At 45.6% G+C, this 57,671-nt stretch carries 59 protein-coding genes and 1 tRNA gene (2 of these 60 only partly in view); 53 read left to right on the top strand and 7 right to left on the bottom strand.

Annotation, left to right across the window (positions count from 1 at the left end; translation table 11 throughout):
• From mnmG to GRP75_RS01070, 6 genes are all read left to right on the top strand, one after another.
• Nucleotides 1-935, top strand: partial view of a tRNA uridine-5-carboxymethylaminomethyl(34) synthesis enzyme MnmG gene (gene mnmG, locus GRP75_RS01095; protein ID WP_028540984.1) — the 3' end only. 955 nt of this gene lie to the left of the window's left edge; 935 of the gene's 1,890 nt are visible here — the last part of the coding sequence; the start codon falls outside the window, past its left edge; it ends in the stop codon at nucleotides 933-935.
• Entirely contained in the window at nucleotides 935-1,657 is a 723-nt protein-coding gene (gene rsmG, locus GRP75_RS01090; protein WP_160788396.1) for a 16S rRNA (guanine(527)-N(7))-methyltransferase RsmG, read from the top strand. The genes mnmG and rsmG overlap by 1 nt, the downstream gene beginning before the upstream one ends.
• A 431-nt stretch (nucleotides 1,658-2,088) precedes the next feature.
• Nucleotides 2,089-2,907 (top strand): nucleoid occlusion protein, encoded by an 819-nt coding sequence (gene noc, locus GRP75_RS01085; protein ID WP_013312811.1) that lies wholly within the window; start codon nucleotides 2,089-2,091, stop codon nucleotides 2,905-2,907.
• A gap of 186 nt (nucleotides 2,908-3,093) precedes the next feature.
• Entirely contained in the window at nucleotides 3,094-3,855 is a 762-nt protein-coding gene (locus GRP75_RS01080; protein WP_023991152.1) for a ParA family protein, read from the top strand.
• Complete coding sequence (locus tag GRP75_RS01075; protein WP_013312809.1) at nucleotides 3,848-4,690, top strand: ParB/RepB/Spo0J family partition protein; 843 nt, start codon at nucleotides 3,848-3,850, stop codon at nucleotides 4,688-4,690. The genes GRP75_RS01080 and GRP75_RS01075 overlap by 8 nt, the downstream gene beginning before the upstream one ends.
• A 198-nt stretch (nucleotides 4,691-4,888) precedes the next feature.
• Nucleotides 4,889-5,410, top strand: a complete 522-nt coding sequence (locus GRP75_RS01070; RefSeq protein ID WP_013312808.1) for a DUF4446 family protein — start codon at nucleotides 4,889-4,891, stop codon at nucleotides 5,408-5,410.
• Here GRP75_RS01070 and yyaC read toward each other — a convergent pair.
• Nucleotides 5,364-5,969, bottom strand: a complete 606-nt coding sequence (gene yyaC, locus GRP75_RS01065) for a spore protease YyaC (protein WP_023991150.1) — start codon at nucleotides 5,967-5,969, stop codon at nucleotides 5,364-5,366. The genes GRP75_RS01070 and yyaC overlap by 47 nt on opposite strands.
• Nucleotides 5,970-6,220: 251 nt before the next feature.
• Here yyaC and GRP75_RS01060 point away from each other — a divergent pair, with 251 nt between their 5' ends.
• From GRP75_RS01060 to GRP75_RS01050, 3 genes are all read left to right on the top strand, one after another.
• Nucleotides 6,221-7,171: a mechanosensitive ion channel family protein gene (locus GRP75_RS01060; protein ID WP_160788395.1), complete on the top strand. Its 951-nt coding sequence runs from the start codon at nucleotides 6,221-6,223 to the stop codon at nucleotides 7,169-7,171.
• On the top strand, nucleotides 7,161-7,385 hold the full coding sequence (locus GRP75_RS01055) for a DUF951 family protein (protein ID WP_160788394.1): 225 nt from the start codon (nucleotides 7,161-7,163) through the stop codon (nucleotides 7,383-7,385). Before GRP75_RS01060 ends, GRP75_RS01055 begins: the two co-directional genes overlap by 11 nt.
• 77 nt (nucleotides 7,386-7,462) lie before the next feature.
• Nucleotides 7,463-7,553: transfer RNA gene (locus tag GRP75_RS01050), tRNA-Ser, on the top strand.
• A 185-nt stretch (nucleotides 7,554-7,738) separates the two neighbouring features.
• Here the strand turns inward: GRP75_RS01050 and GRP75_RS01045 are convergent.
• Entirely contained in the window at nucleotides 7,739-7,999 is a 261-nt protein-coding gene (locus GRP75_RS01045) for a hypothetical protein (RefSeq protein WP_023991146.1), read from the bottom strand.
• A gap of 288 nt (nucleotides 8,000-8,287) precedes the next feature.
• Here GRP75_RS01045 and GRP75_RS01040 point away from each other — a divergent pair, with 288 nt between their 5' ends.
• Entirely contained in the window at nucleotides 8,288-8,581 is a 294-nt protein-coding gene (locus GRP75_RS01040; RefSeq protein WP_337194204.1) for a hypothetical protein, read from the top strand.
• A gap of 80 nt (nucleotides 8,582-8,661) precedes the next feature.
• Here GRP75_RS01040 and GRP75_RS01035 read toward each other — a convergent pair whose 3' ends face one another.
• Together GRP75_RS01035 and GRP75_RS01030 are read right to left on the bottom strand one after the other, a co-directional pair.
• Nucleotides 8,662-8,979: a hypothetical protein gene (locus GRP75_RS01035; RefSeq protein WP_013312804.1), complete on the bottom strand. Its 318-nt coding sequence runs from the start codon at nucleotides 8,977-8,979 to the stop codon at nucleotides 8,662-8,664.
• A gap of 366 nt (nucleotides 8,980-9,345) precedes the next feature.
• The gene (locus GRP75_RS01030; protein WP_013312803.1) at nucleotides 9,346-9,540 is read right to left on the bottom strand and encodes a YjzC family protein; all 195 of its coding nucleotides are present in this window, start codon (nucleotides 9,538-9,540) and stop codon (nucleotides 9,346-9,348) included.
• A gap of 318 nt (nucleotides 9,541-9,858) precedes the next feature.
• Between GRP75_RS01030 and rpsF the strand changes: the two genes are divergently transcribed.
• The 32 genes from rpsF to GRP75_RS00870 all read left to right on the top strand — a co-directional run bounded on the left by rpsF (nucleotide 9,859) and on the right by GRP75_RS00870 (nucleotide 43,202).
• The gene (gene rpsF, locus GRP75_RS01025; RefSeq protein WP_013312802.1) at nucleotides 9,859-10,143 is read left to right on the top strand and encodes a 30S ribosomal protein S6; all 285 of its coding nucleotides are present in this window, start codon (nucleotides 9,859-9,861) and stop codon (nucleotides 10,141-10,143) included.
• Nucleotides 10,144-10,192: 49 nt separating this feature from the next.
• Nucleotides 10,193-10,684 carry a single-stranded DNA-binding protein gene (gene ssb / locus GRP75_RS01020; protein WP_013312801.1) on the top strand — a complete coding sequence of 164 codons (492 nt, stop codon included), beginning with the start codon at nucleotides 10,193-10,195 and terminating at the stop codon, nucleotides 10,682-10,684.
• Nucleotides 10,685-10,705: 21 nt separating this feature from the next.
• The gene (gene rpsR / locus GRP75_RS01015; RefSeq protein WP_013312800.1) at nucleotides 10,706-10,978 is read left to right on the top strand and encodes a 30S ribosomal protein S18; all 273 of its coding nucleotides are present in this window, start codon (nucleotides 10,706-10,708) and stop codon (nucleotides 10,976-10,978) included.
• A 524-nt stretch (nucleotides 10,979-11,502) separates the two neighbouring features.
• Complete coding sequence (locus tag GRP75_RS01010; RefSeq protein WP_160788393.1) at nucleotides 11,503-13,242, top strand: ABC transporter substrate-binding protein; 1,740 nt, start codon at nucleotides 11,503-11,505, stop codon at nucleotides 13,240-13,242.
• Between the two features lie 68 nt (nucleotides 13,243-13,310).
• Complete coding sequence (locus GRP75_RS01005; RefSeq protein WP_023991143.1) at nucleotides 13,311-14,273, top strand: ABC transporter permease; 963 nt, start codon at nucleotides 13,311-13,313, stop codon at nucleotides 14,271-14,273.
• 11 nt (nucleotides 14,274-14,284) lie between these two features.
• Complete coding sequence (gene opp4C, locus GRP75_RS01000) at nucleotides 14,285-15,208, top strand: oligopeptide ABC transporter permease (protein ID WP_160788392.1); 924 nt, start codon at nucleotides 14,285-14,287, stop codon at nucleotides 15,206-15,208.
• A gap of 13 nt (nucleotides 15,209-15,221) precedes the next feature.
• Nucleotides 15,222-16,205: an ABC transporter ATP-binding protein gene (locus GRP75_RS00995; protein WP_023991142.1), complete on the top strand. Its 984-nt coding sequence runs from the start codon at nucleotides 15,222-15,224 to the stop codon at nucleotides 16,203-16,205.
• Entirely contained in the window at nucleotides 16,202-17,167 is a 966-nt protein-coding gene (locus tag GRP75_RS00990; protein ID WP_013312795.1) for an ABC transporter ATP-binding protein, read from the top strand. The genes GRP75_RS00995 and GRP75_RS00990 overlap by 4 nt, the downstream gene beginning before the upstream one ends.
• 158 nt (nucleotides 17,168-17,325) lie before the next feature.
• Nucleotides 17,326-18,267, top strand: a complete 942-nt coding sequence (locus GRP75_RS00985; protein WP_160788391.1) for a D-alanyl-D-alanine carboxypeptidase family protein — start codon at nucleotides 17,326-17,328, stop codon at nucleotides 18,265-18,267.
• A gap of 236 nt (nucleotides 18,268-18,503) precedes the next feature.
• Nucleotides 18,504-19,562 (top strand): LCP family protein, encoded by a 1,059-nt coding sequence (locus tag GRP75_RS00980; RefSeq protein ID WP_160788390.1) that lies wholly within the window; start codon nucleotides 18,504-18,506, stop codon nucleotides 19,560-19,562.
• A gap of 45 nt (nucleotides 19,563-19,607) precedes the next feature.
• Nucleotides 19,608-20,036, top strand: a complete 429-nt coding sequence (locus GRP75_RS00975; RefSeq protein WP_013312792.1) for a CBS domain-containing protein — start codon at nucleotides 19,608-19,610, stop codon at nucleotides 20,034-20,036.
• 121 nt (nucleotides 20,037-20,157) lie between these two features.
• On the top strand, nucleotides 20,158-20,460 hold the full coding sequence (locus tag GRP75_RS00970) for a MazG-like family protein (RefSeq protein WP_013312791.1): 303 nt from the start codon (nucleotides 20,158-20,160) through the stop codon (nucleotides 20,458-20,460).
• A 5-nt stretch (nucleotides 20,461-20,465) separates the two neighbouring features.
• On the top strand, nucleotides 20,466-21,383 hold the full coding sequence (locus GRP75_RS00965; RefSeq protein ID WP_023991139.1) for a DUF2232 domain-containing protein: 918 nt from the start codon (nucleotides 20,466-20,468) through the stop codon (nucleotides 21,381-21,383).
• An 11-nt stretch (nucleotides 21,384-21,394) separates the two neighbouring features.
• Nucleotides 21,395-23,383 (top strand): DHH family phosphoesterase, encoded by a 1,989-nt coding sequence (locus GRP75_RS00960; protein ID WP_160788389.1) that lies wholly within the window; start codon nucleotides 21,395-21,397, stop codon nucleotides 23,381-23,383.
• Nucleotides 23,380-23,823, top strand: a complete 444-nt coding sequence (gene rplI / locus GRP75_RS00955) for a 50S ribosomal protein L9 (RefSeq protein ID WP_023991137.1) — start codon at nucleotides 23,380-23,382, stop codon at nucleotides 23,821-23,823. The genes GRP75_RS00960 and rplI overlap by 4 nt, the downstream gene beginning before the upstream one ends.
• Nucleotides 23,824-23,825: 2 nt before the next feature.
• A complete protein-coding gene (gene dnaB / locus GRP75_RS00950; protein ID WP_023991136.1) occupies nucleotides 23,826-25,184 on the top strand; it encodes a replicative DNA helicase in 1,359 nt (452 codons plus the stop codon).
• A gap of 377 nt (nucleotides 25,185-25,561) precedes the next feature.
• Entirely contained in the window at nucleotides 25,562-26,848 is a 1,287-nt protein-coding gene (locus tag GRP75_RS00945; protein ID WP_160788388.1) for an adenylosuccinate synthase, read from the top strand.
• A gap of 203 nt (nucleotides 26,849-27,051) precedes the next feature.
• Complete coding sequence (locus tag GRP75_RS00940) at nucleotides 27,052-27,876, top strand: ABC transporter permease (RefSeq protein ID WP_023991134.1); 825 nt, start codon at nucleotides 27,052-27,054, stop codon at nucleotides 27,874-27,876.
• Between the two features lie 53 nt (nucleotides 27,877-27,929).
• Complete coding sequence (locus GRP75_RS00935) at nucleotides 27,930-28,961, top strand: ABC transporter ATP-binding protein (protein ID WP_034095133.1); 1,032 nt, start codon at nucleotides 27,930-27,932, stop codon at nucleotides 28,959-28,961.
• A gap of 98 nt (nucleotides 28,962-29,059) precedes the next feature.
• Complete coding sequence (locus GRP75_RS00930; RefSeq protein ID WP_160788387.1) at nucleotides 29,060-30,229, top strand: extracellular solute-binding protein; 1,170 nt, start codon at nucleotides 29,060-29,062, stop codon at nucleotides 30,227-30,229.
• A gap of 2 nt (nucleotides 30,230-30,231) precedes the next feature.
• The gene (locus GRP75_RS00925) at nucleotides 30,232-31,074 is read left to right on the top strand and encodes an ABC transporter permease (RefSeq protein ID WP_069080191.1); all 843 of its coding nucleotides are present in this window, start codon (nucleotides 30,232-30,234) and stop codon (nucleotides 31,072-31,074) included.
• Nucleotides 31,075-31,105: 31 nt separating this feature from the next.
• Nucleotides 31,106-32,620 carry a hypothetical protein gene (locus tag GRP75_RS00920; protein ID WP_160788386.1) on the top strand — a complete coding sequence of 505 codons (1,515 nt, stop codon included), beginning with the start codon at nucleotides 31,106-31,108 and terminating at the stop codon, nucleotides 32,618-32,620.
• On the top strand, nucleotides 32,617-33,084 hold the full coding sequence (locus GRP75_RS00915) for a hypothetical protein (RefSeq protein ID WP_076295144.1): 468 nt from the start codon (nucleotides 32,617-32,619) through the stop codon (nucleotides 33,082-33,084). The genes GRP75_RS00920 and GRP75_RS00915 overlap by 4 nt, the downstream gene beginning before the upstream one ends.
• Nucleotides 33,077-34,084 carry a CehA/McbA family metallohydrolase gene (locus tag GRP75_RS00910; protein ID WP_160788385.1) on the top strand — a complete coding sequence of 336 codons (1,008 nt, stop codon included), beginning with the start codon at nucleotides 33,077-33,079 and terminating at the stop codon, nucleotides 34,082-34,084. Before GRP75_RS00915 ends, GRP75_RS00910 begins: the two co-directional genes overlap by 8 nt.
• A gap of 27 nt (nucleotides 34,085-34,111) precedes the next feature.
• The gene (locus tag GRP75_RS30395; protein ID WP_160788384.1) at nucleotides 34,112-34,828 is read left to right on the top strand and encodes a UTRA domain-containing protein; all 717 of its coding nucleotides are present in this window, start codon (nucleotides 34,112-34,114) and stop codon (nucleotides 34,826-34,828) included.
• A 147-nt stretch (nucleotides 34,829-34,975) separates the two neighbouring features.
• Nucleotides 34,976-35,632, top strand: a complete 657-nt coding sequence (locus GRP75_RS00900; RefSeq protein WP_160788383.1) for a hypothetical protein — start codon at nucleotides 34,976-34,978, stop codon at nucleotides 35,630-35,632.
• A gap of 323 nt (nucleotides 35,633-35,955) precedes the next feature.
• A complete protein-coding gene (locus GRP75_RS00895; protein WP_023991125.1) occupies nucleotides 35,956-37,479 on the top strand; it encodes a M23 family metallopeptidase in 1,524 nt (507 codons plus the stop codon).
• Between the two features lie 232 nt (nucleotides 37,480-37,711).
• On the top strand, nucleotides 37,712-38,443 hold the full coding sequence (yycF, locus tag GRP75_RS00890; protein WP_028540971.1) for a response regulator YycF: 732 nt from the start codon (nucleotides 37,712-37,714) through the stop codon (nucleotides 38,441-38,443).
• Nucleotides 38,440-40,269, top strand: coding sequence for a cell wall metabolism sensor histidine kinase WalK (walK, locus tag GRP75_RS00885; protein WP_160788382.1), 1,830 nt, complete (start codon nucleotides 38,440-38,442; stop codon nucleotides 40,267-40,269). The genes yycF and walK overlap by 4 nt, the downstream gene beginning before the upstream one ends.
• Nucleotides 40,266-41,606: a two-component system activity regulator YycH gene (locus GRP75_RS00880; RefSeq protein WP_160788381.1), complete on the top strand. Its 1,341-nt coding sequence runs from the start codon at nucleotides 40,266-40,268 to the stop codon at nucleotides 41,604-41,606. The genes walK and GRP75_RS00880 overlap by 4 nt, the downstream gene beginning before the upstream one ends.
• An 18-nt stretch (nucleotides 41,607-41,624) precedes the next feature.
• Nucleotides 41,625-42,389, top strand: a complete 765-nt coding sequence (yycI, locus tag GRP75_RS00875; protein WP_023991121.1) for a two-component system regulatory protein YycI — start codon at nucleotides 41,625-41,627, stop codon at nucleotides 42,387-42,389.
• A 6-nt stretch (nucleotides 42,390-42,395) separates the two neighbouring features.
• Nucleotides 42,396-43,202, top strand: coding sequence for an MBL fold metallo-hydrolase (locus GRP75_RS00870; RefSeq protein WP_023991120.1), 807 nt, complete (start codon nucleotides 42,396-42,398; stop codon nucleotides 43,200-43,202).
• On the opposite strand, the gene GRP75_RS00865 is transcribed toward GRP75_RS00870, so the two are convergent.
• Complete coding sequence (locus GRP75_RS00865) at nucleotides 43,171-43,377, bottom strand: hypothetical protein (RefSeq protein WP_025723164.1); 207 nt, start codon at nucleotides 43,375-43,377, stop codon at nucleotides 43,171-43,173. The two genes, GRP75_RS00870 and GRP75_RS00865, sit on opposite strands and share 32 nt — an antisense overlap.
• A 503-nt stretch (nucleotides 43,378-43,880) precedes the next feature.
• On the opposite strand from GRP75_RS00865, the gene GRP75_RS00860 reads away from it, so the two are divergent.
• Entirely contained in the window at nucleotides 43,881-45,116 is a 1,236-nt protein-coding gene (locus GRP75_RS00860; RefSeq protein ID WP_023991119.1) for a S1C family serine protease, read from the top strand.
• Between the two features lie 86 nt (nucleotides 45,117-45,202).
• Here the strand turns inward: GRP75_RS00860 and GRP75_RS00855 are convergent, their stop codons facing one another.
• Entirely contained in the window at nucleotides 45,203-46,924 is a 1,722-nt protein-coding gene (locus GRP75_RS00855; RefSeq protein WP_160788380.1) for a cellulase family glycosylhydrolase, read from the bottom strand.
• A 233-nt stretch (nucleotides 46,925-47,157) separates the two neighbouring features.
• Between GRP75_RS00855 and GRP75_RS00850 the strand changes: the two genes are divergently transcribed.
• The 4 genes from GRP75_RS00850 (at nucleotide 47,158) to GRP75_RS00835 (ending at nucleotide 49,771) form a co-directional block, all read left to right on the top strand.
• On the top strand, nucleotides 47,158-47,922 hold the full coding sequence (locus GRP75_RS00850) for a class I SAM-dependent methyltransferase (protein ID WP_160788379.1): 765 nt from the start codon (nucleotides 47,158-47,160) through the stop codon (nucleotides 47,920-47,922).
• Nucleotides 47,923-48,027: 105 nt separating this feature from the next.
• Nucleotides 48,028-48,195 carry a CxxH/CxxC protein gene (locus GRP75_RS00845; protein ID WP_007433184.1) on the top strand — a complete coding sequence of 56 codons (168 nt, stop codon included), beginning with the start codon at nucleotides 48,028-48,030 and terminating at the stop codon, nucleotides 48,193-48,195.
• 123 nt (nucleotides 48,196-48,318) lie between these two features.
• A complete protein-coding gene (locus GRP75_RS00840) occupies nucleotides 48,319-49,254 on the top strand; it encodes an AraC family transcriptional regulator (protein ID WP_160788378.1) in 936 nt (311 codons plus the stop codon).
• 28 nt (nucleotides 49,255-49,282) lie between these two features.
• Complete coding sequence (locus GRP75_RS00835) at nucleotides 49,283-49,771, top strand: DinB family protein (protein WP_160788377.1); 489 nt, start codon at nucleotides 49,283-49,285, stop codon at nucleotides 49,769-49,771.
• Between the two features lie 82 nt (nucleotides 49,772-49,853).
• On the opposite strand, the gene GRP75_RS00830 is transcribed toward GRP75_RS00835, so the two are convergent.
• Entirely contained in the window at nucleotides 49,854-50,198 is a 345-nt protein-coding gene (locus GRP75_RS00830) for a helix-turn-helix domain-containing protein (RefSeq protein ID WP_160788376.1), read from the bottom strand.
• Nucleotides 50,199-50,373: 175 nt separating this feature from the next.
• Between GRP75_RS00830 and GRP75_RS00825 the strand changes: the two genes are divergently transcribed.
• The 6 genes from GRP75_RS00825 to GRP75_RS00800 all read left to right on the top strand — a co-directional run.
• Nucleotides 50,374-51,234 carry a DNA-binding protein gene (locus GRP75_RS00825; protein ID WP_160788375.1) on the top strand — a complete coding sequence of 287 codons (861 nt, stop codon included), beginning with the start codon at nucleotides 50,374-50,376 and terminating at the stop codon, nucleotides 51,232-51,234.
• Between the two features lie 151 nt (nucleotides 51,235-51,385).
• Nucleotides 51,386-51,865 (top strand): 23S rRNA (pseudouridine(1915)-N(3))-methyltransferase RlmH, encoded by a 480-nt coding sequence (gene rlmH / locus GRP75_RS00820; protein WP_076295154.1) that lies wholly within the window; start codon nucleotides 51,386-51,388, stop codon nucleotides 51,863-51,865.
• A gap of 210 nt (nucleotides 51,866-52,075) precedes the next feature.
• Nucleotides 52,076-53,686, top strand: a complete 1,611-nt coding sequence (locus GRP75_RS00815; RefSeq protein ID WP_160788374.1) for a hypothetical protein — start codon at nucleotides 52,076-52,078, stop codon at nucleotides 53,684-53,686.
• Nucleotides 53,687-53,717: 31 nt separating this feature from the next.
• Entirely contained in the window at nucleotides 53,718-54,584 is an 867-nt protein-coding gene (locus tag GRP75_RS00810; protein WP_160788373.1) for a DNA adenine methylase, read from the top strand.
• Between the two features lie 277 nt (nucleotides 54,585-54,861).
• A complete protein-coding gene (locus GRP75_RS00805; protein WP_160788372.1) occupies nucleotides 54,862-56,517 on the top strand; it encodes an ATP-dependent nuclease in 1,656 nt (551 codons plus the stop codon).
• Between the two features lie 293 nt (nucleotides 56,518-56,810).
• A protein-coding gene (locus GRP75_RS00800) for an elongation factor G (protein ID WP_160788371.1) crosses the window boundary here: on the top strand, nucleotides 56,811-57,671 show its start. Its footprint extends 1,104 nt past the window's final position; 861 of the gene's 1,965 nt are visible here — the first part of the coding sequence; the start codon lies at nucleotides 56,811-56,813; the stop codon falls past the right edge of the window.

The raw sequence follows: 57,671 nt of genomic DNA, 5'->3' as shown, positions 1-57,671 counted from the left end.
ATGTGCAATTAGCTGTGCTGCGTTCGATTCCGGGGATGGAAAAGGTAGAGATGATGCGCAATGGCTATGCTATCGAATATGATGCAATGGTACCTACGCAGTTATGGCCTACTTTGGAAACGAAGAAAGTCCCAGGCTTGTTCACAGCAGGTCAGATTAACGGTACTTCCGGTTACGAAGAAGCTGCAGGTCAAGGGATTATGGCAGGGATTAATGCAGCTCGCAAGGTGCAGGGCAAAGAGCCCGTCGTGCTGGACCGTTCGCAAGGCTACATTGGGGTTCTGATCGACGATCTCGTGACGAAGGGTACGAATGAGCCGTATCGCTTACTGACGTCACGTGCAGAATATCGTCTGTTGTTGCGTCATGATAACGCCGACCTGCGATTGACTCCGATCGGGCATGATATTGGCCTAATTACGGATGAACGATACGAGCGCTTTTTGGATAAAAAGCAAAAGGTAGAGCAAGAGATTGAACGTTTACGCTTGGCGAAGGTTCGTCCGGTTGATATAAATGAGATGCTGGAGCAAGGTGGATCTGCACCAATACAGGATGGAAGTAATTTGTTAACGGTGCTGCGTCGACCAGAGATCAGTTATGCGCAAGTAGCACAAATCTCACCTTCACCTATAGCTCTAACTGAGGAAGAACAGGAGCAGGTGGAAATCCAAATTAAGTATGCGGGCTACATTGAAAAGCAATTGATGCATGTTGAGCGTCTGCAAAAGATGGAGAAGAAGAAGCTCCCAGAGGATATTGTATACAGTGAAGTTCAAGGACTGGCCATTGAAGCCAAGCAGAAACTTGAAAAGATCCGTCCGATGTCGATTGGCCAAGCATCCCGTATTTCGGGTGTAACTCCTGCGGATATTTCCATTTTGCTGGTTTATCTGGAGCATTATAACCGCGTAACGGCAGCAAGGGGATCATAATGGACGCGATACAACAGCAATTTAAGCAGCGCCTGGCAGAGCATAGTATTGTGATTAATGACAGTCAGTTAGAGCAGTTTGAAACATATTACCGTGTGCTGGTTGAGTGGAATGAAAAAATGAACCTGACGGGTATTACTGAGCGTGATGCAGTGTACACCAAGCATTTTTATGATTCTCTTTCCTTGGCCTTTTATGTACCGTTAAAAGATGTGGAAAGCCTAGCTGATATTGGATCAGGTGCAGGTTTTCCGGGCATTCCTTTGAAAATATGCTTTCCGCAGATTCAGTTGACTATTGTAGACTCGTTGAATAAACGTATACAATTCTTGGCACATGTGGTAGAACAGTTGGGTCTGGAAAATGTTGAACTGATTCATAGCAGGGCAGAGGAATTGGGGCGTAAACCAGGATACCGCGATAGTTATGATCTAGTGACAGCCAGAGCGGTTGCTCGTCTCGCAGTATTGAATGAATTTTGTTTGCCGTTTGTCCGTGAAGGAGGACACTTTGCCGCGATGAAGGGCAGTGATCCTATAGAGGAAATCAAGGAAGCTTCCTACAGCTTGAAAGAGCTAAAGGGAAAAATCAAACATGTTCAGGCCTTCCAGCTACCTGTTGAAGATGCAGCTAGACATATCATTATTATTGAAAAAAGAGCGGCGACACCACGAAAATATCCACGTAAGCCGGGTACTCCTTTGAAGACGCCGTTAGTGTAAATGTTTGAAAGAAAGTGAATGTTTCACGTGAAACATTCACTTTTTTTATGGCTGATAGACTCTTTACATAAAAGACTCTTTGCTAACATACGTTCTTGTTTACATTTGGGGAGGAAGATGGATTATAGTTATCAAAGAGGATGCATAATTTATTCTCTGATCCTTCCGAAAAGCTGGTAGAGACGATAGGATTATGGCTGGAAAAGTGATAGAATAGAGATAATCGTTTTAATGTAAGTTGACTGCTCCTGTACACATGAATTCAGATATACATATAGGGGAGTGGGACAACAAATGTCAGGGGAGTACGTGGAGTGTACCCGCTTACGGCGCTGTTTCATATAAAAGGGTCTACGATCCGCGTAAGGAACTGTTTTTCACGAAGCGCTGTTTGTATGGTGCTATTATGAAATTAGGTGGTATTATACGGAATGAAAGAACAATTTTCCAAGCTATTTGGTTTGACGGAGCGATCTACTGGGGACGAAATAAAACAAATTCCAGTTCGGGATATTGTCAGCAGTCCTTATCAGCCCCGTACCATATTTGACGACGAGAAGATTGATGAGCTATGCCAGACCATTAAGACGCATGGTGTAATTCAACCGATTGTCGTTCGTTTCCGTAATGGACAATATGAGATTATAGCCGGGGAACGTCGTTGGAGAGCTGTCACCAAGCTGGGTATGGAAACTATTCCAGCCATTGTTCGTGAGTTTAATGATTCACAAGCTGCATCCATCGCGTTGATTGAGAATCTTCAACGGGAAGGGTTAACTGCGATTGAAGAGGCTGTAGCTTACCAAAAGCTGATTGATCTACATCAGCTCACCCAGGAAAGCCTCGCTCAACGACTTGGTAAAAGCCAATCCACTATTGCTAACAAGATACGGCTGCTTCATCTGCCGGAGAGAGTGAAAGAGGCTCTAATGGAACGGAAGGTGTCCGAGCGTCATGCTCGTGCATTATTGTCATTAGAGACCGAAGAACTACAGTACAAGGTTTTAGATGAAGTCATTGCCAAAGAACTCAATGTGAAGCAGACAGAGGCACGAGTTGCCTTTTATAAACAAGTATCCACCAATAAGAAATCGAAGCGGATTTCCTTTACCAAGGATGTCCGGCTTGCGCTGAATACGATACGTCAATCCATTGATATGGTGTCTGGCTCAGGCTTGGATATCAAAACCAAGGAATCTGATCATGAGGATCACTATGAGATTGTCATTCAAATTCCCAAACGTAAGTAAGGGATGAAGCGTACAGGCGGCAGCAATTGCCGCTTTTTCTGTCTAACGCCGAATAAAACCGCAGCATACTCAATTCTATTCTGAAATTGCCGTTATCCGTAAGTTAAGGACTAAGTAACGTCTCCATAGAGCATTTTGCAATCATGGAGTGTAGCAGGATTCCGATTAAATTATGAGGTGAATGAAGTGTCAAAAATAATAGCCGTAGCCAATCAAAAGGGCGGAGTAGGCAAAACAACTACTTCCGTTAATTTGGGCGCCGGACTTGCTTCCCTCGGCAAAAGGGTATTGCTCGTGGATATCGACCCGCAAGGTAATACAACCAGCGGTGTGGGTATCAATAAGGCGGATGTGGCAAATTGCATTTATGATGTACTCATTAACGAGGTTGATCCTAGCGAAGCTATTGTCAGTACACAGGTTGAAGGATTAGATATTATTCCGGCAACCATTCAGTTAGCAGGCGCGGAAATTGAACTGGTACCGACCATTTCTCGTGAATTGAGATTAAAAAGATCGCTTCAACTCGTTAAGCATAATTATGATTATATTTTAATTGATTGCCCGCCATCGCTGGGTATTTTGACGCTCAATTCATTGACGGCTTCCGATTCAGTCATTATTCCAATCCAGTGTGAATATTACGCATTGGAAGGATTAAGTCAATTGTTGAATACCGTGCGATTAGTGCAAAAACATCTGAACACCTCATTGCAAATTGAAGGTGTGTTGTTAACCATGTTTGATGCCCGCACGAACTTGGGTATTCAGGTGATTGAAGAAGTGAAAAAGTATTTTCAAAGCAAGGTTTATCAGACGATTATTCCACGCAATGTGAGACTCAGCGAAGCACCATCACATGGCCAGTCCATTATTACGTATGATCCCCGTTCCCGTGGGGCAGAGGTATATATTGAGTTGGCAAAGGAAGTGGTATCTTATGAGTAAACGGTTGGGAAAAGGACTTGATGCACTCATTCCCTCCCTTACAGTCAATGAAGAGGATAAGGTTGTTGACATTCCGCTCAGCCAGTTGCGTGCGAATCCGTACCAGCCTCGAAAAACGTTTGATGAAGAGTCCATTAAGGAATTAGCCGAATCCATTCGTCAGCACGGTGTTATCCAACCCATTATTGCACGTAGTGTATTGCGAGGATATGAAATCATAGCCGGGGAAAGACGTTTTCGGGCTTCTCAATTTTGTGGGAATCCGACTATACCTGTAGTTGTTCGCAATTTTACGGATCAGCAGGTGATGGAGATTGCCCTGATTGAGAATTTACAGCGTGAGAATTTGAATGCAATGGAAGTGGCAGTAGCTTATCAGGGATTAATGGATCAGTTTTCTTTAACTCAGGAAGAGTTGTCCATGAAAGTGGGAAAATCACGTTCTCATATTGCCAATTTCCTTCGCTTGCTCGCATTGCCTGAAGAAGTTAAAGATCATGTTTCACGTGGAACATTGTCTATGGGACATGCTAGAGCTATTGTTGGGCTCAAAGATCCAGACATGGTGAAACAGTTAGCACAGCAATGTATTGAACAGCAGTGGAGTGTTCGCGAACTGGAGGAAGCTGTACAGCAGTTGGATCATAAGCCTGGTGAGGCGAAAGCCAAAACAAAGGTACGAAAAAAGGACCCCTATATTGACCATATGGAAGAGTCCCTGCGTGAACGCTTTAAAACAACTGTAAAGATCAAGCACAATAAGGATAAAGGCAAAATTGAATTGAATTATTACAGCCAGCAGGATTTGGAAAGATTACTGGAGCTATTACAGTAGTTTGTTGAAATATGGACATGTCTCCTTGAGCAAAATGGAAAGTGAGATATGTCTTTGCTTTGTCTGGAATTGCAGGAATTAGAATGGTTTTGATGGATAAACTAATAGTCTTGTGTTATTTGTTTCGCTGTTCTCAAACGTATAAAATATAAGTATGCAGTAACATGATTTTTGAGGTAGAGGAGTAGAAGCAAGCATATGGCTGAATTGAATGGACTAATCATGGAACAGCTTGCCGGAATCGTTGCAGGGATCGTGCTTATTTTGCTCATCCTGTTGATTGTTATTATCGTGCAGGGTGCAAAGCTGAAGAAGATGCGGCGAAAGTATGAAACCATGATGGCAGGCAGCGGTGTCGAGAATTTGGAAACGCTGCTGATTGATTTGAAGGTACAGATGGATACGATTGAGGATGAGCAGGAGACCCATCGTGCAAGTATGAAATCACTACGTAGTAAACTGACTGGCTTGAAGGGACATATAGGTATCAAACGCTATAATGCCTTTGGTGAGAGAGGAAGCGATTTAAGCTTTTCTCTGGCTATTGTAGACGACAATCAGGATGGTATGGTATTAACCGGCATTTATAACCGAGATGGCTCATATGTGTATGCCAAGCCTCTAGAAGCGGGACAATCCACCTATTCCTTATCACCTGAAGAAAAAGAAGCCGTTACTCTTGCGCAGCAAGCAGGACAGAACGGTAATGCCACTCCTTAATCGCGGAGTATAGGCTACCAGCAATAATATCTGATAATTTCATTACCAAATTTAGTCTCGTATTTTGCAGCACGAAGTATTCCATGAAGCCGCCGACGTTAACGATACCAGTCAAATGGATATCGCCGACCGGCGGTAATTCTTTATTTACACCTGCTCCAGGCTTGAGAGGACCATCTGAAACCTGAATGCATCCAACGCTGGAGGTTTGTCCAAGACATGCATCTATACCAATAATATAAGGCTGTTCATATCGGGCTTGTATGCCATTCAGCGTCGTTTGCAGGTTCATGGCATGTACAGGCTCCTCTAAGGTACCGTATAAGTTAAACAGAGGGCTTTTGTAGCGTGATAAATGTGTACCTACGAGCGGACCCAGGCAATCTCCAGTAGAACGGTCGGTGCCGATGCAAATAATGACAATATTTTGCAGACTCGGCGCCTGATGCAGATGGAACAGCAGACGATGGATGATGGCTGATTGGATCCCGGGGTCTGTGTGTGATATTTTTAAGCTTAGGGGTTCTTGCTCCGGAATGAAGTCAGATGGATGAGTCATGGAATCTTCCTTTCGCTCTGTAATGGAGTGTGAAGGTTGCGCTCGCTGTACCTTGGAGAATAACAATTAGCCTGCGGGTAACATTTATTCTCAAGATAGTAGCTAGTATATGGATAAACTTGTGCTTTTATACTCGAAGGAAGTAGATTATTCATAGCCATATGTTTGAAGTCAGTAGATAAGCTTATATAGTAGGAAATAGAATTCGGGAAGCAGGAAGAGTAGTTCCCTTTTTTAAGGAGGAGTACAGGATGACCTTTATGCATTGGCTGGAGGGCGATTCAGGCACAGAAGAGGTAGTGGAGGGTGCTATTCACTTGAAGGATGTCGTATGGAAATTCATTACAGATGGTGAGATGTGGTCGACCTTTTTGTTTGTGATTTTGAAAATCGCAATTATTTTCATTATTACACGTATCTTTATTCGAGTTATTAATAAAATTATAGATAAGTCAATGCAACAAAAGGGAGATAACGGCAGATTCCGATTGAATACAAGGCGGTTAACGACCGTTGGGGAATTGCTAAAAAATGTAACCAATATTGTATTCAATTTCATCTTGATTATGCTGGTGCTTTCTCAAATGGGCATTAATCTTGGTCCCCTGATTGCTGGAGCTGGAGTGCTTGGATTGGCCGTTGGTTTTGGGGCACAGAGCCTGGTTAAGGATGTAATTACTGGATTCTTCATTATTTTTGAAGATCAATTTGCCGTAGGAGACGTCATTCAGACAGGTACTTTCAAGGGTACGGTGGAAATGATCGGGCTGCGTACAACCAGACTGGTGAGCTGGAAAGGTGAGGTGTACATTTTACCAAACGGCTCCATTACAACGGTAACGAACTTCTCCATGTCTAACGCATTGGCGGTAGTGGATGTGCCAATGAAGGCCGAGCGTAGTCTGGAGGAAGCAGTTGGTTTGGTAAAACAGGCAATCCAAGGCATTGAAGAGTCCAATGTACAGATACTTAATATACCAGATGTGTTAGGGGTTCAGTCCATGACTACCTCAGAGTATATTGTGCGTGTTGTGGCAGAATGTATGCCAAATACAGGGGCCGTGGTAGAGCGTGATATTCAGAATAACATCAAGAAGGCCCTAGAGGATGAGGAACATCGTCAGGCAGCCTTGGAGACAGCGATAACCCTAGAAAAAGAAGATGAACAAGGAAGAAAAGGGGGAGAGAAGGGTGGAGCGTAAGTCATTTGAACTAGGGGACATTGTACAGATGAAGAAGCCTCATCCGTGTGGAACGAATGAAATGGAAATTATCCGCATGGGGATGGATATTCGAATCAAATGTGTCGGTTGCCAGCATAGTGTGCTGATTCCGCGTGCCAAGTTCGAAAAGAATATGAAGAAAGTGCTGCGCTCAAAGTCCAACGCCGACGAGCAAAACACGGAAGCGAATTGAGCCAAGAAGGATGAATGGCGATGAACCAGAATCAGCTTGCGTCACAGTTGCAATGATGATATAATTATCCTTGCTGCGGAAAGGTACCCAAGAGGTCTAAGGGGGCTGACTCGAAATCAGTTAGGCGTCGCAAGGCGTGCGTGGGTTCGACTCCCACTCTTTCCGCCACTAACTTCATTTAATAAACCAATCTCTTACGTCTGTGACGTAGGAGATTTTTTGTTTATGGGAGATATTTTGAAGGTATATATGCGGCTAACGTGTCCACGAAGTAAAGAACTTAGAAGGGATTTATGCTTTTTGAAAGGTAAGAATCATATTATTAAAAAAAGTACGCGCTATCCCAAAGTGGATTAGCGCGTATTTTCTGTGCTTTGAGGGACGTACTGAATGATATCTTCAATACCAAATGTTTGTTCCAAGCCGTGGCTACGGGCGATTTCGTTTATCGCATTTAGGATATTGACCAAGGTTTCCAGCTTAATGGTTTTTGTATCGCCACTTGCTAAATCAAGAATTGTAGCAGGTCTTGTTTTCGACTCCACCGCGATCTTGTTACGTGTAGCTCCAATCATTTCTAGTGTTTCACTCAATTTAAAATGAATTTGACTCACGTTAATGAGCCTCCTTAAGAAAATATTGTGGGTTACAAAATTACTAAATTAGTTATTTGTATTATATCCTACACTACCTATATCGTAAAACTTTTTTCGTATATCCTATTGACATACTACTCACCGAGTAGTACTATTTTTTATATTATATTACTAATAAAGTAGTACTTATTAAGTTTTATTGGTTTTAGGTTTACATACTTTTGCTCCATATTACTTGGAAAGAAGGATAACTTTATTTTCATTAGGAAAGGGGAAACGATGTATGAGTAAATCGTTGGCATTGGAGTGGGCTTCGATGGTATACGGGAAGGATGCTACTTCTTCTATCTGGACAATGGTGTGCTATGTCTGCGTCAGGTACGCAAGTTGGAGCAGCTGGCACACACACATTTGTTCATTGATGGTGACAGTGCAGGATTACAACTGGCAGAGGGGATTCAGCGTGATTTGATGGAGGTAGTGACGGACATCATCAGAAACTGGAGAGACAAAAGCGGTCTAACTTTCCTGTTCGATGAATTGCTGTGTCTGCGAGAAAGGGGAGATATACAGCTCGACCTTGTAAAAGACAAGGGTTAGGTTGTTCCTTCTGAATGTTGTCTTTCAAGAAAAAATGCTCCTGACAGCAGAAAAACATTGCCGTTAGGAGCACTCTTTTGTTATAGCTGGTTAGGCGGGTAATGATAGCGTTTTGTTTTTTTTGAGCCAGAGATCATCAGAAGGATCGCTGCAATCAAATGGAGAGCCCAGCCTACAAAGGGTATCCAGGCCAGCAAAGAAGTGAGTACTCCCCATACGGAGCCGTAGATCGCCTCCTGATTGCGTAACGACAGGATAAGTGTTACTGCATGCAGGACAAGCATAAATCCCAGAGCCGAGTAGCCGGTCCCCATGACAATAGCTCCCCCCACAATCGGTACGGCAAGCACCAATTCGAATATACCTGATATCCACTTTAATATTCGAGAATAGCTCATCTTTAAACCTCCGTAGATAGTAGGTCTTTGTACTTGGATATATTCTAGCAGAAGGAGCTGAATTAATCTGCATTTTACCAGGATATGCAAAAAGTCCGATAATGCAACAAAGGAGGACCACAAAGGTCCTCCATCGTAGGCGATACATTTTTAACAGGATACGATCTGTCCAATCACATCATGAAACTCGGTGTACTGACCAGCAATACCGTGTTGAAAAGACAGTGTCCTTTTACACAAACCTAACGCTTCTAATGCCCGGAATGGATCTCCTAACAGTTTGTCCGGCTACGTCGTCCAACGGAACCACACCTCTCTGTTGTATCGCCTAATCATAATATGGCCAGGATTCCGAGGAAATATACATTAGTGGACACGAGCTTTCGTTTTTTTCTTCCATTTGCGATTATGGTTGGCGGTTTCGGGAAAAGAATCGCCTCTTTCCAGCGTTACTTGCTGTGGGTTTTGGATTTCAGTATGGAAGCTCTTTTCTCCGACCTCCATGTATACGCCGTCGTTTGGGACCTTATCCCCTGGTTCGAACTCAGTCTTTTCACCCATACGGTGGTGCCTCCTTAGATAAATGAATTTGGACTGCAACGGTTATTGTGCGCTGTCTTGAACAGAAACATGCGAAACCGGGTATACAGATACTGAGTGAATCAAATGATTTCCTTTATATATGCGAAATTTTTGATATGCTATAAAATTGTATAAAGCTCATGATATGCAGTGTTTTTAGCCGTTTTAGGCTTGTTTATTGAATTTGTAGGTTGCATTCAGTTGTTGGATTTGGTAAACTGTTTTAGTGCGAGCTTAGGCTCGTTCCTTGCTCTCAACTGAGATTGAGGGCCTTATGTCCATAAGGAGGTGTAAAGAATGCGCAAATATGAAGCGATGTATATTATTCGTCCTGACATTGAACAAGAAGCTGTTCAAGCGACAGTCGATAAATTCCAAGGTATCATCTCTAACGGCGGTGGCGAAATTACGAGTCACGATGTAACTAAACGCCGTCTTGCGTATGAGATCAAGAAATTCCGTGATGGTTCTTTCGTTCTGGTAAACTTCACAGCAGAACCTGCTGTTGTTACTGAGCTTGAGCGTATCATGAAAATTTCTGACGAAGTAATTCGTTATCTCATTACGAACGACGTAGCTTAATTATTGTACGTGATTATGTAATGAACAACGCTCAAAGGAGGGGATTGGATTGTTGAACCGTGTCATTCTGATCGGTCGTTTGACCAAAGATCCAGAGCTGCGCTATACACCATCTGGTGTAGCAGTAACCCAGTTCACCCTGGCTGTAGACCGTCCGTTTACGAGTCAAGGCGGCGAACGGGAAGCGGATTTCTTGCCGATCGTAACCTGGCGTCAGCTTGCTGAAACATGCGCTAACTATCTTCGCAAAGGTCGTTTAACGGCCGTTGAAGGCCGTGTTCAGGTGCGTAATTATGAGAACAATGAAGGAAAACGTGTATACGTGACTGAAATTGTAGCTGATAATGTGCGTTTCTTGGAATCTAACCGCGATGGCGGTAACGGTGGCGGCAATAGCGGTGGAGCTGCGCGTGAGGAGTCTCCTTTCGGAGGCGGTAACAGCAATAGTGGACGCGGGAATAATAACTCGCGAAACAATCAGGATCCTTTTTCCGATGACGGAAAACCGATCGATATTTCGGATGATGATTTACCATTTTAATTGGGAAAGGACTGACAAAGAATGGGCTTCAGACAAAGAGAAGGCGGAGACGATAACAAAAGACCAGCTCGTCGTGGTGGTCGCAACAAACGTCGTAAAGTATGTTTCTTCACTGTGAACAAAATTACTCACATTGACTATAAAGATACAGACCTGCTTAAAAAATTCATCAGCGAACGTGGAAAAATTCTTCCTCGTCGTGTGACTGGAACAAGTGCGAAATATCAACGTATGTTGACAATCGCTGTTAAACGTTCCCGTCAAATCGCATTGCTTCCTTACACTACTGAATAGTAGTAGGTGGAAAAAAGAGACGTTCCCGATCCCGGGAGCGTCTTTTTTCGTGATTTTTTATATTGACAACAAGTGCCATCTATTGTAACTTACTAATAATACAATCCATGTTTACCCATAAACCATAGTATACCTTTTAATGGCTTGTGAAATTGCAAGCTCCCCAACTCGCCAGAGTAAACATTTCGGCCTTCTGAAATGTTATTTTATATTACATGAAATCCTGTTTTTTTGTCATTTTCCACAATTAAAATTCATAAACTTTACATAAATAGATATTTTGCATTTTTATATTACATAAAAAAAGATATTGACGTGATATTATTTTACACTTAAGATAAACCTTAATAAAAATGTAATGGTTGTTAGCGCACGAAATTGACCAGAGGTCTAAAACACGTGTTTACGCTATTAAGACAGTAAGGAGGATGTGCAACTTCATTTTCAAACCTCAAGCTTTAATGAATCACCGCAGGAATGAGACAGGCTGTTAAATAAAGAACCGACTAAGGGGGATTAACAGGATGATGCAGACGAAGAAATGGGTTTCTTTGCTTATGATGCTTACGATCGTTGGTGTTCTGTTTGCAGGATGTAGCGGAGGTGCTAATGAGGCACAGCCACAGCAAGGCAATGCGGACAATAAAACAGAGGGAAATGAAGGAAGTGCACCTGTTACGGAAGGTGTTATTAAAGCGACTGATCTGACGCAAAATCCTCCGGGGGCGACTAATCGGAAAGATAACATTGTAGTAGGTATGACATCACCTAAAGGGGTATTTAACCCGCTATTCTGGCAAACGACTTACGATTTTTATGTAGTCAGAACAGTATTTGATTCCTTCTTACAGGTGAAGGCGGATGGTACATATGAAAATAGTTTGGCTGACAAGGTTGATGTATCGCCGGATGGTCTAAAATATACATTCCATCTGAAACCAGGCGTGAAGTATAGTGACGGTACCCCAGTAACAGTGAAGGATTATGCTTTTGTCCTCAAGGTACTGCATGATCCAAATTATGACGGAGAAACAGATGTATTATCTTTTAAGATTAAAGGCGGTAAAGAGTATCACGATGGCAAGGCGAATGATATCTCTGGTATCAAAGTCATTGATGATAACACAGTAGAGGTAACCGTTACAGAAGCAACAGCGTATACAAAGGATTTTCTGGGTGAGCAATACTTCATGCCAGAAGCTTATTATGGAAAAGGATTCAAAAAGGGTAACCTGGACAGCATCAAGGCGCTTAATAATAAGCCAATCGGCTCTGGTCAGTATGTACTGAAGAGCTTCTCCCCGGGTCAACAAGTCGTATTTGATGCGAATCCAAACTACTTCAAAGGCGCACCAAAAGTGAAGTCTGTTATTTTCAAAACAACAACAGAAGAAACAAACCTGTCTATGCTGCAAACAGGTGAAACGGACATGGACAACATCACAGTTACTGAAGACAATGTAGAGGAATTAAAGGCGTTGGGCTTCTTGGACGTGAATATTATGCCGACAAACGGCTATGGATATATTGCGTTTAATCATAAGGAAAAGAAATTTAAGGACCCTAAAGTACGTCAGGCTCTAACGATTGGCTTAAACCGTAAGGAGATTGTGCAGGGCGTGTATGGTCCATATGCAAATGTTATTAACATTCCACAATCTACAGAATCTTGGTCTTATACGGATGAAGGTATCAACAAATATGAATTTGATACAGCTAAGGCGAAGGCTTTGCTGGATGAGGCAGGCTGGAAGGTTGGTGCTGACGGAATTCGCGAAAAGGACGGAGAAAAGCTGACCATTAACTTCTCTGCGACTGCTGATAATCCAGTAGTAGAGGCCTTGCTACCGATCATGTCCAATAACTATAAGGAGCTAGGCATCAAGCTGACTTCCGAAACTTTAGATTTTAACGCCATTATGGATAAAAAGGACACAGGCAAGTTTGATATGTTCTTCGCGGCTTGGGGCTTAACTCCAGACCCGGATACAACGACTTTTATTTCGAATGGTGCACAAAATGATATCGGCTATTCCAATAAGAAGGTCGATGAACTAACGCTTGCTGGTAAGCATGAGCTGGATCAAGAGAAACGCAAATTGATTTACAAACAGCTCTATCAAGAGCTGAATAAGGATCTACCAACTATTTTTATGTACCAACGCAGAGATATGTGGCCAGTTAATGGACGTGTATCCGGCTTGGAAATTACACCATACAAAGATTTTGAGTTCACCCTGCATAACGCTCAGATCGCTCAATAAGGGTTGCCAAACGTATGCTCAGCTCTCCCGAGCTGGGCATATCACTTTATTCGTCTGGAGGAATGAATATGAAGCAGTACATTATTCGAAGACTGCTGCAACTCATCCCCACACTTATTGGCATATCCATTATCGTATTTGCGATTTCAGCCATGGTGCCGGGTGATTATATTACAGCCAAGCAGAACCCGAATATGACGGCCGAAAAGGCGCAGCAGCTACGACATATCTACGGGCTGGATAAACCGGAATACCAACGCTATTTTATATGGGCCGGTAATATGTTAAAGGGGAATATGGGGGATTCATTACAGCATAAGCAGCCAGTAACGAAGGTCATTGGCAATTATGTATGGAACTCATTTATTATCGCTTTTTTTAGTCTTATATTTAGCTGGTTGATTGCGGTTATTGCAGGAGTATTTTCAGCCAAGTTTCAATATTCGTTATTCGATAAGTTTGTCACATTATTCATTTTCTTATGTATGTCGCTGCCTTCATTTTTTATTGGTCTATTGGTCATCAAAATATTTGCCCTGGAGTGGGGAATTCTCCCGGTTGGGGGCATGACCACAGCAGGGATGGAGCCAGGCTCGTGGGCTTATATGGTGGATGTTCTCAAGCATATGTTCCTGCCGACACTCGTACTTACGATGCTGAGCACAGGAAGTCTGACCCGGTATTTCCGTACAGGCATGTTGGAGGTCATTCGTCAGGATTATATTCGTACCGCACGCGCCAAAGGCTTGAAGGAACGTACGGTTATCTTCAAGCACGCACTGCGCAATGCACTGATTCCAGCCATCACACTACTCGGCTTCGAGCTTCCGGCCTTATTTGGTGGGGCGATGATTCTGGAGAAGGTATTTGTGTGGCCGGGTGTGGGTCAGGTCTATCTGGAGTCGATTAGTATGCGAGATTATCCGTTTATGTTGGGCTTCACGATTTTCTTAGCGTTGCTTACGCTTATCGGTAATTTGCTCTCTGATGTATTGTATGGCATGGCAGATCCAAGAATTCGCTTGAAGTAGGAGGGATACTATTGTCCGCAGAAACAGTCACGATTGAAACGAATCAAAAGGCGGCGATCCGTCCTGAAGCGTCTCCATGGAGAATCGCCGTTCGCCGTTTTAACCAAAACCGTCTGGCTTTGGCTGGTCTCGTTATATTAATTCTGATGGTTGTCATTTGTAGTTTTGGACCGATGATTTCACCTTATCATTTAGATGATTACAAGCTAGCTGACAAAAATTTATCGCCTAATGCTAAGTACTGGCTTGGTACAGATAAGTTTGGTAGAGATATTTTGCTGCGTACAATGCTGGCCGGCCGTATTTCCTTGACGGTAGGGCTGGTCGCCACGTTTATTTCGGTCATGATCGGAGCGACGTTGGGTGCGCTAGCAGGGTTTTATCGTAAAGGCGTGGATACGGTTATTATGCGGATTGCCGATATTTTCATGGCACTCCCTACATTACCGCTGCTTATTATTTTAGGTGCTGTTCTGTCGGATTTGAAAGTCGATCCGTCGAATCGCATTTATTTTCTGATGCTCATTATCGGGGTCTTGAGCTGGACTAGCTTGTCCCGTCTGGTCAGGGGGCAGATTCTTACGCTGCGTGAACAGGAGTTCATGCAGGCGACGGAAGCGCTAGGCTTGAGAGACCGCCGCAAAATATTCCGACATTTGCTGCCGAACACGATTCCTACCATTATTGTTACGGCTACGCTTGGCGTGGCGGGTGCGATTATTACAGAATCTGCGCTCAGTTACTTGGGGATTGGCGTTGTGCCGCCCACACCTTCGTGGGGAAACATGATATCGGCTGCGAATAACCTAATTGACTTCCGCAAACGGCCTTGGATATGGGTTCCACCGGGAATGTGTATTCTCATTACAGTTGTAGCGATTAACCTGATTGGCGATGGTTTGCGTGACGCACTGGACCCTAAAATGAAAAAGTAGGAGACGAACGTTTATGGAAAATGCTTTGATTGAATTTCGTAACCTGAAAACCCACTTTCATACCTCTAACGGAACTGTCAAAGCGGTCAATGACGTCAGTTTTAAAATTCGTGAGGGTGAAACGCTCTGTGTGGTAGGAGAATCAGGCTGCGGTAAGAGTGTAACAGCGATGACGATGATGCGGTTGATTGATTCTCCCCACACCTCAGACGGACAAATCTGGTTTGAGGGCAAGGACCTCCTAAAACTCAATAAAGGTCAAATGCAGCAGATTCGCGGCAATGACATCTCGATTATTTTTCAGGAGCCCATGTCTTCTCTGAATCCCGTGCTTACGATTGGGGAACAGATCACGGAGCCGTTGCTGATGCACACATTAATGAGTAAAAAAGAAGCACATGCTCGGGCAATTGAGCTAATTAATTTGGTGGGGATTTCGCGGTCGGAAGAAATATTCCATTCCTATCCTCATGAATTGAGTGGCGGTATGCGCCAGCGGATCATGATTGCCATCGCATTAAGCTGTAATCCGAAGCTATTGATTGCGGATGAACCAACAACGGCACTGGATGTTACGATTCAAGCTCAGATTCTGGATTTAATGCGGGATTTGAAGGATAAGCTTAAAACGTCCATTATGCTCATCACGCACGACTTGGGCGTCGTGGCAGAAATGGCTGATTATGTGGTTGTTATGTACGCTGGAAACGTCATTGAAGAGGCGCCTGTCATTGAGCTGTTTAAAAATCCGCAACATCCATATACTCAAGGCTTATTAAAGGCGAAGCCCGTCATTAATCAGAAAATGGACCGACTCTATTCCATCCCAGGACAGGTTCCAAACCCAATTGAGCTGGGAGAAAATTGTCATTTTCATGATCGGTGCTCCCATTGTATGCAAATTTGCAAGGATCAGGCTCCTCCTTTGAATGAAAAGGAGAATGGTCATAAGGTTGCCTGCTGGCTATATGAGAAAGAAGGAGGGCAACGGATATGAGCGAGCCTTTGATTCAAGTGGAAGGGCTGAAAAAGTATTTCCCGATCACAGGCGGGATTTTTCAGCGTACTGTCGGACATGTGAAAGCAGTCGATGATGTATCCTTTAACATTCATAAGGGTGAATCCTTCGGTCTGGTAGGAGAATCGGGTTGTGGCAAAAGTACGATTGGACGCACGATTCTTAGATTGATGGATAAGACAGAGGGATCGGTACGATACAAAGGCGAAGACTTGCACGCGTTAAACAAAGAGCAGATTCGTGCGCTTCGTCCGAAGTTGCAAATCGTCTTTCAGGACCCTTTTAGCTCACTGAATCCGAGAATTAAGGTCGGTGAAGCCATTGGTGAGGCGTTGCTGGATCACGGGTTGATTGATCGTAGTGAGCTGCGGAAGAAGGTCAATGAAACGCTGAATATTTGTGGGCTGTCCTCTTATCATTATGATCGGTATCCGCATGAGTTCTCTGGCGGCCAGCGTCAGCGGATCGGGATTGCAAGGGCTTTGATTTTGAATCCTGATTTTATTGTGGCTGATGAGCCGGTATCTGCTCTAGATGTGTCTATTCAGGCCCAGATTATTAACTTGTTAAGTGATTTGCAGCAGGAACGCCAATTGACCTATCTGTTCATCTCGCATGATCTAAGTGTAGTCGAGCATCTGTGTAGCCGGATTGGTGTGATGTATCTGGGTTCAATGGTAGAGCTTTCCTCCAAGGAGGAACTGTTCAGTAATCCGCTTCATCCGTACACAAAGGCGCTACTATCGGCAGTACCGATTCCCGATCCCACGATCAAGAGACAACGGATTGTGTTGAAAGGAGACATCCCATCTCCGGCCAATCCGCCTTCAGGATGCAAGTTTCATACACGTTGTCCTATGGCAGAAGCACGTTGTAAAACAGAGATTCCGGTATACCGCGATGCGGGCGATCAGCATTTTGTAGCCTGTCACTTTGCCTAAAATATATAATTAGGAAGCAAAATATCCGTCATCCTGAAAGCAGAATTGACGGATATTTTGGCGTGGAATACAAAAGGTAAAAAAATTGTATCTTTTTTTCGAAAAATTGCAGACAAAATGGATTTTTCATCGTCTAATAAAGTATGGAGGTTATTACGATGATGAAAAAACATTGGTTACGTTGGGCTATTGTCGTCCCGGTACTTATTATATTGATTTTTATTACGCTTGGACCCCGCCTGTTGATCGGAAAGCCGAATGTGGATGCAGAGGCTGCGGTGCTGATGGACATGCATACTGGGGAATTACTGATGGATGTGAACGGCGATACGCCTATGCCTTCCGCAAATATGTCCAAGCTCATGACTGAGCTATTGGTGCTGGAGGATATTCGGGCCGGACGGTTAGGCTGGAATGATGAAGTGCGAATTAGCCGTTACGCGAGTACGGTGGGCGGTGTAAATCTCTCCCTCCGGTATGGTGAAAGGATGACCGTATCCGAATTGTTCCAGAGTATGGTTGTGTATTCAGCGAATGATGCCGCTGTCGCGTTAGCGGAGCGTTCAGCAGGGAATGAATCAGCTTTTGTGAAGCGTATGAATGGAAAAGCCGCCCAAATTGGGTTGTCATCCGATAGTCGTTTTAGCAATGCGTCTGGGGCAGGTCAGAGTGAACTGGGGCCGAATCACCCTGAGGATATTCAGGGAGAAACGAAAATGACAGCAAGCGACACGGCAAAGTTGGCCTCCTATTTGATTACGTCACACCCGGAGATTTTGAGAACGTCCAGTCGTACGCAAATGGAGTTGAAGGATAAAGGCATCTACATTAGTAATACGAACTGGATGCTGCCTTCCTTGGCTGGACCGTACTCTTACGCGGGAACGGACGGACTGAAAGCAGGGTACACAAGCGATGCTGGATACTGCTTCACGGGCACAGCTGAGCAGCATGGAAGACGGCTAGTTGCTGTGGTGTTGGGTGCACCGAGCAAGGAGGAGCGTTTTGAGCAGACACGGAGGTTGTTCGATTATGGTTTTGCCCTGTCGACTTCTTTCCCCGTGCGACTGCAAAATTTGGTGAAACTGGCCCCGCATTAAGGGGGAAAATGATTTTGAAAGCTACATAGGATACGAATATAAACATGAATTGGGGCTTTGACCGTGAGGTCGAAGCCTTTTTTGGCATGAATTTGAGAAGCTGACCACGCCATGATACTTTTGACAACAGGGTAGCAGACCTTTTATGCTTTGAGGGGAAGTTTTCGCTTCATGTGGGACCAATTCGGTTTAATGAAGAGATGGGATTTGTGACGGAAAGAAGGAAGGTACCTGTTATGGAGAGAAGACATAAGAGAAGGACCAGTGGAAAGCCCAAAAAGAAAAAGAGGTTTACCGCTCTATATATTTCATGTATTGTTTTATTTTTGATTGCAGTGGGAGGCTACCTATTCCGCAAACAGCTGACACTGGTGGCTTTTGATTGGTTTGTATCACCGACGTTGGAGAGCAAGCTGGAGAAATCCTATCAGCCGCGACAATCCGGTGAACAGCAGCAGCAAGAGACAGTAGCTTACCGTAAGGAGCCCTTTTCGGTGCTGTTACTGGGTACAGATGAAAGGCCAAATGAAAAGGCGCGTGGTCGTTCGGATACGGTTATGTATGCAGTAGTACGGCCCGCAGAATCGCGTCTGCTTTTGATTTCCATTCCAAGGGATACGTACGTACAGATTGTCGGACATGATCCGAATCGCGATGGCGAGGATGATTTTGATAAGTTGGGGCATGCTTATGCGTTCGGAGGCGCAGATATGTCCATGGCTACAGTAGAGAAGTTGATGGAGCATAAGGCCGATTATTATGCTACGATTAATTTCCAGGGTATTCAGGAGGCGGTGAACGCAGTGGGTGGAGTTGTGCTTCCCATCGACAAGCCCATTGAGAATAAGAATCCGCTGCATATCAAGTTCCGTATTGAGGCGGGCAAGCCGCTTTATAATGGTGAGGAAGCCATGTATTATGTTAGATATCGGGAAGATAGCGACTTCAACCGTACAAAACGGCAGCAAATTTTCTTGAACGCTATGGCCGATAAGCTGCTGAATATCAACGGAATTACCAAAATCCCGGAGCTGCTCGATATTATGGGAGCCAATTTCAAAACCGATATGGAACCTACTTTTATTACTGGGCTTGGCAAGCAGGCTATTTCGCAGGGGAATCCACAAATTTCAAGTTTTACGATTACGGGGGAAGGGTTCAAGAAGAAGGGCCTGTATTATGACCGGGCTAATGAACAGGAACTTGAATATGCCAGACTTATGATTGCGAACTGGCTAGATTCCGATACAACCCCGCAGACGCTGAGGCTTCCCGACAAGCAGGACATTCAGTGAATAATCAATTGATTTATATTTGATTTTGAGGGGGATTCGTTTCTCATGAACATCGCTTTTTTCTTGCTTCCCAAACAGGAAGTTGCTTGTGTAACGGCGGATGCTACTTTACGGCAAACGTTGGAACGGATGGAATATCACCGTTTTACAGCGGTTCCTATTTTGGATAAAGAAGGTAGATATACAGGTACAGTTACAGAAGGTGATCTGTTGTGGCATATGAAAGAGTCCGAGGGGAAAATCACCTTTGAAAACGCTTCTAAGTTTATGCTTAAGGACGTTCCGTTGCGGGTTACGATGAAGCCCGTATCCATTGACGCGAACATGGAGGATTTAATTAATTTGGCGAAGGTACAGAATTTTGTGCCCGTCGTAGATGATATGGAACGGTTTATTGGCATTGTACGTCGCAGCCAGATTATTGAGTATTGTGAAAAATTTGTGTCCAGGGAATCGCTTAATACTTCAAGCTAAAATAAGCAGCAAAGCTGGTCCGAAAATAACGATTTACCTTATGGGGTAACAGTTATTTTCAGAATAGGATATGCTATAATGGAGAATAAAGCTTTTTCAGAGGGGTGTGACTCTTCATCATATGCCTAAAGAAATGGATGTAGTTAAACGAGCCAAGGTTATTGAATGGCTTAAAACAGAGGTGCTTGACCAAGTCTCCCGTCTGTTTAAGGCGATGTGGGAAGGCAGTACAGCCCGCATTGGTGATTGTTTGGCGAGTTTGGTGATGAGCAGTTATATTTTGGGGAGGCGCCTTGGAGTGTCTTACCGTGAATTGGATGATCTACTCATCGACAAGCTAAGAAAGCACAGAAAAGAAGGACACCAGCTGGAGGATTGGTATCAGGACATTTCCGCACTGGAAGAACATATGCGTAAGAGGTGAAAACGTTGAAATTCCGCTTGGCAACTGTAGCATGGAGCGTCATTTATTTGCTTCTGCTGCTGACTCTATTGACACCATTAAGAATCATTACCGTATTTTTGCTGATTGTGCCTGGCGCTGTATTGTTTTCATCGCTGCCTTTCAAAGGATTTCTGGTCCACGTCATACCGGTGCTGTTAATTATAGCGCTACTCGATGTGTATTCGCTGCTCCCTGCGATTTATTTTCTGATTCCTTCAATAATGATGGGACGGATTTATAAAAAGGGAGGACCTGCTTTTCAGGCGTTGATGACCGGAATGGGCATTATTTTAGCCGAGTTGTTGGTTGTTCTGTTTATCGCTACGTATTCTTTTGGGTTTGATCTTTCGCAGTACCTTCGTGATCAGGCCGCGATATCGGCAAGTATAGTACAGCAGGTTTTGAGTGCTAATCCGATGTTTTCGAACATGAATTGGACAGCGGAGGATACGCAGAAACTCGGTACAATGCTGATTGGAAAAATTCCGTATGTGCTGATCATGACCTCGTTCATATTGGCGGTGATTACGCATGCTTTGGCACGTCCGGCATTGAGCAGTCTCGATGTACCGGTACGCAAAATGAAGCCTGCTCGCGAGTGGAGGCTACCGCGCGCGCTGATCTGGTATTATCTGCTGGCAATTGTAATTGAATGGATAGCAGGGTCTTCCGATAGCAGCTGGATTCAAATGGTTTCCATTAGTATGCTACCGCTGATTCATGCATGTTTTATTATCCAGACGATTGGTTTTGTATACTTCTGGACGCATAGCCGTAAAATGAGCCCGGTGATTGCGTTGCTGCTGTCGCTCGTCGTTCTGGTGTTCCAGCCGCTCCGCATTATAGGTATTATTGATTTGGCCTTTCCGCTGCGTGAAGCTATTACAAGATCAAAGAAATAGGGTGAACAGTCATGCCTAAATTTCTACAAAAACGCTGGCACGGCTATCAGACGGTCTGGGCGTTTTTACTGCTGCTGGTGCTTGTCATATGTATTTCCATGTACAACTGGGAACTGGGTGTGATAGGACTGCTGCTGTCATTCTTGCTCGGCGGGCTGATGCTGAAGACGGAATTGGATTTTCGTCGGGAACTGAATCAATATATCAGCGGTCTTTCCTTCCGGATCAAGCGGGTGGAAGGGGAAGCGATTAGTACATTGCCGTTCGGCATCATTTTATACAGTGAAAATCGAACGGTAGAATGGCACAATCGGTTTGCCGGGGAGATGTTCGAGGAGCAATCACTGATTGGTGAGTCTCTTCAAGATTTGTTTCCTCAACTCGCAGGTGCTCTAAGCACCAAGAAGGAAACAAAGGAGCCTGCTCGTGAGCTGAAGGTGGAGCTACAGCATGATGAGCGTCATTATCAGTTTCTGATCGTGCCCGATGAGCGTCTGATATATTTGTATGAAGTAACGGAGTTGGCGGTGCTACGCAAGCAGTATGAAAACGAGCGGTTGGCGCTCGGTATCGTCATGCTCGATAATATGGACGAGGCTGCTCAGGGAATGGACGATCAGCAACGCACCGCGCTTATTGCAAAGGTGTCGAGCGAGATTACATCTTGGGCTAATCAGTACAATATTTATTTGCGTCGATTATCTTCTGAGCGTTATCTCATTATGCTAAATCATAAAGCGCTTCAGGAGCTGGAGCAAAGTCGATTCGTCATTCTGGATACCGTAAGGGAAATGACGGCGGATTTGAAAGTACCGATGACACTGAGTATTGGCTTGTCCTTCGGTGCAGAGAGCATCAAGGAGCTAGGCGAGCTGGCCCAATCCAGTCTAGATATGGCGCTTGGACGTGGGGGCGATCAGGCAGCAGTGAAGGCGGGACAGCGCCTGTCCTTTTATGGAGGCAAGTCCAATGCTGTCGAGAAGCGTACCAGGGTGCGTGCCAGAGTCATTGCACATGCGCTGCGTGACCTGATGCAGGAGAGCGACCGCGTCCTGATCATGGGACACAAAATACCGGACATGGATGCATTGGGAGCGGCCATCGGTGTGTGGAAGGCTGCGGCACTTTACAATGTAGAGGCACATATCGTACTGGATAAATCCAATCCGTCTATCGACCGAATGATGGAGCAGGTAAACAAGGATGAGAAGTTATCGCAAGCGCTCATGACGCCAGAGCAGTCGCTCCAGCTGATGACTGAGCACAGTCTGCTGGTCGTGGTGGACACGCATAAGGCCTCAATGACGATTGAGTCGCGTCTGGTGCAAACGGCCAGCCGGGTGGTGGTTGTCGACCATCATCGTCGGGGCGAGGAATTTATTAACGATTCGGTTCTGATCTACTTGGAGCCATATGCGTCATCGGCCTGTGAGCTGGTGACCGAGCTGCTGCAATATATCCATGAGAAGGTCCAACTGACACCGCTGGAGGCAACATCACTGCTGGCGGGGATTACGGTGGATACCAAGCATTTTTCCCTGCATACAGGCTCGCGTACATTCGAGGCAGCTGGCTTTTTACGGCGTAGTGGGGCAGATACAGTAATGATCCAGCGCATGTTAAAAGAGGACCTGGATGAATATATTGCTAAGGCGGAAATTATTAAGCATGCTAAAATGATATATGGGCATATCGCAATTGCGGTAACTGAGCCCGGACAGAAAATACCGCAGCTCCTGATTGCTCAGGTGGCGGATTCATTACTCAATATGACGGATGTACTGGCCTCCTTTGTGGTCAGTGAACGTCCTGACGGCCTGGTGGGGATCAGCGCCCGTTCACTCGGACGCATGAACGTACAGGTCGTCATGGAACGGCTAGGCGGCGGAGGACATCTGACGAATGCGGCGGTTCAGCTGGATTGCCCGCTGGAGGAAGCTAAGCGCAGAGTGGTCGACGTGCTGGCCGAAATTGATGGGGAAGAGGGGTTATTTGAATGAAAGTGATATTCATTAAAGATATGAAGGGCCAAGGCAAGAAGGGGCAGATTAAGGAAGTGTCGGACGGTTATGCAGCGAATTTCCTGTTGCCGCGTGGTGTTGCCCGTCCAGCGACAGAAGGAAATATGAAGACGCTGGAAAATCAGAATGCTGCTGAGGAAAAGCGCAAGCAAGAGGAAAAGGAAGAGGCTCAAGCGCTCGGCAAAAAGCTGGAAGAGACAACGATTCAGCTCAAGGCGAAGGCTGGTGAAGGTGGACGGCTGTTCGGCGCGATTACAAGCAAGCAAATCGCGGAGGCAGTAGCTAAAACTGGCATCAAGCTGGACAAACGCAAAATTGAGCTGGAAGAACCGATTCGTACGTTGGGCGTGACTCAAATGACCGTTAAGCTTCATCCTGAGGTCAAAGCTACGCTGAAAGTACAGGTGACTGAAGAATAATTATGGGCGGCGAATTTTTTGATCGGATTCCTCCGCAAAATCTGGAGGCTGAACAGGCGGTTATCGGGTCTATTTTGCTCCAGTCTGAAGCACTGATTACCGCAATGGAGCGGGTGCAAACCGAGGACTTTTATGATAAGGCTCATCAGATGATTTACGAAGCAATGATTGAGCTGGGTGAATCCGGACAGCCGATTGACTTGGTTACGCTGACCTCGAAAATTCAGGACAAGGGACAGCTAGAGGATATCGGCGGTGTCAGTTATCTGGCGAAGCTGGCTCACGGGGTGCCAACAGCGGCTAACGTGGATTACTATGCCCAGATCATTGAAGAAAAAGCGATGCTTCGTCGCTTGATTCGTGCAGCTACACAGATTGTGAGCGAAGGCTATAGCAGTGGCGAGGATGTCGCTGGTATGCTGAGCGATGCTGAGCGCAAGATTATGGAGATATCCAACGGGCGCTCAGGTAGTGGTTTTATTGCCATCCGCGATGTCGTGATGGAAGTGTTTGACCGCGTTGAATTGCTGCATCAGAACAAGGGCAATACGACCGGGATTCCGTCCGGGTTTGTTGATTTGGACAAGATGACGGCGGGTTTCCAGCGCAATGACTTGATCATTGTGGCCGCCCGTCCATCCGTAGGTAAAACAGCGTTCGCTCTGAATATTGCGCAAAACGTTGCAGTTCGGGCAAAAGAGACAGTAGCCATCTTCAGTCTGGAGATGTCGGCCGCTCAGCTCGTGCAGCGGATGATTTGCGCCGAGGCCAATCTGGACGCGAACGTCATGCGGACAGGTGAATTTAAAGGCGACGACGATTGGGCGAAGCTGACGATGGGCATTGCAGCCTTGTCAGAGGCGGAAATCTATATCGATGATACGCCCGGCATCACTGTGGCTGATATCCGTGCCAAGTGCCGCCGTCTCAAGACGGAAAAGGGACTTGGCATGATCGTAATCGACTACTTGCAGCTTATTCACGGACGAGGCAAAGCAGGCGAGAACCGGCAACAGGAGGTATCCGAAATTTCACGGACATTGAAGCAAATCGCCCGTGAGCTTGAAGTGCCTGTAATTGCCCTCTCCCAGCTGAGTCGGGGTGTGGAGCAGCGTCAAGACAAGCGGCCGATGATGAGTGACTTGCGGGAATCGGGTTCTATCGAGCAGGATGCTGATATCGTGGCGTTTCTGTACCGGGATGATTACTATAATCAGGAAACAGAAAAGAAGAATATTATTGAGATTATCATTGCCAAGCAGCGTAACGGCCCGGTCGGTACGGTAGAATTGGTCTTTCTCAAAAATTATAATAAATTCGCTAATTACGAGCGTGCCCATTCGGATGCGTTCGCCGGATAACATATTAGTATCATAAGAAAAGGCTCTTTCGACGCGGATTTCGCGATCTCGAAAGGGTCCTTTTTTATAGGGTTCACGTATTTTCATATAAGGAATGAAACTCTCAATTACGAACAATACTATTTTCATGTAATATAATGTTCGCTTTTTATTTGACTTTAAAAAATGGTGCTGTTACACTTATAGTGCTGCTTCAACGCAGTGGGGAGAACAATACGCCCGGGGCTTTCCGAACCTACGGAATGTCTGCGACGGACGTTTTTTCCTGCTGTCCGAGAACGCTCCATATCTGCTCGCTCAGGCGATTGAAGTCGGATATGCGTAGTGTGTCAGCTCAAAATCAGAGTGTCTGTGGGCACTCCACGGAGGAATGAAACATGTCAACTGTAGTCGTTGTGGGAACACAATGGGGAGACGAAGGCAAAGGTAAAATCACGGACTATCTGGCGGAAAGCGCTGAAGTGGTGGCCCGTTACCAAGGCGGAAACAATGCTGGTCATACGATTCTCATTGACGGTAAAAAGTACAAGCTGAGCCTGATTCCATCCGGCGTTTTTTATGAAGATAAAAAGTGTGTTATTGGCAACGGCATGGTAGTCAATCCAGCCGCTCTTATTGAAGAAATTACTTACATTCATAATAATGGCTTCTCCACAAAAAATCTGGTCATTAGTGACCGTGCACATGTGATTATGCCGTACCATATGACGCTGGACGTGCTGGAAGAAGACCGCAAAGGTCCTAACAAAATTGGTACTACCCGTAAAGGGATCGGCCCTGCTTATATGGATAAAGCTGCACGTAACGGTATTCGTATTGCTGATTTGCTGGATGCAGAGGAATTCGAAAAGAAGCTGCGCCATCAAACGAAAGAAAAAAATCAAGTGATTGAACAAGTATATGGCGGCGAGCCATTGGATGTAGAAGCAATACTGAAACAGTATCTGGAATATGCTGAATTTATCCGTCCTTATGTAGGCGATACGTCTGTCGTGTTGAATGATGCGATTGACGCAAATCAAAAGGTACTGTTCGAGGGTGCGCAAGGCGTTATGCTCGATATCGACCAAGGTACGTATCCGTACGTTACATCCTCCAACCCGTCGGCTGGCGGCGTATGTATTGGTTCCGGTGTAGGCCCGTCCAAGATTCAACAAGTCATCGGTGTGGCTAAATCGTACACCACTCGTGTAGGTGATGGACCCTTCCCAACTGAGCTGAACGATGAAGTCGGCGATTACATTCGTGAAACAGGTCATGAGTACGGTACGGTTACAGGTCGTGCTCGTCGTGTTGGCTGGTTTGACAGCGTTGTTGTGCGTCATGCCCGTCGTGTCAGTGGGTTAACGGGTCTTTCCCTGAACTCGCTGGATGTATTGACTGGCCTGAAAACAGTGAAAATTTGTACAGGTTACAAGTACCGCGGTGAGGTGATTACGCATTATCCGGCTAGCCTAAAAATGCTGGCGGAATGCGAAGCGGTATATGAAGAAATGCCAGGTTGGAGCGAAGACATCACTGGTGTGAAAACGCTGGAGGAACTGCCTGAGACTACACGCAATTACGTACAACGCGTGTCTGATCTGACAGGTATCCCAATTGCTATTTTCTCGGTTGGGCGTAATCGCGATCAAACAAATCAGGTGCTTCCGATTTATTTGTAGGACAAGAATGATATAGCTATTGATACACGTTCAAAGAGAGAGGCTGTTAGCAGCCTCTCTCTTTTTTTATTCTGTGAAGTGTTAAATGGTATCTTCCCCTTTACATAATCTTATCTTCCTTGTCGATTTGTGATAACAAACCCTCTCTATAATCCAAATAGAAAAGAGATTCGGACGTCTAGACGTCTTGAGAGGGATGAATTATGAACTGGTATCTTCGCTCACTCGGCACACGCAAAATTGTGGAATTCATCGTGCTTGTCATTTTCGTCATTTTTTTCCTAGGGCCTCTGACCAATCTTCTCCTTTTGGCGGTTTCGGGAAAATGGCAGTATCCTGCACCGCTCCCGCAGAGCTTGTCACTGGAATGGTGGAAGTTTGTACTTACCCAGGATGATGTACTCAGCTCGATTTCCCTATCCTTCCTGATTGCGATTACCGTTACGGTCTGCTCCATTATCGTATGTATTCCTGCTGCTTATGCCTTTGCACGAATTTCTTTCCCGCTCAGTAAGTGGTTTCTTTTCTCATTCCTGCTTACGCATGCTTTTCCGAAAATGGGTTTGTATGTGTCCATTGCCGTACTATTCTACCAATTCGGGTTGATGAACACCTTTGCAGGCATTGTGCTTATCCATATGGTAAACACGCTCATGTATATGACCTGGATTCCTTCCTCTGCCTTCCGCAGCGTACATCGTGCACAGGAGGAGTCAGCGCGGGATGCCGGAGCCGGACCATTTCGGGTGTTTTGGAAAATCACCTTTCCTATGGCGCTGCCCGGCATTGTGGTCGCCTCCATCTTTACCTTTCTTGCTTCACTAGATGAAGCACAGGGGACACTCCTTGTCGGAACACCGGACTATAAAACAATGCCAGTCATCATGTATTCCATCATTGCTGATTATCCGAGCACAACGGGCGCTGTTTTCTCTGTCATTCTTACCCTGCCAACGATCATTCTGCTATTGGCAGCCAAGCGTTTTGTAAGTGCGGATGTACTGGCAGGCGGATTTCAGGTGAAATAACGTAATTGGTCAAAAGAGGAGTTTGCAAAATCCTGAAAAAGGAGCCTAAGCTAATGCCCATTCAATTATCCATTCAAGAGTTAACTAAGCGCTTCAAGACAGGAGACGGAGTCAAAGGCATTTCACTTGACGTGATGAAGGGAGAGCTGGTGACACTGCTGGGACCTTCCGGCTGTGGTAAAACAACCGTGCTTCGCTCCATTGGCGGCTTTTTGGACCCGGACAGTGGCGACATTCAGATTCAGGGTAAAAGCGTACTCAAACTGCCGCCCGAAAAGCGTCCGACGGCTATGGTGTTCCAAAGTTATAATTTGTGGCCGCATATGACCGTGTATGACAACCTGGCTTTCGGGTTGAAGATTCGAAAGGTGAAGAAGACAGAAATTGACCGTCAGGTGAAGGAAGCGCTAGCGCTGGTTCGGCTAGAGAGCGCAGAGCGTAAAACGCCGGGACAGCTCTCGGGCGGTCAGCAGCAGCGGGTAGCACTCGCTCGGGCTTTGCTGCTAAAGCCTGATGTATTGCTGCTGGACGAGCCTTTTTCCGCGCTTGATGCCAAATTGCGCATGGAGATGAGAGAGGAGCTGCGCGATATCCAGACCCAGACAGGGATGACGATGGTGTTCGTCACCCATGATCAGGAGGAGGCGCTGTCTATTTCTGACCGAATCGTCGTTATGAATGCGGGCCGAATTGAGCAGCTCTCTTCACCGCAGGAGATTTATGACAAGCCACAGTCACTTTTTGTAGCGGGTTTTATTGGCCGTATTAATTTATTAAAGGGGGTGAGCACAGGTCGCAGTGTCTCTGTGAGCGGAATACCGTTTGCACAAGAGCATGAATACACAGGTGAATCCATGGTTGGTGTAAGACCAGAGGATATTGTTCTGACGACGGAAGAAAATGGTTCTCTAGCCGGAACGATCAGACAAGTGATGATTCTCGGGCATTATGCGGAAGTTTCGCTGGATAGCGGTACCCATCATCTGAAAATGTTTGTGCCGCGTGAACGAGCGGCCGAGCTGCGCAGTGGAGAGCACATCAGCTTCAGCTTCAGTAAAATTGTTACTTTTCCATCAGCACAGTGAAGATTCACGATCAACCTCTATAACGCATCAATGTCCATCACGAACGCATCATCTGGTGATGCTGCGAACTTGTGCAACTATCTAAAGGAGGCAACAACGTGTTTGGGAAAAAGAATATGGGTCTGGTTTTGGCAGGGGTACTTAGTTTATCGTTGTTGGCTGGCTGTGGAAACGGCGGTAATGCCGCCACGGCTACAGGGGAAGCCAAGTCTACAGAAGCGGGAGCCGCTACGGGAACGACGGAAATTTCCTTGTACACTGGAGGGTCACTGAACGTCAAAGAGCTGTGGGAAACGTTAATCAAGGACTTTGAAGCTAAAAATGATCACGTTAAGGTCAAACTGGTGTATTTGCCAGCAGGGACCGGAGGCGCATCTACACTGGATCGTCTGATCGCAGCCAAGAAAAGCGGACAAACCGATACTGATATCGACCTGTACGAAGGCAGTCTGGATGACATCACCAAAGGGGTAGGCGAGAAACTGTGGGAAACGGTGGATGCTGCCAAGGTTCCAAATTTGAAGAATGTTGATGAAACATATCTCAAGCAAGTCAACAATCAGGCCATTCCATACCGTGCCTCTTCGGTTGTCCTTGCCTATAACAGTGCAAAAGTAGCGACACCTCCGAAAACAGCCGACGAGCTGTACACGTGGATTCGCCAGCATCCGGGCAAGTTTGCCTATAATGATCCGTCCACAGGTGGATCAGGCAGCTCGTTTGTGAACACGGTTATCTATAATTTCCTTCCGCCAGAGGCGATGAACAGTGATGATCCGGCAAATATGAAGAAATGGGATCAAGGATTCTCACTGCTCAAGGAACTGGGCCCTTCAATGTACCAAAAAGGAGTCTATCCTAAGAAGAACCAAGGTACGCTTGATATTTTGGCAAGTGGAGAGGTAGACATGGTTCCAGCCTGGTCTGATATGGCGCTCGAACAACTGGCTAAAGGGCTGCTTCCAGACACAGTGAAGCTGACACAGGTCGACCCTGCTTTTACAGGTGGACCCTCTTATCTGATGGTTCCTTCGCTTTCCTCCAAAAAAGAAGCAACTCAGGAATTCTTGAATTATATACTGACGCCCGAAGCGCAAACGGTGGTTATTAATAAAATGTACGGCTATCCGGGGATTAAGTGGAATCTGATGCCAACGGAGCTGCAAGAGAAATTTAACAGTGTATCTTCTGGATACCGCAGCTTTAACAGCGGAGAGCTTCAGCAGGAAATCTACAAACGCTGGCAAAGTGAAGTAGCGGGCGGTTGATCATGAGTTCATTGTCCAAAAGGGGGATGCTGGGGCTTGCCCTGGTCATCCCGTCTTTTCTCATTTTGCTGGTCGTCGTTATTATTCCGATTCTCTATGCCGTGAAGGAAAGCTTGATTGATCAATATGGAACGGGCTACGGACTGGCCAACTATATTCGGTTGTTCACGGAACCTGCCATGCGTAGAAATATCATGTATACCATTAATGTCACGTTAGTCTCGACGGCCCTTACTCTGGTCATCAGCTATGCTTTGGCGGTTTATCTGAGATTCGGTAAAGGGGTTGTCGTGAAGTGGATAGGTCGGTTGTATTTTATTCCGATGTTTGTTCCCGGTGTAATTGCAACGTATGCGATCATTACCATGTATGGTAATCACGGTTGGGCTGCACGTCTTTTGCTGCCGCTTGGCATTGAGACGATTCCGAGGATTATTTATGACTACAAAGGGCTGGTGCTGGCTAATTTGTGGTTCAACATTCCGTTCGCAACCATGCTGCTCAGCTCGGCACTTGCCAGCATTCCAAACGCTGTCGTCGAAAGTGCCAGAGATGCCGGAGCCAGCACGATGCAGCTGTTTGGGCGCTTTATTTTACCCCTTTCCTACAAAACGATGTGGGTTGCGGTGACCTTCATTTTTATGGGAATCATGGGCAGCTTTACGGCTCCTTTCCTGATCGGTGCCAACTCGCCACAAGTGCTGGGTGTTGCGATGCAGCAGGTGTTTTCCAGCTATCAGGAGACGCATACGGCCAGCGCAATGGCAGTGTTTATGTTTCTACTGTGTTCTTTTATGGGCTACTTTTATATTCGGACAATGGTGAAGGATACGGATGCCAGCTAGACCGCCGTTATACACTAAGGAGGTTACAGGGATGAACAGCCAAGCAGAGGTGCAAATTACCGGGTTTAGTGGGCGAGCGTGGGAAAAGGATCTGCTGGATTGCGGTTATCGGATTGCCTTACACAAGGCGGAGGTTGAGCTCAGTCCGGGAAACGGATTTCGGTTTAGGTTCTCCATGCCAGAAGACGGATACGCGGAGCTTGATCTGTTCGCCAGATCAGACAGTGACTGGGCTGCGACAGATCGAGAATCTGCCTTCGTACGTCTCTACCTGAATGAAGCCTATAATCAAGATGTCATTTTGTACTATGGTAGCAGTCAGGGAGTGTACACCCGTTTGTTGGGATATCTAAAAGAAGGCGATTACGAGGTCTATGCCGAATTTCGCGAACTGGAATCGGCTCCGCTTGTATCTCGAGCATGGATCGACGGGGTTGAACTGCGCTGCGTGGCTGATTCCTCTCCAAGATCGCTGATTTATCGCCATACCCCGCTTTTATATGGCCGTAATCTGTCACATCCTTATGAGAATCGCTTTACGGATACACCGCTTGTTTTGTTCTATTCCATAGAAGTGAACGAGGGGAAGACGGTCATCGAATACCAGATGATGTTCAGCCATGAAGATGAGGGAACGCCCGCGCCGCTGCTTATGAGCAAATGGGGAAGAACCACCGATATCGAATGGATGTACCGCGTAGAGCTAGATGCAGAGGACAATGTTCTGGAAGCTGTTTTCCAGGGGGCACATCATATTACGACTGCGTTTAATGGGAATTATGATCTGGGCGGGCATCCTGTTCTCCAATCCGCAACAACCAACGGAAACTTTAAGGATGACATTTCATCGGACTATCGTTTTATGCTGCCGCCTGCTTTCCATTGGAAACCAGAGGAAGAGCCGCGTGAGGCTGTCATGAGCCGTTTTCCTTTTGCCTATCAGGTCACTGGGTGGGAGATGGAACGTCAGCAGGAGCTGGAAATGCCATCACAAGCGTCTTCCATTACACTTGCACACCAGCGTAGCTATGTGTTTATCCAGACTTCAAAACGTCCCTTGCGGGATTCAGGCAGAGAATTGTCTCCAGGGTTCAAGCCTGGCTTCAATCGGCGCGAGGAAGATGCCTGTGTCGATGTCCAGCTTCGCCTTCACGGCTCGGAGCAGTGGTATTCGTCCTGCCATTATGATCTGAGACTCGGGGAATTTAGAGCCGCTTATGAGGGTGCAGAGTCACATTTTTCTACCACGGTCAAGCTGTCTGGAGAAGCTGTGCTTGAGGATATAGCTGAAATCAGAGCCGTATTGCTGGAAGGCGGTGCGGACAGCATGGAAGTGGTCGGACTGTGTGTTTTTACGTTAAACGAAGATAATCTCCCGCAGTTTCCAGGTATTCGTACAGACCGGGTGATTGAGCTGACGCGGCTTCAACCCGTGGGTGTTTTGTGGGCGGCAGACAAAGACATGTCGGGTGATGAAGAACATACTGTGAATGATATGGTGAAACATGTTGTGGATGAACCGTCTAGCCAGGATGGGGAGTCATGAGCAGACTACTGTATGTGGAAGGAACGGTCGACAGAACCTGCACCCAGAGCCATATTACGTACTCTTTTCATATTCCACAGCCGACTGAAACGATCCGTATTCACTTCTCTTACACGCCCAAGTTATTGGAGGATCAAGAGCAAGCACGAGAAATCATTGAGGAAAGCATGAGCAAATACGGATACGACGAGCCGGGGCATTCATCCGATCTATGGAAGAAGTATATACCGCTGCAAAATTTATTAACGCTGTCTGTCGATGATCCTCTCCGTCACCGCGGAAATGCGCACCGTCCCGAGATGCAGCAGGAGCATTGGCTCGGTTCGTCTGCGGCTTCCCCGGGATTCCTTGCAGGAGATCATCCGCCAGGCATGTGGCGGATTACGGTCAGTCTGCATGCCGTTGTGACCGAGACGCTTGCCTACCAAATTCATGTATTGGGGGAGGAAGCAGCATATGCTTAAATGGATTCCGGCTGAGCTTCACACCCATACGCTTCACAGCGACGGCAAGCAAACACTGGAGGAGCTGGCCCAAAGTGCAGCCAATCTCGGGCTTGAATGTATCGCTATGACGGATCACAACACGCAATCGGCACTTGCGGATCAGGAACGGATTCAGCGGCAGTTCGGTCTCCCGATCATTTCAGGAATGGAGTGGACGACCTTTTACGGGCACATGCTGACGCTTGGGGTTGACCGCTTTATCGACTGGCGTGTGCTGGGACCAGATGACATCCATGAGGGGATTCGGCAGGTGCATGAGCAGGGAGGCATTGCAGGGATTGCCCATCCGTTCAGGATTGGAAGTCCGATCTGTACGGGGTGCTTTTGGGAGTACACGATTCAGGATTGGCATGAGGTGGATTATATAGAAGTCTGGTCAACGCTTATGCCATCTATTAAGCGGGATAGCCAGCGGGCGTTTGCCATGTGGACCGATTTGTTGAATCAGGGGTATCGCATCACTGCGGTAAGCGGTCGGGACTGGCATGTATCTAAACCAGATGATGCGCTTCCGGCTGTTACGTATCTGGGTGTTCATGATGAAGCAGAAGAGCGAGAAGGTTTAGCAGGCCGGGCAGTTGAGGCGATTCGCCACGGTTCAGTGTCAGTTACGATGGGACCGTTACTGACGATGTGGGCACAGATTAAGGGCAGAGAAAATCGTTATCACATCGGCGAATGTATAGAGCTGACTGTAGAGGATTCACTATCGGTGACGGTTCAATTGGATGTGGAAGCAAGAGCATCCCATTATAACCTCAAGCCTCAGAATCTTCGTCTTCTGCTGACAAGTAGTCATGGAATATGCTCCGAGATTCAGATCCCTGCTCAAACAGGAGAATATACGCTGTCATTGCAAGATCCGCTAGGAAAGGGCTGGATAAGAGCCGAGCTTTACGGCTGCATGGAAGACTGCGTGATGATGATTGCTTTTACGAATCCGATTTATATGGCTTAACACAATAGAAAGGCTGGGCTTCGGACGGTGTCAACAAAACAAGAGAACATAAAGCAGCTTATAGAAGAATATATGAAGGTTAATCAAATGGGTCCGGGGGATCGGCTGCCGTCGGAAACTGCACTTTCCCAATCGTTTCGTGTCTCACGTACGACGCTACGGGGAGCTATCCGCCAACTGGAATCGGAAGGTAAGCTGCTTGTAAAACACGGGAGTGGCACGTTTGCTACTTGCCCGCTGCCGAGTATTCCAAGCTCACTGGATCGCCTGTATAGCATCGGGGACATGATTCGTTCGGCAGGGCTACGGGAAGACGAGCAGCTGGAATCCATTCAGAGAATTTCGGTTTGTCCTCCTGATATTGCCGAACAGATGAGACTTTCCGAGAATGAGCCCATGATTGCTCTAGAGCGTACACGCACTGCCAACGGAGAGGCTGTAGCCCACTCTATAAACTGGATGCCAGAGAAATTAGCCGGACCCATTCTGGAAGATGACTCTTTTTCAGGCTCGCTTTTTCAGAGTCTTGAGTTCAAGGCGGGGGTGCGAATCGTCGGAGCATATTCCGAGCTTACCGTTCCCAACTATGACGACGCACATATGACACGTCTGCTGAAGCATCCGCAGGCTACGGTATTACTATTGAAGCAGCTTCACTATGATGAAATGAACAGGCAGGTGCTGTATTCTCTGGATTATGTCCGCAGTGACATTTTCCGTTTCTGGGTGCGTCGTACGCGCTGATTCAATCAGAATGTGGCATCTCCTATTGAATTGTGCTAGTTTTACATATTCCATGGGTTAAAAATCGTCATATCTCGTCAATACTGATCTATATGCACTTCATGATGATACACACATGGCAGGATGCGTATAAGGAGGTAACGGGATATGAGGTGGCTTGGATGGCTGCTCAAAAAAGGAATGACGGTGGTGTTGGTTAGCGCACTAACGCTGGCAGTGACAGGTGTAGTCGTTAATGCTTATGTTCAATCGCTGCTGCGGCAGTTTAACATTCAGCTTGATCATCAGCCCATATGGGGATTGGGTTGGCTAAAAGGCAGCGCGGGTACGGACCAAAGCACAGACACGGGGAAGAACAAGACGACAGGAAGTGGCTCGGGAAGTGTAACACCGCCTGATGATGCGTTGCCTGTCATGGGACAGGGCTTAGAAGAAAGCGGGAGTGAGGCTGGTGGCGTAGCCAATGGCAAGGTATCTCAGGAGGGGGCCACGTCGGCCGGAACATCAGGCAACGAGTCACGGAAGCAGGCAGAAGGTACAGCTACACCCGAAACGAGTATTGAAGGCCATGATTTAGTGATTACGCCCGACCATTTGACGGAGAAGAAGAACAACTTACCGGCTGCACAGAAGCAGGAAATTTTTGCGATTCTGATGAACAAGCTACCGCCGGAGGAGATGCAGAAAATATCAGCTGCGATGGAAGGCGGTCTCACCGAGCAGGAGCTTCAGGATATTCAGCAGGTGCTTGCGAAGTATTTGACCAAAGAGGAATATAACAAGTTGATGGATTTGCTTAAATGAGTATTTTGCAAAATCTTGAATAATAAACGATGAATTCATGGGAAATGTTTATGCTCAAAATAGGACTGTAGAATCCGCGCCATGCGCGGATTTTTTTGCGTGTCAGGAAGGAATTGGAGTGTAGTTGAATTCTTTGTAAAGGCTATGTTAAAGTAAACAGTGTTGTGAAAAGGTTAAATTTTTGAAACCTTTTACGCAACTATGCAATGGTAGATAGCGACTAATATCATAGATGCTTGTGAATACAGGCTAGGTTCATAATGTGAAAGACCAATAACGAACGCATTTATATAGAGATAAGATATGCTGAAAAGGAGAGAGTCATGAAGGTTTTGAGGGAGCAGGATTCACCAGACAGCAGGAATGCAGACTCAAACGTTGCAGACAAGCCTGCTGTGGAAGCGGGGAAAATAGCAAAGTGGTGGAGCGGTCGGAGAAAGTGGTTGAGCTGGACGGCAGGCGGTGTGGTGATTGCAGGCAGTCTTATTTTTGCGAGTAATCAGTATGTCGGGGCTAACACAGTTCCTTATTATAAAGTGTATGTAAAAGGCGTCGAGGTCGGGAATATCTTGAATGAGCAACAACTTAAACAGCTGTACGCAACGAAGAGCAAACAATATAAGGACAAGTATCCCGGCGTCGATATGGTGCTCAATACGAGCGCGGTAACGACAGGCATTGAGAAGGCATATAAAGCGGATATCGACAGCGCGGCCACGCTGAAGAAGCTGGACGGTATGCTGACAGCGTATGCCAAAGGAGTAGAAGTGAAGGTCAACGGTCAGACGGTTGGCATTGTAAAGGACAAAGCGACTGCACAAGCGGCTTTAAAACAAGTACAGAAGAAGTACACACCTGTGGGTGAGGGTACATCTACAGGCATCAAGGGGCTGGTTCGCAAAACATCCGTGGGCAGCAGCCATGCGAGTGCTAGTACTAAAACCCCTAAAGCATGGCTGGAGTCTGCCGGTATCCGTGAGAAAATCGCGTACGAGCCTGTGAAAGCAGACCCGAACAAGGTGCTGACGGAGGCTGAAGCAGTCAAAGTGTTGACTGAGGGGCGTGAGGCTCCTATCACGTATACAGTGCAAGAAGGCGATTCTTTGTCGTCGATTGCAACTAAATTTAATATGACCGCTTGGGAGATTAAGCAGAACAATCCCGGCTCGCGTGAGCTGTATTTGCAAATTGGGGACGAATTGAAGCTTACTGCTCCAAAGGCTCCGGTTACGGTCCGAACAGTAGAGAAGGTCGTCGAACAGATTGCCATCGAGCCTGAGGTTGAGATTCGCCAGAGCGATGAACTGAAGGCAGGAGTTACCAAAGTAGTCAGACCGGGACAAGCAGGTCTTAAAGAGATGGACTATCGTTTGACCAAGGAGAACGGCGAGGTCGTGCAAGAGGAATGGCTCGGTCAAAAGGTGCTGCAGCCGTCTGTTACTGAGGTGGTTCTTAGAGGAACGAAGGTCGTGGGAGAAGGCTCAGGACAGTTCGCTTGGCCGGTGTCCGGCGCATCGATGTCGAGTAGCTTTGGCGCACGTTGGGGACGTATGCATGAGGGTGTGGACTTGGTCGGTAGTGCTGACATTCACGCATCAGATGAAGGCGTGGTATCATTTGCAGGTCAGCAGAATGGATACGGCAATGTTATTATGATCGATCATGGCAACGGCTACCAAACCGTGTACGGGCATTTGAGCAGCATTGGCGTTCATGTAGGACAGGTGGTTCAGCAAGGCGAATCGATTGGAGTCATGGGGAACACAGGACGCTCGACCGGAACGCATCTGCATTTTGAAATTCGTAAAGATAATACGCCACGCAATCCAATGACGTATTTAAGATAGATTGGATGTTTATATCGAGAGTTACATGATTTATCAGAATCAAAGGGAAAGGCCATGTTTTTCTGCATGCTTAACATTAGGTGCAGGCATGGTTTTTTTCTGCGTAAAGAAAAGGGTCTAGAGAAGTAATGGAATGGCTCACGGGTATGATAGAATAGAATAAACATCTTATAGGTACTGACAAACGTAAGTTAATTATAAATTATGATCCGTGAAGAGAGGTGAACGCTATATGCAGGGAACGATTCTGGTAGTGGATGATGAACAGCCAATCGCTGATATTTTAAAATTTAATTTGGAAAAAGAGGGCTACCAGGTGATTTGCGCCTTCGATGGAATCAGCGCGGTGGATATCGCGGTCAAGCAGCAGCCTGACCTGATTCTGCTGGATCTGATGCTGCCAGGCATGGACGGCATGGATGTATGCCGCGAGGTGCGCGGGCATCAGCTCCAGACGCCGATTATTATGCTGACCGCTAAGGACGGCGAAATCGACAAAGTGCTGGGGTTGGAGCTGGGCGCGGACGATTATGTGACAAAGCCGTTCAGCACACGGGAATTGCTGGCACGGGTGAAGGCACAGATGCGCAGACAGCAACGCGGCGGGGCAAGCGCTTCGGAAAGCCGGCCGCAGGAGGATAAGCAGGGGCTGCGCGTGGGCGACCTCTTTTTTGATACGGATATGTATACAGCTTACAAAAACGGAACACCGCTTGACCTGACGCACCGTGAGTATGAGCTATTGCACTACATGGCGAAGAATGCCGGAAAAGTCATGACGCGGGAGCATTTACTCCAGGCGGTGTGGGGCTTCGAATACTACGGGGATGTGCGGACAGTGGATGTGACCATTCGGAGGTTGCGCGAGAAGATTGAGGAGAACCCGAGCAAGCCGGAGACCATCCTGACACGCCGTGGCCTTGGATATATCGTGAGCGGGGGCAAAGGTGGCCTGCGGGCATGAGATGGCTGTCTTTCTTTCGTACCATTCATGCAAAGCTGATTATTATCTATGTGCTGCTTATCTTGGTGGCCATGCAGCTGATTGGGGTCTACTTTGTCAGCTCGATGAAGAACTCTCTCACGAGTAATTTTACGCAGGATTTGCAAGCACGGGCGGAGATGCTGTCCGTGCTGGCGGAGCAGGATCTGAGTGGCAGTGACGGCAAAATGGAAGAAGACAGCGTGGAAAGCCTGCGTGCACGCGTGAATAATTTGTTTGATTTCAGCGGCGCGGAAATTCAGGTGCTGGATGCCAGCGGCAAAGTATTAATTACTTCTCAGGGTTCACACGCCGATTATGTCGGACGCAAAAATACGCAGACAGTGGTCAGCCGCGCACTCCAAGGTATCCGTGATAACGAGGAATACATGGTGGACGAGGATAATGTCCGCAAGAAGGTCGTCGCCAAACCTGTTATCAGCCAAGGCAAGATTGTCGGTGCGGTGTACATCGCCGCTTCGATGACCGAGCTCTACGATACGATGAAACGCATTAACAATGTGTTTCTCTCAGGTATGCTCATTGCGCTCGCGTTGACGGCTGTGCTGGGCGTGGTATTGGCCCACACGATTACGCACCCGATTAAGGTGATGACACGTCATGCAACGGAGGTTGCCGAGGGCAAATTCGACCAGCAGATGCCTGTATTTGGTGATGACGAGATCGGCAGGCTCAGCGTGGCCTTTAACTATATGACAGGCCGTCTGCGTGAGGCGCTGTCCCAAAATGAAGAGGAGAAGGAGAAGCTCTCCTCCATCTTGACCAATATGAGCGACGGTGTGGTCGCTACTGATGACAATGGCCGGGTCATTCTGGTCAACCGTCGGGCCAGCGCCATGCTGGGCGTAAACGAGAACGAAATGACCGGCAGGCATATCGCGGTACTGCTGGGGATCGACCCGGAGGAAACCGAGGCCCTGTATAGCGGCTCTTCGGCCTCCACGCTCTTGCAGCTGGAGCCAGCCGGTCAGGATGAACCCATCGTCATCCGTGTGACATTCACGCCGATTCATCGGCGGGAATTTGGCATTACGGGAACGATTGCCGTGCTCCAGGACGTGACGGAGCAGGAGGAGATGGAGACGACACGGCGGGAATTCGTAGCGAATGTATCACATGAGCTGCGCACTCCGTTGACGACCATCCGCAGCTATGCTGAGGCGCTGGATGACGGCGCGATGGCTGAACCGCAGCTCGCGGAGCGTTTCGTGGGCGTGATCCGCAACGAGACAGAGCGTATGATCCGGTTGGTTACGGATTTGCTGCATCTGTCACGGCTCGATTCCAATGAGGCACCTTTGCGGATGCAGCCTGCAGATGTGATGGAGATGCTGGACGAGGTCGCAGATCGGTTTTCTTTTCAAATGAAGCAAAAGCACATTCGCTCAGGGATGTTCGTAGAGCAGGGAATCGGTAAAGTCGTGATCGACCGGGACCAAATTGAGCAGGTGCTGGATAACCTGATGTCCAATGCGTTGAAATATACGCCAGATGGCGGGAGTATTCGGATTGAAGCTCGCCGCAACAGTGAGGGAATGCTGTCCATTTCGGTACAAGACACCGGAATTGGTATTCCCAAAAAAGATCTGGACCGGATTTTTGAACGGTTTTATCGTGTAGACAAGGCGAGATCGCGCAATATGGGTGGCACGGGACTGGGGCTGTCGATTGCCCGGGAAATTGTAAAGGCGCATGGGGGCCAGATTTTTCTGGAGTCGGAATACGGTCAGGGAACCTGCACGACCTTTACGCTACCCATGTCGAGTGAAGGGAGGGAAGCACAGTGAAGGAACGTTTGAAGTCCTGGACGCTTATTTTGCTGGTTGCTTCCAGCCTGGTACAGACTTATTTTTTGATTTACCGCCTTCCAGGCAGTGATTCTGTACTCACTTCAGAAACGAACTATGTCAAAACCGAAAGCATGGGGCAGGAGAAAAAGATTGAGAACCTTGTGTTTCCTGATAAAATGCTCATTCACCAAGGTGAGAAGAAGCATACCGTTTTTTATCCGGGTGTTACTTTTTACGATTTAATTTATACACGGCTGGAAAGCCGGAGCTTTAACAACTTTCAACGTCGAAGTATCCAATCGGCAGACTGGGCGCAGATTCGCAGCGAAAATGAGGGCATTGAATTATCTTTTTCAGGCGGGGTCCCGGTTTCATTATTGGAGCGGGTCATGCGTCTGACGCCGGATTCGGTGTTTCAGGGAGAGACGATTAACCGCATTTGGATTTATATAGACGAAAAGAATGCCAAGCCGCATGCGCTCTTTTTCAGTGCTAGAGGCGATGTGGTGTATGAGGCGAACCAGTTCGACATGACGGTAGAGGACATTCGGCAGCATGTGAATTTCGGTAAAAATGCCCCGTTGTACGAGCTGGTGGATAATCAGTACTACATTCCCGTGAATGACCTGGAAACGGTGCAGCCTGTGGTGTATGCCGGGTTGTTTACGACAGAGCAAATGCAGCGGAACTTGTTCTTCGATCCGGGGATTACGCGCAATATTCAGGAGAAGGACGGCTCACAAATTTACACGGACAGCAAGCGTAGTCTGCAAATCAAGCAGGAGCAACGATGGATGAGCTATACCGATCCCAGTGCGCCAGGGGCAAGTGGAAGCAGTCCAATTAGGGATGTGCTGGCCGCAGTTGATTTTGTGAATCAGCATGGCGGTTGGGATGCTTCGTACCAAATGAAATTAAGAAGCAGCGATGAAAATCGAACGACTGTGTTGTTTCAGCAGTATTATGGTGCTTATCCGGTGCTGGACACACCATCGTTCCGCTTTGGTACAATTTCGCTGCAAATCCAGCAAGAAACGGCTTCTGTCTATGAACGTTCGCTACTGTATCTCAAGGGAGGAGAGCAATCCTCGAAGAAGGTTATGCTGCCGGGTGGCGAGCCCTTGAAGAAGCAACTGGAGACTGTAGGCAAAGGGAAGACGATTCGAGATCTGACTCCCGTATATCAGCCGGAGCTGATTAATGATGGATTGAAGCTTTCTCCTGAGTGGCGCGTTACGCTCAGTGACGGTTCTGTTGCTGAGATTCATGCTGTCCCTGTAACGACAGCATCGAATACAACACAAACACAGCCAGACCAGGAGACAAAGAGGTGACAGGAAGGGGGAACGGGAATGGATTGGAGCCGCGCCAAAAACGTACTGATCTGTACATTTTTGCTGCTCAATGTGGTATTGAGTTATCAACTGTGGCATGACGCGCAGGAAACGGTAGGGCCGAATTTGGATTTTACTTCATTGGATGAAAATACGCAGCGTTTAATGGAAGAGAAAAGCATTCAGGTGCTGGCTCCGATTCCCGGGGATACCCCGCAGCTGCCTAAACTTTCTTACACATACGTTCATAGTGGAGAAAAGGATGATCGTGTGCAGCTGGTGAAGCCGGTGGACAGCAAACTGGTATTCACCCATGACGCGTTAGTTGAGGCATTGGAGCCACAAATCAAGGATATCGATAACTTCCAGTATGATCCGCTGGATGTTCAGGAGGAGTTGGCATCCGGACAAGCAGATGCTTTTGTACTTCATCCGCTGGTTCAGGGCAAGTGGCCGCTATTTAATGTGAAGCTGGCTCTGTTTTACAGCAATCAGAAGATTACAGGGTATCGCAAAATTAAGGTCGATCTCCAGCCTTCGGATGAGGCAAAGAAAATGCTGCCTGCGTCCAAAGCACTGGCAAGGCTGATTGATGGCTATTTGCCACGCGACTCGATTGTGAAGGATATCCGGCTCGGTTATTACGGACAGACCTTTAACTCCGATAGCCAGGTGGCTGCCCCCGTGTGGCGGTTTATGATGGATAACGGGAAAGGTGTGTACTATGTGCAGATGAACGGAGATGTCATTAGTCCAAAGACAGAACATACAGAAGGGTCTTGAACAGATATGGGGATTTCATTTACCGTGCTGTCGAGCGGTTCGACCGGCAACGCTACCGTTGTGCGGAACGAAGACACGACATTGCTCATCGACGCAGGTCTCAGCGCGAAGCGTATTGACGAATTGCTGAAAGAACGCGATCTGAGCGGAGAAGAGTTGGATGGTATTTTGGTCACGCATGAGCATTCCGATCATGTTAAAGGACTAGGCGCCATGGCGCGTAAATATAATTTACCTATATATGCTAACGAGAAGACATGGTTTGCCATCAGCAATGCTGTTGGGCAAATTGCAGACGATAACCGCAGAATATTGGAGACAGGCGCAACGCGGGAATTTGAGTCATTACGCGTGGAGTCTTTTGGCATATCCCATGATGCGGCTGAGCCTGTAGGATATAGCTTTTATGATGGGGCAGAGAAGCTCAGTGTAGCGACCGATCTTGGCTATGTCAGCGACAAAGTGAAACAGGCGATATCAGACGCGGATGTATTGGTGCTGGAGTCTAATCATGATGTGGAAATGCTGCGTATGGGTCGTTATCCGTGGAACATCAAGCGCCGTATTCTCAGTGATATCGGTCATTTATCCAATGAGATGGCGGGCGCGATTCTTAGCGAGCTATTGACAGGACGTACGAAGCGAACGTATTTGGCACATTTGAGCCGCGACCACAATATGATGGAACTTGCGAAGTTGACTGTACGTGGGGCGATGGAAGACCGCGGCTGTTTTTACAAGGACAGTGAATTTCGATTGTGCGATACGTACTATGATCGTCCTACACCTTGGGATAAGGTAAGTGAGCCATAAAGCTGTCCAGCTCGGCGGCTTTGCGTTCTACCTCTTCACGGGTCACTACGCCTTTGTCCACCAGTAGTTCAATCAATGTACTTAGCGCCAGTGTATTGCGGTAATGCTCGTCTTTCAAATCCGCAAGCTTGGCAGCCATGCGAACTTCATCCATAGCCGAACGATGTGAATTCATCATATATTCCTCCTGTAAAAATATTTTAGAAATGGCGTACAATGAGCTTGGTTCTGCCTGTGGTTTTGTTGGGTGCTGTGATACAATAAAGCTAACAACGGAAAGCTTTCTGAAGGAAGGCTCTCATCGAAAGTATAGGCAGCTTTAAGCGGACGGGAACAGGCCAGAACGTCTCTATGAGACGATCATTTTGTAATAGAATAGAAGACTTGTTACTATTGTAGTCCATTGGTTTGGAAATCATTCCTCTTTTTTCCTCTATTCGGGGTCAGATTCGGCGTGTATGCTAATTTATGAGATTCGGTTGCTTAGGAAGGCACCATTTGTGGTGATTAATAAGTAGGCCGGAACGATTGGTTGCTGGATTCCGATGATAAGGGATATTCAATCCATTTGAGATGTTCAACGGAGCAGGTTCTCTGTAGCATAGGTTGGCGCAAGCCCGAATAGCCCTAATTTTTTAGTGAGTGTCGGTGCATGACAACGAAGGGGAGAGGATTAGCATGGGCTTGTTTGAGGACGATTTTTATTCAACAAAGGTATCCACACGTGCGGCTAAAAAAATGGCATTTAAGGCGCGCCGTGGAGGACGTGGACGTTGGCCACACAGGAAGCGTGGAGTAAGTCCGGTGCAAGCTGCTGTCATTAGCGGTGCAGTCAGTGCAGTGGTTGCTGTGCTTCTGTTCAGCTTTATTACAGGCCTGCCCTCCACTACGGCGGTAACGGGAGCCAGTCACTATCCCTTGCGGCAAGCAGCGGGTGATCCGTATGATCGGATTGTGCAGGCGGCAGCCAAGGTGCGCCCAGCCGTCGTCAGCATCGTGAATCTGAAAGAGGAAGATGGTAAAAGCACGGAACAATCCGCGCTTGGATCGGGTGTCATTTTCCGAGTGAGTTCAGGCAAAGCCTTCATTATGACAAATAACCATGTGGTCGAAGGATCAGATGATCTGGATATTGTAACGGTAGACGGCGTCAGAAAAGAGGCAAAGCTGATCGGAAAGGATCGCATTAGTGATATCGCTGTACTCGCAGTTGACGATAAAGGCATTAGCACGGTAGCGGATATCGGCGACTCCAGTAAACTTCGTCTGGGTGAGACGGTCATTGCTATTGGCAATCCGCTTGGCCTGGGAGACACGCTTACCTCCGGTATTGTGAGTTATACGAATCGCATCATTCCGATTTCCATTAACCAGGATGGCGTATATGACTGGGAGCAGCATGTGATCCAGACTGATGCGGCGATTAATGAGGGAAACAGCGGCGGAGCGCTGGTCGATCTGGACGGACGTGTGATCGGCATCAATACGATGAAAATCGCTGATACTGGTGTTGAGGGACTTGGTTTTGCCATTCCCGCCAATGAGGTAATGAAGACGGTGAATGAACTGGTTGAGGACGGCAAGATCACCCGCCCTTATCTGGGGGTATACACGGTGGACCTCAACAATGAATATGCACCGCTGGATGAAACTCAGCGCAAGGAGCTCAAGTTGCCGGACAGCGTGAAAAATGGGGCAGTCGTTCTGGAGGCCCATGGTCCTGCCAAGGAGGGTGGCTTGAAGCTGAACGATGTCATTACAGCGTTTGATAGCGAACCGATTAACTCTACCCTTGATTTACGTCGCTACTTGTACGATAACAAGAAGATTGGCGATGAGCTGAAAGTTACTTTTTACCGGGCAGGCAAGGAAGAAACGGTGATGTTAAAATTAACAGATAAGCCGGAAGGCTAAGGTAACTTATAGGCTTAACTATAAAAAAAGGCGTTCACCGGCTCATTTCCGGGAACGCCTTTTTCGATCTTCTGCTGAGCCTTAGATTAGGATGTCGTTCCCGTTACACGGGTTCCGCTCTTGGTGATTTTGTATGTCACCACATCGCCGCTCCAAAAATGGAACTTCAGCGTGACTTCACCATCTTTTACACTATTAAAAAATTCAGGTAGCAGCTTGATGCCATTGGCATCATAGGCAGGAGCAAAAGTATTGCCAAACTCTTTATAAGGCGTCCAATCCTGTGGACCGGCATTGCCACCATTGGTATAAACGGCTTCCATCGTGGCGAGCTGGCTACCGTGGAATTCTGTTGGAATGGTAAAGGCTTGTGTAGTCCCTTCGACAGCGCTTAATTTTGGGGTATCATACACGACTACTTTGAAGTTCCAGTCTGCCCCCTTGTTAAACTTAGCGGTAATGACGGCATTCTCCCCATATTTACCGGAAGTGGTCAGGCTGGTGAGCAAGCTGGCTTTTAAGGTTAATGTATCTCCGCTCAGCGTATAGTCGGTGCCCTGTGTCAGTTGCCTGTTGTTGACACTGAGTGTTTTCAGCTGATTGCCATTCAGGTTTAAGGTGACCTTGGCATCCTGAGCAGGAGTGCCCTTCTTCAAGTGAATGAGGTCACTGGCTGCATTGGAGGAACGCCCTTTTAGACTGGCTTTAATAACATTAAAGAGCTCAGGATCAGACCATTTGTACGTTGTGCGGTTAAAATGCTGGCCGTTATCCCAGAGTATGCCTGTTATTTTCTTCTCTTTCATGTAATAGGTTAAATACTCGAAGAATTTCAGCTTTTCGCCTTGTTCAATAACGCCTGTATTTTTATCGAAGCCGAGTAGACCGAATTCACCTACAATAACCGGAATACCTTTGGCTACAAAGGTGTTATAGACGTTATCAAAGGTTTGGATGATATCGTTTTTAGTATCTTTATCAAAAGTAGTATGGCCCGCAATATTTACACTGAAAGGCCAATAACCATAATAGTGGACGGTGGCAATCAGATTGGGATCATTCAGCTTGGTTATCGTGTTGTACAGCTCGTTGATTTTGGCCTGAGCAGGTGAGGTGTCCAAGCCAGGCAGAACAAGGGGACGAGTGGCATTCTTACCGCCAGAGGCGCGGACGATTTTGTGGAAGGATACATTCAGTTCTTGGAGCATCTGATTCATTTTCGCTTCATCCGTTGTCCCCCCTTCAGAGAAACGGGGCTCGTTAATACTTTCGAACATCAGCTTGTTAGGCTGGTCTTTAAAGCGCTGGGCAATTTGTGTCCATAATGCGTTATAGCGAGCCAGCACCTCATCATGTTTGGGCTCCATATTGCTTACCCACGTCCATGAATCATGATGGACATTGATCATGACGTACAGATTAGCATCCAGTGCCCAGCGAACAACCTCTTCCACACGGTTCATGTAGGCAGACTCAACGGTATAGTTCGGTGCTGCTCCAATGTGTTTATCCCAGGTGACCGGGATGCGTATGCTTTTGTACCCTTGGGCGGCAATTTGCTGGATCAACGCCTGGGTAATGCGCGGATTGCCCCAGGCTGTTTCATCCGCGCCGACAGCATCCAGAGAATTTCCTAAATTCCATCCAGGCTGCATGGCTTCTACATACGATTGCATGCTGCTCACAGCCGCAGCTTGTGGTGCTTGTCCGTCAGATTCGGCAGCAGCGGCAACGGATGCGAACGTAGATAACAACAGGGTAATGGCAAGCGTCAACGACAGCAATGAAACGGGTCTTCGTTTTAACATAACAGGCCCCTTTACAAAGTTATTTTTGAAAGCGCTTTCTAATAAAACACTACCACACTATTTGAATATGGAATACCTGTATAATTCATGTAAAAATCATGTGTTAATTAGATATTTTAATTTTGTAAGCGTTATTATTGAAAAAATACAGAAATGAGTGTAGAATCTATGGCCCTACGTGGATTGTAGTATAGCATCGGATTTGTAAATACAAAAGAAAGAAGGAGATGAATATGAATAAGTGGGACACGGAAGAGGCCATTCGACGCTGGAATATGCATGCAGAAAACTTTACTGCCAAGTACACGGAGGAAGGAGATCGATCTCGCGAAGTACTGCTGAATCCGGCATTACAAGCCTGTATGGGACCTCTCGGGGGCAAAAAAGTGCTGGATGCCGGCTGTGGCGAAGGCTATCTAAGCCGTAAAATGGCCAGGGCGGGTGCGTTGGTAGAGGCTGTCGATTACTCGACAGAGATGCTGAGGCTAGCCAAAGAGCGGACGCCGTCAGCGTTGGGAATTACATATCACCACGGCAATCTGGAAAAGCTGGAGATGTTCGGGGACCAGAGCTTTGATCTGATCGTGTCCAATATGGTCATACAGGACTTGGCCCATTATGAGCAGGCGATTGCCGAAATGCGGCGGTTATTAGTTCCAGGGGGCCGCTTTATTTTTTCTATTCTGCATCCGTGCTTTCAGACACCGCAGAGTGGTTGGGTGAAGGATGAGACAGGGAAAAAGCTGTATTGGAAAGTGGATCAATATTTCAACGAAGGCCCTCTGGAGCAAGCGATTCCTTATGATCAGGAGGAAAAGCTTTTGTATTTTCACCGTACGCTGGGCAGCTATGTACAGACCATTGTTGAGGCGGGACTGTTGTTGGATGGGATGATCGAACCCAAGCCGTCTGCCGAAATGTTGGAGAAATATCCTCATTTTCACGAGGACTTGAATGTCACTAATTTTCTTATTTTTACAACCAGACGTTTGGGGTAAAAAGCAAGCCCTTTCCTTTCCCCGTCAAGTGTGGTAGAACAAAAGAAGGCAGTTTTGACACACCTACAACAGGAAGAGCTTCAAACGGAAAGGGATGCAACTGGAATGTACGTGGTATGTAAAGAGCATGTGGAACTGGCAATTGATATGTTCGTCGATGAATACGAGGATGCACCGGATGTCGTCGATCTTAAGGAAACGAAATTTTCGGATTGGGACCCTCCAGTGAAGTGCAAGGAATGTGAGAACAAAGCAGAGTTTTTGGTCGTCTAAAAAACAAGCACGGGCGTTTCGGGCAGAAACGTCCTTTTTGTATACCAGGATTTATTGCAAAAATACCCCATACATAGAGCTATATTTATTCCCACCACGTACTGAGACAGGAGTGAACGATGGATGGACCCTTTGCTGCATTCACTATTTCGTCCGCTTCAAGTCAATGGAAGTGATCTCTCCACGTATTATATCGAACAAAAGCCGTCTGCTGTGCTAAAAGCTTACGTGGCCTGTTATTGGGAGTCCGGTCCGGCTAATAGGGTGGTAGAAGAGAATCTAGCAGCTTCGTGCGAAGACACCGCTTTGTTAAGCTTGCCGCATGAAGAAACCATGGAGCGGGTATTACCTGACGGCTGTACGGATATTCTATTTGAATACGACCCGGTGAGTAAGCGTCAGGAACTCTCGTACTGTGGGACATTTACGCAACCGTTTGTGTCTGCCAGACAAGCAGGGTCCGAGACACGCATTTTTGCGGTGCGATTTTTTCCCGGTGGGGCACACTATTTTCACGGTATGCCGACTCATTTGTTTACAGGTGGTAATTATCGCTTGGAAGATCTCTGGCCCGAAAGCATCGCTGTGATAGGTGAGCGCATTATGGAAGCGCAGAATTTCAATGAACGGGTGCGCATAATGGATGAGTATCTTAACCAGCTTCTGCTGCGCCAACGCACGAACGATTGTGACCTGATGAAAAACTTGCTGCATCGCATCTTTGTGAGCGCTGGGAGTGTGGGGGTTAAGGAGCTTGCGGAGCGTGAGGCGATCAGTGAAAGACAGCTTAACCGCAAGTTTGGGCAATGGATCGGAATCAGCCCCAAAAAGTTCAGTGAGGTCGTCCGCTTCCAGAGCGTTCTACACAGTATTCAAAGCGGCGGGGATCTGGATTGGACGGAGTTGGCATTGAAGCACAGCTTTTTCGACCAGGCGCATTTAATCCGCGATTTCCGCAGGTTTTATGGAGATTCTCCGCTTACTGCGGCTAAGGATTTACGGAAGTTGTCCGATTTTTACAATACACGCCCAGAGGCTTCGGCTATACTCAAAATATGAATAAGAATGGCAAAGGAGAGATGTGAATATGAGTGGAACGCTGCAAGTTCGCGATCATCTGCTGAATGAGCTAGAGACCGGAGTACGAACGGGGGAAGCCTTGATTCGTAAAATACGTCCAGAGGATTGGAGCTTTCGCCCACAGGGTAATTTCCGTTCGCTGCTGGAGTTAGTGCATCACTTTGTGCTTATTCCTGCTTCGGATCTTGCGATAATGCAGGAGAAGTCTGAGGGTGAAGTGGGAAGCATTGAAAACAGCCTGTCCGGGGTGGAAGATCCCGAGCGCTTGGCTGCGACTTTCAGGCAGAATTTTGAGGCTTATAAAGCTTACATTCTTTCGCTTAGCGAAGACGATTATCTGAACCGTTCGACGAAGGCTTTCTATATGGAGCACGGACATTTACAGGTTCAATGGCAGATTGAGACCGTGACCCATGTGTTCCATCATCGTTCGCAGATTTATAATTATTTGAAGCAATTGGGACATGAAGTGAGCTTTTTTATGTTGTACGCTTGAGTATCTTTTATAAAACGTTTGGAGGGCACCTGTGCGGTGCTCTTTTTTGGTTTTATTTAAGGCCTTTATAGGATGGCATGACTTACTTGAACGCACGTGAAACTTCTTTACTAACTCGTCTGAGAATGCCGATTTGCTCCTCATTCAATCTGCTGGTCAACGCAACAAACTCATCTACTGCCTCTTGCCGAATCGTTTCGTCTTCAGTCATATGTTCTTTGGAAAACATTAATTCACTGATAGACACGTTTAAGGCGGTTAACACTTTCTCCAAGGTATCAATCGAAAAGTTTCTTTCGCCACGCTCTAATGCACCAATATATCGATAGTCCAAGCTTGCGATGTCAGCCAGTTTTTGCTGTGTAAGTCCCTTTGCATTTCGAATAGCCCGGATTCTTGTACCCATTTGCTTGCGTAATTCTGTCATATAACCACCTCATAACAAGCTTATGGAAGATGAAGTGTAAAAGTCAGGTCAAAATATATAGTAAAAATGGTTTATATTACTCATTTTAAGTAGTATAATTAATTTGTTTAGTCACTCCTCACGAGTGGTTAGCAACTCTAAATCGATAATGAGGATACTAGAGGAGGTAATATTTTTGCAGGAGGACATTCTAAAATCACTCAAACCAGATGTGATCGTACAATTGTTAAAAATGGCTTATTCCTTCGGAAACTGGGCTCAGGTCGAGACTACATCTGGCATTTTATACAGCCATGTGCAACGCATTTACGAAGAACGGCAGTATCATAAAGCAATGAAATTACCCATTCCGCATGTCAATTTAGAACGTCCATTGGTATATTATTTTGGGCTCAGTCACCTGATGTGTGGAATGGCTCACCAGAACCAGGGTACATATGAGCAGGCAAGGGAGTGTATCTATAAGTATGCTGAGCTGGGGTGGATGGAGGATCTAAAGGAAGAAGACATTCAGGTTGTCGAGGAGTTCAGGTTTTTAGCCAAAACTAATTTATATGCAGTAGATATTTTGTCTGGAAATATAGAGCTGGTCGAGGAATACGTAGGCTTTTTGCAGGATAATCTAGAGGAAATATTACCGGGACTGAATACCGTATTACAGGCAGCGCTTATGTATCATTTGGATGTAGGAGATATTTTACATACGTTTGCAGAGCAGATTGATGAATTCGGGAGTTATGAAGACGCAGAGAACATATCTTACTATTATAGCTACTGCTATCACTTGGCTTTGTACTATCGGAAGTGCGGCAGATTACAGGATGCAGTGGGACTTACTGTGCAGGCGATGCAACTAGCCGATCAGTCGGGTAACGATCGTAATTTCAAGAAATGTACGGCATTGTTTGAATCATTACGGGAGTCAGCGACAGCGGAACAAATCAGAGAATATCGACAGATGCTAATGCAGAGTCTTGATGAATACGAAACGGATAGGCATTTCATTGTGAAGAGCGTAATGGATAATCCGCTATGACCTGAACAGGGAATAGGCTCGTAGTGGAGAGGAAATAGATAGGTAAGAGGCGCATCAGGTGCTAAAATAACTATGTTACAGGTATGTTTTTAAGTTAGGGATCGTAAATACGATTTTACATTATCATTCGACATAGATAGGGGTATGGAATTTGTTTATTCAGCTTATAGGTGTGGGGAAGTTAAAAGAGAAGTATTTGGTCATGGGCATTCAGGAATACGCTAAACGGCTGGGCCCATACATCAAGTTCCAAATGATCGAAGTAGCCGATGAAAAGGCTCCTGACACACTGAGCGAAGCGGAAGTTCGACAGGTCAAGGGGCGGGAGGGAGAGCGCATCCTTGCTCATGTGAAAAGTGAAGCACATGTCATTGTACTCGCCATCGACGGCAAACTGTGGAGCTCGGAAGAACTCGCAGAGGAATTGGACAAGCTCGGCACCTACGGTACAAGCCATGTTGTCTTCGTCATTGGCGGCAGTCATGGTCTCTCTGACGAAGTCCTCCGCCGCGCCCAGCAGAAGCTGAGCTTCGGAAGGATGACCTTGCCACATCAGCTAATGCGATTGGTTCTTGTGGAGCAGATTTATCGGGCGGTGAAGATTAATCGAGGGGAACCGTATCATAAGTAGGGCGAAATTTTCGCTAGGAAACGGGTGAGAAGCTATGAATGTTTTGTTTAAAAGAGGGCATCGAAAATTGTTGAAATTAAGGGAAAGATTCAAAATAGCACCTTTCTCTGTTTGGGAGATTAAAATATCTAAACGCTACTTTTATGGTATTATTTAATACACAGGAAAAAGGCTTAGGGCCTATTTTTATTAGGAAGAGAGGAAAGTGTATTGAAGCCTAAGGTTATTAAAATTGACGATCTTTACATAAATGAGGATAATCCAAGAGATGAATCTCAAGAAGATGAGGCTGCGGCAATAAAAATACTGTTCAAGAATGAAAAAAAACTTTTTAATCTAATGAAATCAATTGCTGAATATGGTTTTGAAATATCAGAGCGAATAATTATTGTTGGAAATGGAGCACCAAATAAATATCTAGTAATGGATGGTAATAGACGTGTTACTTGCATAAAACTACTGAATACCCCTGAGCTCTTACCTCTTGATATTGATAATAGAGGTCGATTGATTAACCGTATAAAAAAAATAAAAGCAGATTTTAACTATACACCTATCTCGACTGTTGATTGTGTTATATATGATATTCCTGCTGAAGAATCTTTAATGAAAAGAACTATTCAAAACAAGCATACTGGGGAGAACAACGGTGCTGGGCGTCTTCCTTGGGATTATAAGGCACAGAATAGATTTATGAATGACGACTATAAAATTTATTTGATTGAATTCTTAGATAACATACTCAAAGTTGAACGGTCTCTTTCAACAATGGAACGTATATTCAGTGATCCTGATTTGAGAACCCGTTTAGGGGTCATAATTGATAAAAAGTTGCCTGAAATAAAACTAGTTAATAGTGATAGTGAAAAAAAGATCTATTATATTCTAAAACTTATAAAAAGTAAGAAGATTACTGTAAGTGATGTTTACTACAAAGAAGACCGAGAAAGCTTCTATAACAACTATTTCATTAAAAACGAAAATTGGCGAAGCTTAATATCAGATTTAGAGGATCCAGTGAAGCCAGAGGACGAACCAGTCATAGAGGAGCCGGTCAAGCCGAAGGATAGACCAGTCGTAGAGGAGCTAGTCAAGCCGAAGGATAGACCAGTCGTAGAGGAGCTAGTCAAGCCGAAGGATAGACCAGTCGTAGAGGAGCCGGTCAAGCCGAAGGATAGACCAGTCGTAGAGGAGCTAGTCAAGCCAGAGGACAGGCCAGTCATAGAGGAGCTGGTCAAGCCGGAAGGTAGAACTGTCTTAGAAGAGCCAACTGCCAGACAACCTAATGAAAAACCTGATAATCAGGAAGAACAACTAACATTGCACTTAAGTCCTGAATCACAGCCAAATCCTTTAGACAACTTAAAGCAACAAAAACCTGAAAGTATCTCTTTTTTGTTTCAGGGTATTATATATTATGGGCAACATCCAGGGATTAAAAGATCTCTCTATGAATTACATAGATTGAGAGTTTCTACCTATACGTTAAGTGCAACGTATTTGACTCGCACTCTCTTGGAATGTACATTACAAGAGTATTTAATAAAAAATGGACTTTTTAATGAATGGAAGAAACCGGAGAAGGATCCGTCTATGACCGATTTATTGAATTATTGTGTAAGTAATAAATCTTTGCAAAATATTAATCAAAATTATCAGAGAACTATAAATGTAGCTTTTGGGAAAAAGGACCACGATGAATTAAATTCAATTACACATGGGAAGTATAATCTACCTTCACCAGATATTTTATGGGATATTGAACGAAGATGGAGATTGTTTGTGAAGCACATGATAGAAAATTTGAATAGTCATATCTAGTAGTAAAAGATATAGGCCTTGGGGTGATTTAATGCCAACTACTTTGTCTCCACTGCGATATCCTGGTGGGAAATCTCAGATGACAAAATTTGTGGAACAATTGTTGCTGTATAACAATATAGCTAATGCAACTTATATTGAGCCCTTCGCAGGAGGGGCAGGGATAGCTATAGAATTGCTTCTGAAAAATAAAGTGACCAATATTATCATAAATGATTTTGATATAGCTATTTATGCTATGTGGTACTCAGTTTTAAATAACACTAATGATTTTATTCAGTTTATATTAGAAACCCCAATTAATATGAAAGAATGGTACAAGCAGAAGGAAATCTATACTAAGAAGGATGAATCAGACTTGCTTAAGCTAGGCTTTGCAACATTCTTTTTAAATCGTACTAACAATTCAGGAATAATAACAGGAGGTCCCATTGGAGGGCATAATCAGTCAGGTGACTATAAATTGGATTGCCGGTTTAATAAGGTCTCTCTTATTAAAAAAATTTCTGATATATCTAAAATGAGACATGCTATTTTGCTGTACAATTATGATGCTTTAATATTTATTAGAAATATAATAAAAGAAAAAATGGACACTCAAAATACATTTATTTTTTTTGATCCTCCCTATTACAAACAAGGGAAAAATCTTTATACTAATTTTTTTACCCACGATGACCACAAGTCTCTAGCTGATGAAATCATAAGTTTAGATAATTATCATTGGATAACAACTTATGATTTCGAAGAAGAGATATCTAAAATATATGGAGCTTGTTCTAGGAAAACATACACTCTTCAATATTCAGCAAGAAAGACTCGAAAAGAGAAAGAGTATTTATTTCATAATAAAAGAACCCGTGTTGAATCTTACGGCAAGGTTATATTTGAAGAATAGTGATATATAATTAAAATTAATTAGAGGATTTAAATACAATACGAACACTAAACCTAAACCAAGGCCCTTCTATTATGTGAAGGGTCTATCAATATTTTATACCTCAATTGTTGAATGCAGTCCAACAATTGAGAAAAGACATGAAAAGTACATCGTAATCAAAAATTCATTTACAAGTTGAGTTGTAATGGATGGGTTATTATGTAGTATAATTTACGCAAGTGAGTTACATTTTGTCGAAATTGGTAGGCTTCATAATTTGCAAAGGAGATTAGTAATGGTAAAAAAAATATCGGTTTTTCAATATAGAAAAATTAAAAACCTTGATTTCGAGTTTTCAAATAAAATTAATATAATTTCTGGTACTAATGGAACTTGTAAGACTTCTTTATTACATATAATCAGTAACTCTTTTCAAGCGCCTACGAAAAATTGTGATTGGATAGATAATGGTTCTTGCTTAGATACTATTAAGAAAATCAATAGCATCACTAATCCTAAAATAGAAAGCCTTAGTCGTGGGGATAAAACATATAATGATCCAGCTAATGGGCATAAGGGTATTTTGTTTAATGTCGAATACTATCACAGAGATCCGCTTAGTTTTAGAAAGCATACATCAAAGATTACCAATAGATATGCTGTTAAGCCACGATATAAACCAGGTACATCTGATTCATTACCTTTCTGTCCAATTATATATTTAGGATTGTCAAGGCTTGTTCCCTTTGGAGAATATCAGAATGATGAAGCTGTTGAGGGTCTGAAAAAAACTTTACCCATTGAATATCAAGATGAAATTGCTAGTGTGTATGAAAAATTCACAGGAATCAAAATTTCTTCAATGGTCCCTCAAAAAATGGGTGATATTAAAACACGTACTGATTTCTCAAGTAATGATAGCGGGATTGATTCAAATACAATCTCAGCGGGAGAAGATAATCTATTTATATTAATTACTGCAATAATTTCATTAAAGTATTATTTTAAAAGCATTCAGAGTAACCGAGATATAGAAAGTATTTTATTGATTGATGAGTTTGATGCTACTTTGCATCCATCTTTACAAATTCAACTCATGCAACTATTAAAGCAATACTCATCAGAGTTTAAGATACAAGTTATATTTACAACCCATAGTTTATATTTATTGGAACACGCTTTAAAGGAAAAAGAGAACGTTCTTTATCTTATTGACAATATTACTTCGGTACTCAAGATGGATTCCCCCGATATTTATAAAATAAAAATGTTCTTACACGGCAAAACACATGATGATATTTATATAAGTAGAGTTATACCAATATTTACGGAGGATAATGAAGCTCGAATCTTTTTAAATATTATTTTGGATTATTTTGCTGAAAATAGGCTTAATTTTACGAAAGTTCGACGATACTTTCATTTTGTAAATGCTAATATTGGAGCAACAAACTTAATTAACATATTTAGCGATACATATTTGTTAAAATCTACGATGCAGTCTATATGTGTATTAGACGGTGATCAACGCCCTGATTATAACAAGTATCTGATTACTCTACCTGGAAATGCTTCCCCTGAGAATTTGATTATGGATTATTCTGTTATGCTCTTTGATAATGATGATGCTTTTTGGACTGACGAAACAATACTTAATTTAAATTTCGGCAAAGTCTATTACAGGGATAATATTCGTCCTGATATTGATAATATTGCAAATACTTTGATCGATCTTGAAAATACAGGAAAATCAACGCACGGTGTAAAAAGAGAGTTAAGCAAGAAAGCTTTTATTAAACATGAGCGGTTTTTCGAACTGTTGTTTAAGCACTGGGTGAATAACCCGGAAAATGTGGGTGCGATTAATAAATTTTATAAAGATTTGAATATTATGTTTAAAAAAGTTGCAGAGTTCCATGAAATAAATTCAAATGAATGGAATTATGCTTGATATTCTTAAATTTACTTCTGATAATAATTTACATCATGTACACTATTTGGTTCTAACAGACCGCAGGATTTTGTAAGCCTACAAAGGTTTTTTTGATGCCGTAGTTAATTATTCTATCAGGTTTGTTGAATAACCATAAAATGGTAGGAAGAGGATCATAAATGTAACTCGTTGCTTTTATTTCTATCTATGAAAAAAGACCCCCTCTCAAAACCAACTCCTACCCACTCTCCCGATTTCTATGCTTTAATAAAATGAGCAGTATTAACAAGAAGCGTTGAAAGTGGGATTCTATGAAGCGACTAACGATTGGCCTGTTCGCCCATGTGGATGCAGGTAAGACAACTTTTGCGGAACAGCTGCTGTACCATACGAACAGTATCCGGTCGCGGGGGCGGGTGGATCATCAGGATGCGTTTCTGGACAGCCACGACATCGAGCGGGCAAGGGGTATTACGGTGTTCGCAGATCAGGCGGTAATAGAATATAAAGGAGACAGCTATTATTTAATAGACACGCCCGGACACGTCGATTTCTCCCCGGAGATGGAGCGGGCGATTCAGGTCATTGATTATGCCATCCTGATTGTAAGCGCAGTTGAAGGTGTCCAGGGTCATACGGAGACGGTCTGGCAGCTGCTGCGCAAGCATCGGATTCCGACGTTCTTCTTTATCAACAAGACGGATCGGATCGGTGCGGATGCAGGCAGAACCGAGGCGGATATCCGTCAGCAGTTGACGGGGGAAGTATGCTGCATTACACAGAGCTTCGCTGACGGCATAGTCGGTGAGCCGCTGCGGGAGGCCATGGCGGAGCGGGACGAAGCCTTGCTGGAAGCATTCCTGGAGGGGAGAGAGGATTCCGGCTTCTGGCTGGAGGCCTTGCAGAGGATGATAGCGGCAGGTCTTCTCTTCCCCTGTGCTTACGGCTCTGCGCTTCAGGATGCAGGCGTCATTGAATTTCTGGATCAGCTGCATCTGCTGACGACAACCACTTATGACGAGAATGCTTCGTTCCAGGGGCGGGTTTATAAAATTCGGCACGATGCAGGCGGAGCGAGACTCACGTTCATTAAGGCGCTGGGTGGTCGGCTAAAGGTGAGAGAACAGCTTAGTTACGAGAGCGGCGGGGTTCAATATGACGAAAAAGTTACG

This window comes from Paenibacillus sp. OT2-17 (genome assembly GCF_009827695.1).
GTDB lineage: Bacteria > Bacillota > Bacilli > Paenibacillales > Paenibacillaceae > Paenibacillus > Paenibacillus polymyxa_B.
The sequence above is the reverse complement of the archived record's forward strand: the minus strand, read 5'-3'. Positions and strand labels throughout refer to the sequence as shown.

What these genes read in the sequence shown, in the direction of transcription:
- rsmG (WP_160788396.1), top strand. Translation starts at nt 935, where the DNA reads ATGGACGCGATACAACAGCAATTTAAGCAGCGCCTGGCAGAGCATAGT.
- noc (WP_013312811.1), top strand. Translation starts at nt 2,089, where the DNA reads ATGAAAGAACAATTTTCCAAGCTATTTGGTTTGACGGAGCGATCTACT.
- GRP75_RS01075 (WP_013312809.1), top strand. Translation starts at nt 3,848, where the DNA reads ATGAGTAAACGGTTGGGAAAAGGACTTGATGCACTCATTCCCTCCCTT.
- GRP75_RS01070 (WP_013312808.1), top strand. Translation starts at nt 4,889, where the DNA reads ATGGCTGAATTGAATGGACTAATCATGGAACAGCTTGCCGGAATCGTT.
- yyaC (WP_023991150.1), bottom strand. Translation starts at nt 5,969, where the DNA reads ATGACTCATCCATCTGACTTCATTCCGGAGCAAGAACCCCTAAGCTTA.
- GRP75_RS01060 (WP_160788395.1), top strand. Translation starts at nt 6,221, where the DNA reads ATGACCTTTATGCATTGGCTGGAGGGCGATTCAGGCACAGAAGAGGTA.
- GRP75_RS01035 (WP_013312804.1), bottom strand. Translation starts at nt 8,979, where the DNA reads ATGAGCTATTCTCGAATATTAAAGTGGATATCAGGTATATTCGAATTG.
- GRP75_RS01030 (WP_013312803.1), bottom strand. Translation starts at nt 9,540, where the DNA reads ATGGGTGAAAAGACTGAGTTCGAACCAGGGGATAAGGTCCCAAACGAC.
- rpsF (WP_013312802.1), top strand. Translation starts at nt 9,859, where the DNA reads ATGCGCAAATATGAAGCGATGTATATTATTCGTCCTGACATTGAACAA.
- rpsR (WP_013312800.1), top strand. Translation starts at nt 10,706, where the DNA reads ATGGGCTTCAGACAAAGAGAAGGCGGAGACGATAACAAAAGACCAGCT.
- GRP75_RS01010 (WP_160788393.1), top strand. Translation starts at nt 11,503, where the DNA reads ATGATGCAGACGAAGAAATGGGTTTCTTTGCTTATGATGCTTACGATC.
- GRP75_RS01005 (WP_023991143.1), top strand. Translation starts at nt 13,311, where the DNA reads ATGAAGCAGTACATTATTCGAAGACTGCTGCAACTCATCCCCACACTT.
- GRP75_RS00995 (WP_023991142.1), top strand. Translation starts at nt 15,222, where the DNA reads ATGGAAAATGCTTTGATTGAATTTCGTAACCTGAAAACCCACTTTCAT.
- GRP75_RS00990 (WP_013312795.1), top strand. Translation starts at nt 16,202, where the DNA reads ATGAGCGAGCCTTTGATTCAAGTGGAAGGGCTGAAAAAGTATTTCCCG.
- GRP75_RS00985 (WP_160788391.1), top strand. Translation starts at nt 17,326, where the DNA reads ATGATGAAAAAACATTGGTTACGTTGGGCTATTGTCGTCCCGGTACTT.
- GRP75_RS00980 (WP_160788390.1), top strand. Translation starts at nt 18,504, where the DNA reads ATGGAGAGAAGACATAAGAGAAGGACCAGTGGAAAGCCCAAAAAGAAA.
- GRP75_RS00975 (WP_013312792.1), top strand. Translation starts at nt 19,608, where the DNA reads ATGAACATCGCTTTTTTCTTGCTTCCCAAACAGGAAGTTGCTTGTGTA.
- GRP75_RS00970 (WP_013312791.1), top strand. Translation starts at nt 20,158, where the DNA reads ATGCCTAAAGAAATGGATGTAGTTAAACGAGCCAAGGTTATTGAATGG.
- GRP75_RS00960 (WP_160788389.1), top strand. Translation starts at nt 21,395, where the DNA reads ATGCCTAAATTTCTACAAAAACGCTGGCACGGCTATCAGACGGTCTGG.
- rplI (WP_023991137.1), top strand. Translation starts at nt 23,380, where the DNA reads ATGAAAGTGATATTCATTAAAGATATGAAGGGCCAAGGCAAGAAGGGG.
- dnaB (WP_023991136.1), top strand. Translation starts at nt 23,826, where the DNA reads ATGGGCGGCGAATTTTTTGATCGGATTCCTCCGCAAAATCTGGAGGCT.
- GRP75_RS00945 (WP_160788388.1), top strand. Translation starts at nt 25,562, where the DNA reads ATGTCAACTGTAGTCGTTGTGGGAACACAATGGGGAGACGAAGGCAAA.
- GRP75_RS00940 (WP_023991134.1), top strand. Translation starts at nt 27,052, where the DNA reads ATGAACTGGTATCTTCGCTCACTCGGCACACGCAAAATTGTGGAATTC.
- GRP75_RS00935 (WP_034095133.1), top strand. Translation starts at nt 27,930, where the DNA reads ATGCCCATTCAATTATCCATTCAAGAGTTAACTAAGCGCTTCAAGACA.
- GRP75_RS00925 (WP_069080191.1), top strand. Translation starts at nt 30,232, where the DNA reads ATGAGTTCATTGTCCAAAAGGGGGATGCTGGGGCTTGCCCTGGTCATC.
- GRP75_RS00920 (WP_160788386.1), top strand. Translation starts at nt 31,106, where the DNA reads ATGAACAGCCAAGCAGAGGTGCAAATTACCGGGTTTAGTGGGCGAGCG.
- GRP75_RS00915 (WP_076295144.1), top strand. Translation starts at nt 32,617, where the DNA reads ATGAGCAGACTACTGTATGTGGAAGGAACGGTCGACAGAACCTGCACC.
- GRP75_RS00910 (WP_160788385.1), top strand. Translation starts at nt 33,077, where the DNA reads ATGCTTAAATGGATTCCGGCTGAGCTTCACACCCATACGCTTCACAGC.
- GRP75_RS00900 (WP_160788383.1), top strand. Translation starts at nt 34,976, where the DNA reads ATGAGGTGGCTTGGATGGCTGCTCAAAAAAGGAATGACGGTGGTGTTG.
- GRP75_RS00895 (WP_023991125.1), top strand. Translation starts at nt 35,956, where the DNA reads ATGAAGGTTTTGAGGGAGCAGGATTCACCAGACAGCAGGAATGCAGAC.
- yycF (WP_028540971.1), top strand. Translation starts at nt 37,712, where the DNA reads ATGCAGGGAACGATTCTGGTAGTGGATGATGAACAGCCAATCGCTGAT.
- walK (WP_160788382.1), top strand. Translation starts at nt 38,440, where the DNA reads ATGAGATGGCTGTCTTTCTTTCGTACCATTCATGCAAAGCTGATTATT.
- yycI (WP_023991121.1), top strand. Translation starts at nt 41,625, where the DNA reads ATGGATTGGAGCCGCGCCAAAAACGTACTGATCTGTACATTTTTGCTG.
- GRP75_RS00870 (WP_023991120.1), top strand. Translation starts at nt 42,396, where the DNA reads ATGGGGATTTCATTTACCGTGCTGTCGAGCGGTTCGACCGGCAACGCT.
- GRP75_RS00865 (WP_025723164.1), bottom strand. Translation starts at nt 43,377, where the DNA reads ATGAATTCACATCGTTCGGCTATGGATGAAGTTCGCATGGCTGCCAAG.
- GRP75_RS00860 (WP_023991119.1), top strand. Translation starts at nt 43,881, where the DNA reads ATGGGCTTGTTTGAGGACGATTTTTATTCAACAAAGGTATCCACACGT.
- GRP75_RS00855 (WP_160788380.1), bottom strand. Translation starts at nt 46,924, where the DNA reads ATGTTAAAACGAAGACCCGTTTCATTGCTGTCGTTGACGCTTGCCATT.
- GRP75_RS00850 (WP_160788379.1), top strand. Translation starts at nt 47,158, where the DNA reads ATGAATAAGTGGGACACGGAAGAGGCCATTCGACGCTGGAATATGCAT.
- GRP75_RS00845 (WP_007433184.1), top strand. Translation starts at nt 48,028, where the DNA reads ATGTACGTGGTATGTAAAGAGCATGTGGAACTGGCAATTGATATGTTC.
- GRP75_RS00840 (WP_160788378.1), top strand. Translation starts at nt 48,319, where the DNA reads ATGGACCCTTTGCTGCATTCACTATTTCGTCCGCTTCAAGTCAATGGA.
- GRP75_RS00835 (WP_160788377.1), top strand. Translation starts at nt 49,283, where the DNA reads ATGAGTGGAACGCTGCAAGTTCGCGATCATCTGCTGAATGAGCTAGAG.
- GRP75_RS00830 (WP_160788376.1), bottom strand. Translation starts at nt 50,198, where the DNA reads ATGACAGAATTACGCAAGCAAATGGGTACAAGAATCCGGGCTATTCGA.
- GRP75_RS00810 (WP_160788373.1), top strand. Translation starts at nt 53,718, where the DNA reads ATGCCAACTACTTTGTCTCCACTGCGATATCCTGGTGGGAAATCTCAG.
- GRP75_RS00805 (WP_160788372.1), top strand. Translation starts at nt 54,862, where the DNA reads ATGGTAAAAAAAATATCGGTTTTTCAATATAGAAAAATTAAAAACCTT.